General features: G+C 69.1%; 52 protein-coding genes, 5 tRNA genes and 1 pseudogene (1 of these 58 running past the window's edge). 27 read left to right on the top strand and 31 right to left on the bottom strand.

The window, feature by feature from the left end:
- The 3 genes from E7742_RS23090 to E7742_RS00775 form a co-directional block, all read left to right on the top strand.
- Positions 1-73, top strand: partial view of a hypothetical protein gene (locus tag E7742_RS23090; protein ID WP_175420373.1) — the 3' portion only. It extends 89 nt beyond the left edge of the window; only the last 73 of its 162 coding nucleotides appear in the window; the start codon falls outside the window, past its left edge; the stop codon is at positions 71-73.
- A gap of 129 nt (positions 74-202) precedes the next feature.
- Entirely contained in the window at positions 203-1861 is a 1659-nt protein-coding gene (locus E7742_RS00780) for a DNA repair helicase XPB (protein WP_137797179.1), read from the top strand.
- A gap of 12 nt (positions 1862-1873) precedes the next feature.
- Positions 1874-2542 carry a DUF3239 domain-containing protein gene (locus E7742_RS00775; RefSeq protein WP_137797178.1) on the top strand — a complete coding sequence of 223 codons (669 nt, stop codon included), beginning with the start codon at positions 1874-1876 and terminating at the stop codon, positions 2540-2542.
- Between the two features lie 59 nt (positions 2543-2601).
- Here E7742_RS00775 and E7742_RS00770 read toward each other — a convergent pair whose 3' ends face one another.
- On the bottom strand, positions 2602-2790 hold the full coding sequence (locus tag E7742_RS00770) for a hypothetical protein (protein ID WP_175420372.1): 189 nt from the start codon (positions 2788-2790) through the stop codon (positions 2602-2604).
- Positions 2791-3321: 531 nt separating this feature from the next.
- Here E7742_RS00770 and E7742_RS00765 point away from each other — a divergent pair.
- The gene (locus E7742_RS00765; RefSeq protein WP_137797176.1) at positions 3322-4872 is read left to right on the top strand and encodes an alpha,alpha-trehalose-phosphate synthase (UDP-forming); all 1551 of its coding nucleotides are present in this window, start codon (positions 3322-3324) and stop codon (positions 4870-4872) included.
- Here the strand turns inward: E7742_RS00765 and E7742_RS00760 are convergent.
- Positions 4847-6103: an MCE family protein gene (locus E7742_RS00760; RefSeq protein ID WP_137797175.1), complete on the bottom strand. Its 1257-nt coding sequence runs from the start codon at positions 6101-6103 to the stop codon at positions 4847-4849. The two genes, E7742_RS00765 and E7742_RS00760, sit on opposite strands and share 26 nt — an antisense overlap.
- A 250-nt stretch (positions 6104-6353) precedes the next feature.
- Between E7742_RS00760 and E7742_RS00755 the strand changes: the two genes are divergently transcribed.
- From E7742_RS00755 to E7742_RS00745, 3 genes are all read left to right on the top strand, one after another.
- Complete coding sequence (locus tag E7742_RS00755) at positions 6354-6992, top strand: TetR/AcrR family transcriptional regulator (protein WP_137797174.1); 639 nt, start codon at positions 6354-6356, stop codon at positions 6990-6992.
- Between the two features lie 2 nt (positions 6993-6994).
- Positions 6995-7504, top strand: coding sequence for a putative immunity protein (locus E7742_RS00750; RefSeq protein WP_137797173.1), 510 nt, complete (start codon positions 6995-6997; stop codon positions 7502-7504).
- A 130-nt stretch (positions 7505-7634) separates the two neighbouring features.
- Complete coding sequence (locus E7742_RS00745) at positions 7635-8402, top strand: thioesterase family protein (RefSeq protein ID WP_137797172.1); 768 nt, start codon at positions 7635-7637, stop codon at positions 8400-8402.
- A gap of 22 nt (positions 8403-8424) precedes the next feature.
- Here E7742_RS00745 and E7742_RS00740 read toward each other — a convergent pair whose 3' ends face one another.
- Entirely contained in the window at positions 8425-9024 is a 600-nt protein-coding gene (locus E7742_RS00740; RefSeq protein ID WP_137797171.1) for a carboxymuconolactone decarboxylase family protein, read from the bottom strand.
- Positions 9025-9144: 120 nt separating this feature from the next.
- Between E7742_RS00740 and E7742_RS00735 the strand changes: the two genes are divergently transcribed.
- Together E7742_RS00735 and E7742_RS00730 are read left to right on the top strand one after the other, a co-directional pair.
- A complete protein-coding gene (locus tag E7742_RS00735) occupies positions 9145-10329 on the top strand; it encodes a pyridoxal phosphate-dependent aminotransferase (protein ID WP_137797170.1) in 1185 nt (394 codons plus the stop codon).
- Entirely contained in the window at positions 10326-11342 is a 1017-nt protein-coding gene (locus E7742_RS00730) for an AraC family transcriptional regulator (protein ID WP_137797169.1), read from the top strand. The genes E7742_RS00735 and E7742_RS00730 overlap by 4 nt, the downstream gene beginning before the upstream one ends.
- Here the strand turns inward: E7742_RS00730 and E7742_RS00725 are convergent.
- Together E7742_RS00725 and E7742_RS00720 are read right to left on the bottom strand one after the other, a co-directional pair.
- Positions 11339-11617, bottom strand: a complete 279-nt coding sequence (locus E7742_RS00725; protein ID WP_137797168.1) for a WhiB family transcriptional regulator — start codon at positions 11615-11617, stop codon at positions 11339-11341. The genes E7742_RS00730 and E7742_RS00725 overlap by 4 nt on opposite strands.
- Positions 11618-11695: 78 nt before the next feature.
- Positions 11696-12073, bottom strand: a complete 378-nt coding sequence (locus E7742_RS00720) for a hypothetical protein (RefSeq protein WP_137797167.1) — start codon at positions 12071-12073, stop codon at positions 11696-11698.
- 430 nt (positions 12074-12503) lie between these two features.
- On the opposite strand from E7742_RS00720, the gene E7742_RS00715 reads away from it, so the two are divergent.
- From E7742_RS00715 to E7742_RS00700, 4 genes are read left to right on the top strand one after another with little or no spacing between them, the layout of a single operon-like run.
- On the top strand, positions 12504-12866 hold the full coding sequence (locus tag E7742_RS00715; protein ID WP_254699119.1) for an STAS domain-containing protein: 363 nt from the start codon (positions 12504-12506) through the stop codon (positions 12864-12866).
- A gap of 35 nt (positions 12867-12901) precedes the next feature.
- Positions 12902-13375, top strand: a complete 474-nt coding sequence (locus E7742_RS00710) for an ATP-binding protein (RefSeq protein WP_254699118.1) — start codon at positions 12902-12904, stop codon at positions 13373-13375.
- 5 nt (positions 13376-13380) lie between these two features.
- Entirely contained in the window at positions 13381-13809 is a 429-nt protein-coding gene (locus E7742_RS00705; protein ID WP_137797166.1) for an anti-sigma factor, read from the top strand.
- A gap of 57 nt (positions 13810-13866) precedes the next feature.
- Positions 13867-14604 carry an RNA polymerase sigma factor SigF gene (locus tag E7742_RS00700; RefSeq protein WP_254699117.1) on the top strand — a complete coding sequence of 246 codons (738 nt, stop codon included), beginning with the start codon at positions 13867-13869 and terminating at the stop codon, positions 14602-14604.
- A 7-nt stretch (positions 14605-14611) separates the two neighbouring features.
- On the opposite strand, the gene E7742_RS00695 is transcribed toward E7742_RS00700, so the two are convergent.
- The 6 genes and pseudogenes from E7742_RS00695 to E7742_RS00670 form a co-directional block, all read right to left on the bottom strand.
- Positions 14612-15055: a response regulator gene (locus tag E7742_RS00695; RefSeq protein ID WP_137797164.1), complete on the bottom strand. Its 444-nt coding sequence runs from the start codon at positions 15053-15055 to the stop codon at positions 14612-14614.
- A complete protein-coding gene (locus E7742_RS00690; RefSeq protein ID WP_137797163.1) occupies positions 15052-16665 on the bottom strand; it encodes a sensor histidine kinase in 1614 nt (537 codons plus the stop codon). Before E7742_RS00690 ends, E7742_RS00695 begins: the two co-directional genes overlap by 4 nt.
- On the bottom strand, positions 16662-17852 hold the full coding sequence (locus tag E7742_RS00685) for a PP2C family protein-serine/threonine phosphatase (protein WP_254699116.1): 1191 nt from the start codon (positions 17850-17852) through the stop codon (positions 16662-16664). Before E7742_RS00685 ends, E7742_RS00690 begins: the two co-directional genes overlap by 4 nt.
- A 227-nt stretch (positions 17853-18079) precedes the next feature.
- Entirely contained in the window at positions 18080-18691 is a 612-nt protein-coding gene (locus E7742_RS00680; RefSeq protein ID WP_137797162.1) for a TetR/AcrR family transcriptional regulator, read from the bottom strand.
- 191 nt (positions 18692-18882) lie between these two features.
- Positions 18883-19308 carry a VOC family protein gene (locus E7742_RS00675; protein ID WP_137797161.1) on the bottom strand — a complete coding sequence of 142 codons (426 nt, stop codon included), beginning with the start codon at positions 19306-19308 and terminating at the stop codon, positions 18883-18885.
- Between the two features lie 98 nt (positions 19309-19406).
- A pseudogene (locus E7742_RS00670) lies at positions 19407-20482 on the bottom strand (3-deoxy-7-phosphoheptulonate synthase).
- Positions 20483-20797: 315 nt separating this feature from the next.
- Here E7742_RS00670 and E7742_RS00665 point away from each other — a divergent pair.
- From E7742_RS00665 to E7742_RS00655, 3 genes are all read left to right on the top strand, one after another.
- Complete coding sequence (locus tag E7742_RS00665; protein WP_137797160.1) at positions 20798-21454, top strand: HEAT repeat domain-containing protein; 657 nt, start codon at positions 20798-20800, stop codon at positions 21452-21454.
- A gap of 16 nt (positions 21455-21470) precedes the next feature.
- Positions 21471-22514, top strand: a complete 1044-nt coding sequence (locus E7742_RS00660) for a HEAT repeat domain-containing protein (protein WP_137797159.1) — start codon at positions 21471-21473, stop codon at positions 22512-22514.
- Between the two features lie 72 nt (positions 22515-22586).
- Entirely contained in the window at positions 22587-23270 is a 684-nt protein-coding gene (locus E7742_RS00655; RefSeq protein WP_137797158.1) for a nitroreductase, read from the top strand.
- Between the two features lie 33 nt (positions 23271-23303).
- On the opposite strand, the gene E7742_RS00650 is transcribed toward E7742_RS00655, so the two are convergent.
- Positions 23304-24185, bottom strand: coding sequence for an NAD(P)-dependent oxidoreductase (locus tag E7742_RS00650; protein WP_137797157.1), 882 nt, complete (start codon positions 24183-24185; stop codon positions 23304-23306).
- 71 nt (positions 24186-24256) lie between these two features.
- Positions 24257-25681, bottom strand: a complete 1425-nt coding sequence (locus tag E7742_RS00645) for a short-chain fatty acyl-CoA regulator family protein (protein WP_137797156.1) — start codon at positions 25679-25681, stop codon at positions 24257-24259.
- Positions 25682-25861: 180 nt separating this feature from the next.
- Here E7742_RS00645 and prpD point away from each other — a divergent pair, with 180 nt between their 5' ends.
- From prpD to E7742_RS00630, 3 genes are read left to right on the top strand one after another with little or no spacing between them, the layout of a single operon-like run.
- A complete protein-coding gene (prpD, locus tag E7742_RS00640) occupies positions 25862-27364 on the top strand; it encodes a 2-methylcitrate dehydratase PrpD (protein WP_137797155.1) in 1503 nt (500 codons plus the stop codon).
- A 1-nt stretch (position 27365) separates the two neighbouring features.
- A complete protein-coding gene (gene prpB / locus E7742_RS00635) occupies positions 27366-28280 on the top strand; it encodes a methylisocitrate lyase (RefSeq protein ID WP_137797154.1) in 915 nt (304 codons plus the stop codon).
- A complete protein-coding gene (locus tag E7742_RS00630; protein ID WP_137797153.1) occupies positions 28277-29398 on the top strand; it encodes a bifunctional 2-methylcitrate synthase/citrate synthase in 1122 nt (373 codons plus the stop codon). The genes prpB and E7742_RS00630 overlap by 4 nt, the downstream gene beginning before the upstream one ends.
- A 21-nt stretch (positions 29399-29419) precedes the next feature.
- Here E7742_RS00630 and E7742_RS00625 read toward each other — a convergent pair whose 3' ends face one another.
- Positions 29420-33565: a SpoIIE family protein phosphatase gene (locus E7742_RS00625; RefSeq protein ID WP_137797152.1), complete on the bottom strand. Its 4146-nt coding sequence runs from the start codon at positions 33563-33565 to the stop codon at positions 29420-29422.
- Between the two features lie 284 nt (positions 33566-33849).
- On the opposite strand from E7742_RS00625, the gene E7742_RS00620 reads away from it, so the two are divergent.
- Complete coding sequence (locus tag E7742_RS00620; protein WP_137797151.1) at positions 33850-34044, top strand: hypothetical protein; 195 nt, start codon at positions 33850-33852, stop codon at positions 34042-34044.
- A gap of 72 nt (positions 34045-34116) precedes the next feature.
- On the opposite strand, the gene E7742_RS00615 is transcribed toward E7742_RS00620, so the two are convergent.
- Positions 34117-35553 carry an MFS transporter gene (locus E7742_RS00615; protein WP_137797150.1) on the bottom strand — a complete coding sequence of 479 codons (1437 nt, stop codon included), beginning with the start codon at positions 35551-35553 and terminating at the stop codon, positions 34117-34119.
- Positions 35554-35900: 347 nt separating this feature from the next.
- Between E7742_RS00615 and E7742_RS00610 the strand changes: the two genes are divergently transcribed.
- Positions 35901-36671, top strand: a complete 771-nt coding sequence (locus tag E7742_RS00610; RefSeq protein ID WP_137797149.1) for an IclR family transcriptional regulator — start codon at positions 35901-35903, stop codon at positions 36669-36671.
- A gap of 66 nt (positions 36672-36737) precedes the next feature.
- Here the strand turns inward: E7742_RS00610 and E7742_RS00605 are convergent, their stop codons facing one another.
- The 3 genes from E7742_RS00605 to E7742_RS00595 all read right to left on the bottom strand — a co-directional run bounded on the left by E7742_RS00605 (position 36738) and on the right by E7742_RS00595 (position 39115).
- Positions 36738-37898 carry a Rieske 2Fe-2S domain-containing protein gene (locus E7742_RS00605; RefSeq protein ID WP_137797148.1) on the bottom strand — a complete coding sequence of 387 codons (1161 nt, stop codon included), beginning with the start codon at positions 37896-37898 and terminating at the stop codon, positions 36738-36740.
- A gap of 87 nt (positions 37899-37985) precedes the next feature.
- The gene (locus E7742_RS00600) at positions 37986-38258 is read right to left on the bottom strand and encodes a hypothetical protein (RefSeq protein ID WP_137797147.1); all 273 of its coding nucleotides are present in this window, start codon (positions 38256-38258) and stop codon (positions 37986-37988) included.
- A gap of 101 nt (positions 38259-38359) precedes the next feature.
- The gene (locus E7742_RS00595) at positions 38360-39115 is read right to left on the bottom strand and encodes an SDR family NAD(P)-dependent oxidoreductase (protein WP_137797146.1); all 756 of its coding nucleotides are present in this window, start codon (positions 39113-39115) and stop codon (positions 38360-38362) included.
- Positions 39116-39286: 171 nt separating this feature from the next.
- Between E7742_RS00595 and E7742_RS00590 the strand changes: the two genes are divergently transcribed.
- Positions 39287-39868, top strand: coding sequence for a TetR/AcrR family transcriptional regulator (locus E7742_RS00590; protein WP_137797145.1), 582 nt, complete (start codon positions 39287-39289; stop codon positions 39866-39868).
- 69 nt (positions 39869-39937) lie between these two features.
- Here the strand turns inward: E7742_RS00590 and E7742_RS00585 are convergent, their stop codons facing one another.
- On the bottom strand, positions 39938-42373 hold the full coding sequence (locus E7742_RS00585; protein ID WP_137797144.1) for an ATP-dependent Clp protease ATP-binding subunit: 2436 nt from the start codon (positions 42371-42373) through the stop codon (positions 39938-39940).
- Positions 42374-42656: 283 nt separating this feature from the next.
- On the opposite strand from E7742_RS00585, the gene E7742_RS00580 reads away from it, so the two are divergent.
- Positions 42657-44096 carry an MFS transporter gene (locus tag E7742_RS00580; RefSeq protein ID WP_137800989.1) on the top strand — a complete coding sequence of 480 codons (1440 nt, stop codon included), beginning with the start codon at positions 42657-42659 and terminating at the stop codon, positions 44094-44096.
- Here E7742_RS00580 and E7742_RS00575 read toward each other — a convergent pair.
- Positions 44054-44593, bottom strand: a complete 540-nt coding sequence (locus E7742_RS00575) for a VOC family protein (protein WP_137797143.1) — start codon at positions 44591-44593, stop codon at positions 44054-44056. The two genes, E7742_RS00580 and E7742_RS00575, sit on opposite strands and share 43 nt — an antisense overlap.
- A 5-nt stretch (positions 44594-44598) precedes the next feature.
- A complete protein-coding gene (locus E7742_RS00570; protein ID WP_137797142.1) occupies positions 44599-45480 on the bottom strand; it encodes an oxidoreductase in 882 nt (293 codons plus the stop codon).
- 179 nt (positions 45481-45659) lie between these two features.
- Between E7742_RS00570 and E7742_RS00565 the strand changes: the two genes are divergently transcribed.
- Positions 45660-46553, top strand: coding sequence for a pseudouridine synthase (locus E7742_RS00565; RefSeq protein ID WP_137797141.1), 894 nt, complete (start codon positions 45660-45662; stop codon positions 46551-46553).
- Between the two features lie 100 nt (positions 46554-46653).
- On the top strand, positions 46654-47430 hold the full coding sequence (locus E7742_RS00560; RefSeq protein WP_137797140.1) for an SDR family NAD(P)-dependent oxidoreductase: 777 nt from the start codon (positions 46654-46656) through the stop codon (positions 47428-47430).
- A gap of 19 nt (positions 47431-47449) precedes the next feature.
- On the opposite strand, the gene E7742_RS23580 is transcribed toward E7742_RS00560, so the two are convergent.
- From E7742_RS23580 to E7742_RS00545, 3 genes are all read right to left on the bottom strand, one after another.
- The gene (locus E7742_RS23580) at positions 47450-48022 is read right to left on the bottom strand and encodes a TetR/AcrR family transcriptional regulator (RefSeq protein ID WP_137797139.1); all 573 of its coding nucleotides are present in this window, start codon (positions 48020-48022) and stop codon (positions 47450-47452) included.
- A gap of 11 nt (positions 48023-48033) precedes the next feature.
- Positions 48034-49656, bottom strand: coding sequence for an FAD-binding protein (locus E7742_RS00550; protein ID WP_137797138.1), 1623 nt, complete (start codon positions 49654-49656; stop codon positions 48034-48036).
- Between the two features lie 221 nt (positions 49657-49877).
- The gene (locus E7742_RS00545) at positions 49878-50465 is read right to left on the bottom strand and encodes a TetR family transcriptional regulator (protein WP_137800988.1); all 588 of its coding nucleotides are present in this window, start codon (positions 50463-50465) and stop codon (positions 49878-49880) included.
- Positions 50466-50725: 260 nt separating this feature from the next.
- On the opposite strand from E7742_RS00545, the gene E7742_RS00540 reads away from it, so the two are divergent.
- Positions 50726-51481 (top strand): IclR family transcriptional regulator, encoded by a 756-nt coding sequence (locus E7742_RS00540; RefSeq protein WP_137797137.1) that lies wholly within the window; start codon positions 50726-50728, stop codon positions 51479-51481.
- Between the two features lie 60 nt (positions 51482-51541).
- Here the strand turns inward: E7742_RS00540 and E7742_RS00535 are convergent.
- The 7 genes from E7742_RS00535 to E7742_RS00505 form a co-directional block, all read right to left on the bottom strand.
- Positions 51542-51615, bottom strand: a tRNA-Phe gene (locus tag E7742_RS00535).
- A 54-nt stretch (positions 51616-51669) separates the two neighbouring features.
- A tRNA-Asp gene (locus E7742_RS00530) sits at positions 51670-51743 on the bottom strand.
- A 56-nt stretch (positions 51744-51799) separates the two neighbouring features.
- A tRNA-Phe gene (locus E7742_RS00525) sits at positions 51800-51876 on the bottom strand.
- 55 nt (positions 51877-51931) lie between these two features.
- A tRNA-Asp gene (locus E7742_RS00520) sits at positions 51932-52005 on the bottom strand.
- A gap of 48 nt (positions 52006-52053) precedes the next feature.
- Positions 52054-52126 (bottom strand) — tRNA-Glu (locus E7742_RS00515).
- 113 nt (positions 52127-52239) lie between these two features.
- Complete coding sequence (locus E7742_RS00510) at positions 52240-52896, bottom strand: ScbR family autoregulator-binding transcription factor (RefSeq protein ID WP_137797136.1); 657 nt, start codon at positions 52894-52896, stop codon at positions 52240-52242.
- A gap of 263 nt (positions 52897-53159) precedes the next feature.
- Positions 53160-54212, bottom strand: a complete 1053-nt coding sequence (locus E7742_RS00505) for a magnesium transporter CorA family protein (protein WP_254699115.1) — start codon at positions 54210-54212, stop codon at positions 53160-53162.
- A 228-nt stretch (positions 54213-54440) separates the two neighbouring features.
- Between E7742_RS00505 and E7742_RS00500 the strand changes: the two genes are divergently transcribed.
- Entirely contained in the window at positions 54441-55910 is a 1470-nt protein-coding gene (locus E7742_RS00500) for an alkaline phosphatase PhoX (RefSeq protein ID WP_137797135.1), read from the top strand.
- The last annotated feature ends 404 nt before the right edge of the window (positions 55911-56314 follow it).

The following is a 56314-nucleotide window of genomic DNA, read 5'->3' as shown; positions in this document are numbered from 1 at the left end:
CGGCTATCGCGCCGGAATTTCCGAGGCGCTCATGCAGGTGATGGATACCAAGAAATCCCTCACCATGCGCTGACGCGGTCGTGGGGGGCCCGCCCCGGTCCCCGGCGGGGTCCCCCACGTTCGCTGTCGGCGCACTCACCGCGTGGCGGGACGTCGCCGTCGTCTGGACAATGGTCTGGTTACCGATTGCGAGGAGACGCACGTGACCGACGGCCCGCTGATCGTCCAGTCCGACAAGACCCTGCTGCTCGAGGTCGATCACGAGCGCGCCGACGAGGCACGGCAGGCCATCGCTCCCTTCGCCGAGCTCGAGCGCGCCCCCGAGCACGTGCACACCTACCGGATCACCCCGCTCGCACTGTGGAACGCGCGCGCCGCCGGGCACGACGCCGAACAGGTCGTCGACGCCCTCGTGAACTTCTCCCGCTTCGCGGTGCCGCAACCGCTGCTGGTCGACATCGTCGACACCATGGCCCGCTACGGACGGCTGCAGCTGGTCAAGAGCCCCGCCCACGGCCTCACGCTCGTCAGCCTCGACCGGGCCGTGCTCACCGAGGTGATGCGGCACAAGAAGATCGCGCCCATGCTCGGGGCCAAGATCGACGACGACACCGTGATCGTGCACCCCAGCGAGCGCGGGCACCTCAAGCAGATGCTGCTCAAGATCGGCTGGCCCGCCGAGGACCTCGCCGGGTACGTCGACGGCGAGGCGCACCCCATCGACCTCGCGTTCGAGGAGGGGCACTGGCAGCTGCGCGACTACCAGGAGATGGCGGCCGACTCGTTCTGGGCCGGCGGCTCGGGTGTCGTGGTGCTGCCCTGCGGCGCCGGCAAGACCATGGTGGGGGCGGCCGCGATGGCCAAGGCCAAGGCGACCACGCTGATCCTCGTCACCAACACCGTCGCCGGCCGGCAGTGGAAGCGGGAACTGATCGCGCGCACCTCACTCACCGAGGAGGAGATCGGCGAGTACTCGGGCGAGAAGAAGGAGATCCGCCCCGTCACCATCGCCACCTACCAGGTGATCACCCGCAAGTCGAAGGGCGAGTACAAGCATCTCGAACTGTTCGACTCGCGCGACTGGGGCCTGGTGATCTACGACGAGGTGCACCTGCTGCCCGCCCCGGTGTTCCGGATGACCGCGGACCTGCAGTCCCGCCGCCGGCTCGGCCTGACGGCGACGCTGGTCCGGGAGGACGGGCGCGAGGGCGACGTCTTCTCGCTGATCGGCCCCAAGCGGTACGACGCGCCGTGGAAGGACATCGAGGCGCAGGGCTGGATCGCGCCCGCCGACTGCGTCGAGGTCCGGGTGACGCTCACCGACGCCGAACGGATGGCGTACGCGACGGCCGAGCCCGACGAGCGCTACAAGCTGTGTTCGACGGCGCACACCAAGATCGCGGTCGTGAAGTCGATCCTGGACAAGCATCCGGACGCCCCGACACTCGTCATCGGCGCGTATCTCGACCAACTCGAGGAACTCGGCGCGGCCCTGGACGCTCCGGTGATCCAGGGTTCCACGCGAAACAAGGAGCGCGAGGCGCTGTTCGACAGGTTCCGGGCCGGTGAGATCCAGACTCTGGTGGTGAGCAAGGTCGCGAACTTCTCGATCGACCTCCCCGAGGCCTCGGTGGCGGTGCAGGTGTCGGGCACGTTCGGCTCGCGGCAGGAGGAGGCGCAGCGCCTGGGCCGACTCCTGCGTCCCAAGCACGACGGTGGTCAGGCACACTTCTACTCGGTGGTCGCTCGGGACACGCTGGACGCCGAGTATGCCGCCCACCGCCAACGCTTCCTCGCGGAGCAGGGCTACGCGTACCGGATCACGGACGCCGACGACCTGCTCGGCCCCACCATCGGATAGGACACCTCCCCCGTGCGACGCTTCGAGTTCCCGGTCGACAAGCTTCACGCCAAGGCCGTCAACGAGACCCTGGGTGACCTGCGGCGGCTGCAGTGGTCGGCCGCGCTGATGGCGGTGCTGCTGGGCGCCGGGTCGGCGTGGTTGTTCGTGCTGGGCCAGCCGTGGTCGTACATCCTGGGCGTGGTCCTCGCGGTGTGCGCGCTGACCTCACTGTTCATGGTGGTCTGGACGCCGCGCAAGGTGGGCAGCATCGACCACCTCTACGCCGAGGGCGACCTCGTCCCGGCCGTCGTCTCGGAGGTCCACCCACGGGGTTACACGCTGCTGGCGTTGCTCGACATCGCGAAGCCCGGAGCCGGCTCACCGCACTACGCGCTCGCGACCCGCACGGTGCGCGCGCTCCCGGGCAAGGACAACACCGTGGGCAAGCGACTCCCGTCGGTGACCGTGCTGGGCGATCGCACGTCGCGGAGCGAGGGCGAGACGTGGCAGATGGTGAGCTTCATGCCCGTCGCGTGGGGCACCCGTGACGCCAAGGTCATCACGCAGGCCACGTCGCGGATCAGCGACACCGAGTGGAACCTGCTGAAGAAGAACATCCCCGCGTCGGAGAAGGTCCGCACGTCGGACAGGCAGTTCGTGCTGCTCGACCCCGCGGAGCTTCCCGACGAGTTGCACTGATGTGAGTCACCCTGCGCTGATCCGAGTCACTGTTCGTGCGAGCGCGGACGGTGGCTCGTTCAGATCATCAACGCTGCCAGGGCCACGCCGCCGGCCGTCACCAGACCGGTGACCGCCGCGAGGGCCACCGAGCCCATGAGCACCAGCGCCGCACCGGCCGGGACCGCCGCGACCACGAGCATGAGGACGACCCACCACAGTGCGGTTCCACCGGCGCCCGCTCTCCCGAAGTCCATGTCCTGCAACATGCTTGACCGGACACCTCGGGGCATCGACTGCGAATTCGATCCGCTCGTTCGGCTTTCCATACCGGTGACCTCCTGTCAGGGGGTCACCTCAGTCTCGCTCACTTCCGTGATTTTCGCAGCACAGTTCGCGAGCCGATCCGCATTGACCGCTGTGTCGCATTCAGCGCCCTCCCCCACCCGCGCCCCACTGCCGGCGCGTGGTGAACGTTTCCGTGTGGAACGTCAAAATACTTCGGCCCCAGCAATATTGGGCTCGCGGTCCTCACGCCGTTCCGGAACACCGCTGCAGTCAGGATGATTCGGCCGCACCCCACTCTTACGGCGCCCCCGGACGCGCCCGAACCGGGTGGTCCAGTTGCCGAGAAGCGCGTTCGCTGATACAACAAATCTATTCCGAAGAATAGAGATCTTGCCGTCCCACGGACGGTGCGACCTTCTCGCGCACGCCGGCGCCGGGCCGAGCACGCGTCCGACAGCTCCGCGCGCGAGGAGCCCACCGGCCGCGGACCGACTACCCCTGGGAGCCATTCGATGCCAACGGATCTTTCCGACGACCGCTCGACCGATCTGTCCGACTTCGTCGTCGTCGCCAACCGGCTTCCCGTCGACATGGAAGAGCGGCCGGACGGTTCGACGTCGTGGCGACGCAGCCCCGGCGGTCTCGTCACGGCGCTGGAACCGGTGCTGCGTAGCCGGAACGGCTGCTGGGTGGGGTGGCCGGGGGTGGCCGGGCGCGACGTCGACCCGTTCGAGCACGACGGTCTGCGCATCCACCCGGTCCGGTTGGACACGACCGACGTGGAGGGCTTCTACGAGGGCTTCTCCAACAGCACGCTGTGGCCGCTCTACCACGATGTGGTCGTCAAGCCGACCTTCGATCGTCGCTGGTGGGCGACGTATCGCGACGTCAACCGCCGTTTCGCGCAGGCCGCCGCCGAGGCGGCCGCACCGGGCGCGACGGTGTGGGTCCACGACTACCAGCTCCAGCTCGTCCCGCGCATGCTGCGCGAGTTGCGTCCCGATGTCACGATCGGGTTCTTCCTGCACATTCCGTTCCCGCCGGTGGAGCTGTTCGCCCAGCTGCCGTGGCGCCGCAGCATCCTCGAGGGCATGCTCGGAGCCGATCTGGTCGGCTTCCATCTGCCCGGCGGGGCCGAGAACTTCGTCGTCCTCGCCCGCCGCCTGCTCGAACTCGAGACCCGTCCCGCCGTCGACGGCCCCGGTGAGGTCCGACTCGAGGGCCGGACGGTTCGCGTCGGCGCCTTCCCCATCTCGATCGACACCGCCGACATGGTCGCCCGGGCGCGCAGCGAGTCGGTGCGGGCACGCGCCCGTGAGATCCGCGAGGACCTCGGCAACCCGGACCGGATCCTGTTGGGCGTCGACCGACTGGACTACACCAAGGGCATCGACCTCCGCCTGGACGCCCTCGGCGAGCTCTACGACGAGGGCCGCCTCGATCCGACGCGCACCGTGATGGTCCAGCTGGCGACGCCCAGCCGAGAACAGGTCGAGCAGTATGCACGGATGCGGGCCGCGATCGAGACCCAGGTGGGGCGGATCAACGGCGACCACGGCCAGCTCGGCCATCCCCCGGTCCACTACCTGTACCAGCCGGTGGAGCGGGACGAGTTGATCGCGCTCTACGTCGCCGCGGACGCGATGCTGGTGACGCCGCTGCGCGACGGCATGAACCTCGTCGCCAAGGAATACGTGGCGTGCCACCCCGAGTACGACGGCGCCCTGGTCCTGAGCGAGTTCACCGGTGCGGCGTCCGAACTACAGGAGGCGTTCCTCGTCAATCCGCACGATCTCGACTTCGTGAAGGACACGATCGTCGCCGCCCTCGACCAGTCGCCGGAGCAGGGCCGCGCCCGCATGGCTTCGATGCATGCCCAGGTCACGGCGCACGACGTCCACCGTTGGGCACACTCGTTCCTCGACACGCTGGCCGCGTCGGCGTCGGAGCCGGATCCGGCGCTCGACGCGGGTGACTCCCCGTCGTGGCCCGTGCCCGCGGCGGGTCCGTTCTCCCCGAACGAACCTCGCCTCGACCTCACTTCAGCGGCGCCACTCCCATGACCGTGGCGAGCTGAGTCGCGATCGGATTGAGGTCCAGTACGTCCGGGGCCTGCTTGGGCTTGCCGTCCCACGGCTGCGGCACGGTGGGATCGGCGAGCACTGCCCGCTCCGCGCTGCGGACGCCGGTGGGACTGCCCTGCGGGACGAGGCAGCGGACATCGGTGGGGAACGGGAACTCGTCGCGGCTGTCGTCGAACTCCGGGTCGCGCTGCTTCATCTCGTCGAGCGTGCGGTACGTGCTCTCGTAGCCGATGGTGCACGGCGGCGGATTGTTCGTCTCGAGGACGAGGCCGAAGTGGATGGTCCCGTCGCCCGGCGCGACCGCGCGAGCAGCCACGGGCAACGCCGGCAGCAGCTGCAGCGCCGTCCGGAGGTAGGGCACGCGCGCGGGTGCCAACGACGTGATCTGCTCGGTGTTGGTGAGCACCGTCGTGAGGTCAGCGCCGCTGTCGCGGACCAGTGCGCCCGCCTCGTCGCTCGCCGCGGCGCCCGTACCGATCAGCCGCCGGACGTCGGGATCGCTCGAGCGCAACTGCGCGGTGAGCGCGTCCAGGTCGGCGCTGAACGACCGGATCGCCGACGACTGGTCGGCCTGGCCGTCCAGCACGGTGCGACCGTCGGACACCAGGTCCAGGGTCTGTGGGAGCGCCTCGGCCGCCTCACGGGTGAACGCGTTCAGCGAGTCGACCACGGCGCGGAGGTTGTCGCCCTGTCCGTCGAACGCCTTGCCGAGCTCGGTGGCCGCGGTGTGCAGACTGCCGGTAGGCACCGAGCGCGCGAACGCGTCGACCGAGGCCACGAGGTCCTCGACGGGAGTGGGCACCGCGGTGTCCTCGCGGGCGATCACCGATCCCTCGGAGAGGTACGGGCCGCCGTCCGCGGCCGGCTGCAGGTCCACGTACTGCTCGCCGATCGCGGACCGATTGGCCACCACGGCGGCAGCGGACGCGGGCACCCGCGGCGCGGAGTCGTCGAGGAGCAGCTGCACCCGGACGCCGTCGGACGTGAGCGCCAGATCGCCGACCCGTCCGACCGGCACGCCGCGATACGTGACCTCGGCATTGGTGAAGATCCCGCCGGAGGTGGGCAGGTCCGCGTACACCGAGTACTGGCCGATGCCCACGAGGTTGTCGAGCCGGACGTACCGCGCGCCGACGAAGACGATGCCCAGCAGGCCCACCAGGATGAAGGCCAGGAGCTGCCAGCGGGCCATTTTCGGCACCATGTTCATCGTCGACAGCCCTCCACTGATCGCCGTCCAAGCATGTCGGCGAGATCACGTGAACCGCCCTGCTGTTACCCGGACAACACGCTACCGCTATCCGTTACCTCGGGTCACATTCATGTGACGGGGCTTACAAAATGGACAATTGTCCAGCCCGCGCGCGTCTCCACGGCACCCGGCGCGCTGACTATGCTGGCTCCGCGACCGACCGCGGGCGAGGACGACCGCGCCGATTCCCGGTGCGCACGGAGGATGCATGAACGTCACCAGGCAGAGCGCCGGCTCCGAATCGGACGCCGCGCCGCGGGCCGGTCGCGTCGCGCGCCGCCGCGACCGCCGCAAGAGCGAGATCGTCCGCACCGCGATCGGCATCCTGGCCGCCAACGGCTACCAGGGGATGAACCTCGAGGACGTCGCCGAGCGCACCGACATCGCCAAAGCCACTCTGTACCACTACTTCCGCTCCAAGGACGAGCTCGTCGCCGCGGTCCTCGACGTCCTGACCGACGAGGTGATGACCCGGCTGGCCCACCGCGCCGAGCAGGCCGACGCCACGTCGGCCACCGAATTGCTGCGCACGCTCGTCGACGAACAGGTCCGCATCCTGACCGAGACCGCACCCGAGGTGGCGACCGTGTTCTCGTGGCCCCGCGAGTGGCCGTCCACCGTCCAGAAGTCGATGAAGGAGATGCGACGACGACACGACGCAGTGTTCCGGGACGTGGTCGAGCGCGGCGTCGCCGACGGCGAGTTCACGTGCCCCGACATCGACGTCGCGATGCAGTGCCTGCACGGCGTTCTCAACCAGGCTGCGGTCTGGATCCGCCCGGGCGGCGAGGACGCCGCCGCCGCGCGGACGGCCGTCGTCGCGTGTGCGCTGCGCCTGTTCGTCTAGCGATGATCCTGCCCGAGGTCCGCGACCCCCGCCTCGTGACCGTTCGCCGGGGCGGCTCCCTGACCGACGCCGATCACCGGCTGCTCGCGTTGTGGGCCGCAGAGTGCGCCGAACACGTGCTGGGCCACTTCGAGCGCGAGCAGCCCGACGATCCGCGTCCCCGCGAGGCGATCGCGGCCGCGCGGGCGTGGGCTGCGGGCGAGATGGCGATGATGCGGGCACGCGCGGCGGGTGGGCACGCGATGGGAGCCGCCAGACCCCTCGCCGGCGCGGCCCGGTTCGCGGCCTACGCGGCCGGTCAGGCGGCGTGCGTCGGGCACGTCGCCGAACACGATCTCGGCGCCGCGGCGTACGCGATCAAGGCGGTGCGCAGCGCGCACGCGGACAGCGCACGGGCCGGCCGACTGGAACGCGACTGGCAACGCACGCGGCTCCCCGAAGCGATCCGGACACTGGTCCTCGAGGACCAGGAGCGACGCAACGACATCTGCTGGTCGGTGTTTTCCGGCTGAGCCGGCCGTCTTCGACCTCTCGGTCGAATATTGGTTTCATCAGTCGATCTGACGGCTCTGAGGTCAGTTTTGCGTGTTACCGTCCGAGCGGAGCGTCGGACGATGTCTTCGGGACCGAGCAGGAGCGGACATGGCGTACTTCAAGCGGGAAGGCGAACACGTCTTCCATCCGACCCGGCACGTCAGCGGTGCCTGGAACACCGACGAACAGCACATCGCCCCGAGCATCGGCCTCCTGACGCACGTGGTCGAATGCGACCGCGATCGGCGCCGCGACGACGGACTCGTGATCGCCCGCCTGTCCTTCGACATCCTCGGCACCCTGCCCGTGGACCGCGTCGAGACCTCGGTGCAGGTCGTGCGCCCGGGCCGCACCATCGAACTGGTCGAGGCCACGCTCGTCCACGACGACCGGCCCGCCGTGCGGATGCGCGCATGGCTGATGCGGGAGGGCGACACCGCAGCACTGGCGGGATCACCGTTCCCGCCGATCCCGGCGCCGGAGGAGATGCCGGTGTGGGATCCGACGAGCGTCTGGGCCGGCGGATTCATCGCCACCGCCGAGGTCCGCCGGATCGCCTCCGAACCCGGGCGGGCCACCTACTGGGTGCGCACCCCGCACGACCTGGTCGAGGGTGAGCCGATCAGCGAGGTGGCACGGGCGGCCACACTGTTCGACATCGCCAACGGGATGGCGGTACGGGCTCGCCCCGAGGACGTCGCCTTCCCCAATGTGGATCTCACCGCACACCTGTTCGCCCGACCGCGCGGCGACTGGATCGGTTTCGACACGACCGTCTCGTTCGGCCCGACCGGCCTGGGACTCACCAGCAGCGTGATCCACGACCGGCACGGGCCGGTCGGCACCGTCGACCAGATGCTCACCGTGCGCCCCTGACCGACCGAAACACCCTGTCGGGTCAGGCTTTCCGCTCGGTCTCGCTCGCGCTCGGCGTCTCCCACGGAACGCGGCACGCATCGCCGGAGTCGAAGCCCTGGTCGTGGATGCCCAGCGCGGAGTTCATGCGCGAGCGCATGTTCTCGAGCGCGATCTGGTAGGTCAGTTCCACCACCCCGTCCCGGCCGAACCGGCGCTCGAGGTCGGCCACCTGTTCGTCGGTCGCCGTCGTCGGGGTGTCGGTCATCGCGTCCGCGTAGGCGATCGCGGCACGTTCGTCCTCGCTGTACAGCGGGGAGGTGTCGTACTCGCCGATGTGCTGGAGGCGGTCGATGTCGAGGCCCTCGAGCCGCTGCAGCATCGTGCCGAAGTCGACGCACCACGAGCATCCGACGGTCCACGCCACCCGGTACACCGCGATGTCGCGGACATTGGGCGGCAGCACGGTCGACGCCTTCTCGGCGCCCATCTCGTGTCCGGCCGCGACGGCGAACAGCTTGGGGTGGTTGGCCAGGACCGCGAACGGTTCGGGAACCTCGCCGTACTGGCGACCGGCGAACCGGTACGCGGTGCGGACAATGCGGCCGGCCTCCTGCGGGGCCACTGCGTGAATGCGAGCCATGACGTCCTCCGTCCTCGATCGGCGCGGCGGTCGCGCCGTCCACCACGTGGACGACGCACGGCCGCCGAACGTGACACGGCCGAGTTCGTGAGGCGCCGTCGCCCCCGCTACGCTGGACAAATGCCCGCAGCGCCACGCTCCCGCACCGTTTCGCGACTGCAACCCTTCGCGTCCACGATCTTCGCCGAGATGACGGCGCTCGCCACCGAGCACGACGCGATCAACCTGGGTCAGGGCTTCCCCGACACCGACGGTCCCGCGTCGATGCTCGACACCGCGCGCCGAGCCATCGCCGACGGTCTCAACCAGTATCCACCCGGGCCCGGGATGCCGGTGCTGCGTCAAGCCATCGCAGCCGACCGCGCCGCGCGGTACGGCATCGAGCACGATCCCGACCGCGAGGTCCTGGTCACCGTCGGCGCCACCGAGGGCATCAGCGCCGCGATTCTCGGCCTCGTCGAACCCGGCGAGGAGGTACTCCTGGTGGAGCCGTACTACGACTCCTACGCCGCGGCGGTTGCCCTGGCGGGTGCGACCCGGCGTGCGGTGTCACTGGTACGCGACGGCGAGCGGTTCGCGCTCGACCTCGACGCGCTGCGCGCCGCGGTCACTCCCCAGACCCGCATGCTGGTGATGAACTCGCCGCACAATCCGACCGGGACCGTGTTCACCGACGCCGAACTGTCCGCGGTGGCGGAGCTGGCGTGCGAGCGGGATCTGTTGGTGCTCAGCGACGAGGTGTACGAGCACCTCGTGTTCGACGGGCGCACCCACACGCCGCTGGCGTCGCTGCCCGGCATGTACGAGCGCACCGTCACGGTGTCGAGCGCGGCCAAGACCTTCAACGTCACCGGCTGGAAGACCGGGTGGGTCTGCGGCCCCGCCGAACTCGTCGACGCCGTGCGAACGGCCAAACAGTTCATGTCGTTCGTGGCCGGCGGCCCCTTCCAGCCGGCCGTCGCCCATGCTCTCGATCACGAGCAGGACTGGGTGATCGACATGCGGAACGCGTTGCAGCGCAAGCGGGATCTGCTGGCGGGCGCGCTGCGCGACGCCGGCTTCCGGGTGCACTCGGGCGGCGGCACCTATTTCCTGTGCGCCGACATCACCGACCTGGGCACCCGCGACGGCGTCGAGTTCTGTCGCCGCCTACCCGAACGAGTCGGGGTCGCGGCGGTACCGATCAGCGTCTTCACCGACCACCCCGATCGATGGAACCACTTGGTGCGCTTCGCGTTCTGCAAGCAGGACGAGGTACTCACGGAGGCGGCGCGGCGTCTGCGGCGGTTGGAGGTGTCCGGGTGAGCCTGGCGACGGTTCCGTCGGACTTCCTGCGTCGCGCCCTCCATCTGGCGGAAGCTGCCGGCGCGGACCTGACGTCCATTCTCGACGCGTCGGGTATCGACGTCGCCACACTGCACGATCCCCGGGCCCGGCTGACCCCCGAGCAGGTCACCGCCTTCACGCAGGCGGCCTGGCAGCTCACCGACGACGAACTGTTCGGGATCGGGGCGGCCCCCGTGCCACGGGGCACCTTCCGGCTGATCTGTCTGGCGCTCATCCACCGCCCCAATCTCGGCAGCGCTCTCGAACGCATGACGGACGTGACCCGCGCCCTGCCGGTGCCGCCGCTGACGCTGGTTCCCGGCCCGGAATCGACTCGCCTCGAGGTCCGAGTGGAGGTGCGCGGCGACGAGTACGCGCCCGAGTTCGTCGACGAGGCGCTGCGGCTGGTGACCGATTTCGAGTTGATACTGCTGCACCGCTTCGCCGCGTGGCTGGTGGGTCGCCGGGTGCGACTGCGCTCGGTGCTGATCCCCTACCCCCAGCCGGAGCGCCTGTTCGCCAAGCACTACGACGCCATCTTCGGCGTCCCGGTCACGTTCGGCGCCGAGGTGGCCTCGCTCGAGTTCGACAACTCGATCCTGCGAGCGCCGATCATCCAGGACGAGGACAGTCTCGCCGAGTATCTCCGCGAGTCGCCCAATCTTCTTCTTTCCGAACGTGACTACGACAGCACCGCGTCGGCGCAGGTGCGCCGGGTCCTGGAGATGGGTGTGCGGGGCCGCACCAGTACCGCGGACGAGATCGCGGAGATGTTGTCCATCAGCGTGCCCCATCTGCGCCGTCTGCTGCGGCAGGAGGGCACGTCGCTCAACCACCTGCGCGAGGAGGTGCTGCGGAACGCGGCGATCGCCGCGCTGCGCCGGGGCGAGCCCGTCGACGAACTGTCGGCCCGTCTCGGGTTCTCCGAACCGAGCGCCTTCCGGCGGGCGTTCAAACGCTGGACCGGCGACACCCCGGGCGCGTACCGCTAGCCCGCGCCGCAGGCCGCCGTGACGGTGCGGGGACGTCCGCGCCCGCGCTTACGGGCGATGACGGCGCCGCGGTGCAGAATCTCGCCGCCCCACACACCCCACGGCTCGGCCCGGTCCAGCGCGCCACGCAGACACCGATCGCGTATCGCGCACGCTCCGCACAGCAGTTTGGCGCGTTCGAGATCCGCGGGCACGGTCGAGAACCACAGATCAGGATCGCCGACCCGGCACGGCGTCGTCGCCTCCTCGTCGGTGCACCCCACAGCCACGACCATGCCGACTTCCCCTCGCCCGATCTCCGGCGGGGACCCTCCCGCGCCGTGGATACAGACCGGCGCCGGGGGGAAAACTCATCACGCAGTGGCGGCCGGGACCGCCGCCGCGGTCAGCTCGCCCGTCGTGCACGGCTCGGCGACCGTCGGGCGCACTCGGACGACATCCGCCACGAGGTCGAACGCGTCGACCAGCCACTCGTCCGTCGCCCGCGCCAGCGCGAGGTCCGGATGCCCGTCGACGTCGTGGACACTCACCGTCCAGGTGCCGTCCGCGTCCGGGTCCGCTCCCGCAGCCGGACCGCCTTTGCGGGCGAGCACGTAGCGGCCGAACTCGAAGTCGACCCGGACGGCCTCACCGCCGCAATGAGGGACGACGCGGACAGGGCGGTGGGTGACGGTCGCGAGCATCGCAACCGCATCGGCGAAGCCACCATCCGCCGTGTCCAGCCATCCCATCGTGACGTCCTTTCGATAACGCTTCCAGCCTGCGGCCGGGGGCGAACCCCCGGCTCGTGTCCGGCTGTTACCCCGCACGCTCTCGGGCTATACCCGGCCCGTTCCGAAAAATTCTTCGAAATCGACTTCTCCGATCGGCATCGCTGCGACGAGGCCCCCGCGGGCGTCGGTGGAACCCCCCCGGAACGCGGCTGCCGAACTTTTCCGCGGCGGCGGGTATAGACCGCTCGGGGCCGGGGTACAGAGCGAGGGATAGATCCGAGAGCAGAGCCTGGAGAGCCGCAGATGTCCTTCCTGTCGAAGACCACCGTTACGAAGACCACCGTCCGTGTCGCATGCATCAAGAGCATGTACCGGTGGGCCGGGGTCCCGTACTTCGCGGCACAGGCGTAAGGCCCGTCACGTGAGCAGCGACCGTATATTGGCCGCCATGGATATGTCCGGATCAGCAGCTTCCGCCCTGTCGCTCGACGTCGAGGTGAAGGAAGGCGTCGTGCTGTTGCACGTCGGCGGCGAGATCGACGTCGTGACCGCCCCCGAGTTCCAGGAGGCGGTCGACCGTGCCACCTCCGAGCACCCGGATGCCGTGCTCGTGGCCGACCTCTCGGACGTGACCTTCCTCGCGTCCGCCGGTCTGGCCGTTCTGGTGCGGTGCAGCGAAGAACGCGGCGAGGACCGTCGATTCCTCGTCGTCGCCCATGGACCCACCACCGTTCGACCACTCGAGTTGACCGGCCTGACCGAGGCGCTCGAGGTGTTTTCCTCTGTCGAAGCGGCTCTCACAACGGTGTGAACCTCGTGACCGGAAGGCCGACGATGCCGTCGCCCGTGACACAGCAGAAGCCCGTCACACAGCAGCCCGCCGCCGAGCAGGCGACGGGCGGCGACGAACTGTCGCTGAGCGCGATCCCCGCCCTCCCCGCCGCTCTCGCACCGGCGCGCTCCGCACTCGGCGACTTCCTGCGGGCGCACGCGGTGCCCGAGGAACTGGCCGCCGACGCCGTGCTGGCCACCTACGAGGCCATCGCGAACATCGTCGAGCACGCCTACCCGGCGGGCGACGGAACGTTCGACCTCCACGCGACGTACACCCGGGACGTCACGCTCACCGTGACGATCACCGATCACGGCACTTGGAAGACCAGCGGGCCGGACCCGGCCTCCCGACGCGGCCGCGGCCTGCAGCTGATGCGTTCGTGCAGCGACGACGCCGAGATCGCGACCACCGACCACGGCACCCAGGTACACCTGCAGTGGAGTTGCTCGCGCAGCGCCACCCCCGACGACGAACAGGCTGGTTAGAACAGATGCAGGCCGGCTCCCACCCCGAGCTCTCCCCCCGCCCCGCCGACCACGCACCCCCCGTCACGCTGACGGTGGCCGCGCGCCACGACCAGCTCTCGGTGGTGCGCATGCTCACCGAGCTCGTGGCCATGCGCAACAACTGCACGCTCGACCAGTCGGCCGACCTCAAGCTGGCCGTCGACCAGATCAGCACCCTCATGATTTCCGCGGCGGCGGACGACACCGAGCTGTCCTGCCGGTACCTGATGCTCGACGAGACGTTCCAGGTGGTCCTCGAGGCGATCACCGTCGCCGACTGGCACCCCGAGGAAGGCAGCCTCGAGTGGCGCATCCTGAGCGCGCTCGCCGATTCCATCTCGGTCACCCAGCAGCCCGACGACACGGGCCGCACGGCGTCGACGGCCACCATCTGCATGCGAAAGCTGGTCTGACCCTTGGCTGCCCCGGTCGACACTCCGCCACCTCAGGCGTCGGGTAACACCGACCGAGTGACGGAGCTCTTCGCCGAGCTGGCGAGCTGCGATCCCGGCGACCCGCGCGGCGCGGCGCTGCGTGACCAGATCGTCGCCCTCACCCTCCCCCTGGCCCGCAACATCGCCCGGCGGTTCTCCAGCCGGGGCGAAGAGATGGACGACCTCTACCAGGTGGCGTGCGTCGGGCTCATCCACGCGGTCGACCGATTCGACCCCGCACGCGGTAGCGGGTTCACCTCGTTCGCGGTTCCCACGATCATGGGCGAGGTGCGTCGCTACTTTCGCGATCACGCCTGGGCGGCACGGGTGCCCCGGCGGGTCAAGGATCTGTCGCTCGATGTCGGCAAGGCCACCGAGGCACTGTCCCATCGACTCGGCCGCTCACCGACCGCCGCGGAACTCGCGGCGGAACTCGACACCGACCCGGACTCCGTGATCGAGGCGATCGCCGCGGCCGGCGCCTACCAGACGCACTCGCTCGACAGCCCCGTCGTCCGCGACGGCGACACCGACGCCACGCTGGCCGACACGCTCGCGGCCGACGACAACGAGCTGGAGAAGTCCGAACTCCATCTGGCGTTGCGTCCGCTCATCGAGAAGCTCTCGCCTCGCGAGAAGCGCATCGTCAAGATGCGGTTCTTCGAGGAGCGCACGCAGACGGAGATCGCCCGCGAACTCGGCGTCTCGCAGGTTCAGGTCTCCCGGTTGCTGTCGAAGATCCTCGCCCGGATCCGCACGGACCTGGACGGGTGATCGACCGTCAGTGACGTCCGGGCAGTCGGACGACCTGCACCCAGAAGTCGTCGATCTGGCGAACGGCGGCGATGAACTGATCGAGGTCGACCGGCTTCGTGACGTACGCGTTCGCGTGCAGCCTGTAACTGCGGAGAATGTCCTCCTCGGCACCCGACGTCGTCAGTATGACGACCGGGATGTCCGCGAGGTCGGGGTCGGACTTGATCTTCTCGAGCACCTGGCGGCCGTCGTACTTCGGCAGGTTCAGGTCCAGCAGGATCAGGTCGGGCCGCACCGCATCGGCGTACTCGCCGCGCCGGTAGAGGAATTCGAGCGCCTGCTCGCCGTCCCGCACGACGTGCAGGTTGTTCCCGACCTTGTTGAACTCGAACGCTTCCCGCGTCATGAGTTCGTCGCCCGGATCGTCCTCGACGAGCAGGACGTCGATGGCTTTGCCGGAATGGGTCATGAGAGTGCTCCTTGTGTGGTGGCCGTGTGGTTGTCGGCTCCCGCGCGGACGTCACCGATCGGGGGCAGGGTGAAGCAGAAGCGGGCGCCGGTGGTGTAGGCCGTGTCCAGCCAGATCTGCCCGCCGTGATACTCGACGATCTTCTTGCACAGCGCCAGCCCGATGCCGGTTCCGGTGTACTCGTCGCGCGCGTGCAGCCGCTGGAAGATGACGAAGACCTTGTCCGCGAACTCCGCGGAGATTCCGATCCCGTTGTCCTGCACGCACACCTGCCACATTCCGTCCGGTCGACGCTCGACGTCGATCGAAACCTCCGGCACGGTGTCGGTCGGCCCGAACTTGATCGCGTTGCCGATCAGGTTCTGCCACAGCATCGTCAGCAGCGTCGGATCGCCCTCGATCTCGGGCAGACGGGCCGGCCGCTCGATGCGGACCCCCGTCTCGTCGATCGCCGCCTGCAGGTTGGTCAGCGCCTTGTCGAGTGGCTGCGCCAGCGCCACCCGGTCGAACTTGTCGCTCATCCGGCCGACCCGCGAGAACGTCAGCAGGTCGTTGATCAGGACCTGCATCCGCTTGGCGCCGTCGACCGCGAAGTCGATGTACTGCTTACCGCGCTCGTCGAGCACATCGCCGTACCGCTTCTCGAGCAGCTGGCAGAACGACGCGACCTTCCGCAGGGGCTCCTGCAGGTCGTGTGAGGTGACGTAGGCGAACTGCTCGAGTTCGGCGTTGGAGCGGCGCAGCTCGACGGCTTGCGCGTCCAGCTTGGCGGTCTGCTCCTCGAGGCGTTCCTGGCGGTCCCGCACGACCTCCAATTCGGAGACGATGCGCTTGCGCATCGCCTCGACATCCTCGGCGAGGCCGCGGACGTCGGCCGGGCCGTTTCCGGCGTCGACCCGGTGGCCGAAGTTGCCCTGCACCACCCGACGCGACGAATCCGCCACGCGCCGCAGCGGATTGATGATCGCCTTGCGGATCAGCACCGCGAACACGATGCTCGCGACGAGCAACACCCCGAACAGTCCCGCGAAGACGGCCGCACGGACGGCGCGGGCGTCGGCGAGGACGTCGAGCGCACGTTCCCTGGCGTCAGCGAGGTGATCGTTGAGTTCGCCGAGGTCGGCCCGCAGCTTGTCGAACGCCACCTTGCCGCGCTCGTAGACGATCGGATCGGGCGGTCCGCCCGTTCCCGGCGTGAACGCCAGGATCGGCTCGACGAAGGCGCTGCGCCACTCGGCGGCGTCCTGGCCGACCGTCATGAGGTCGTCGGCGAGCTCCGAACGGTCCATGATCAGACCGCCGAGGTCGTCCGTCGCCTGCTGCTCCACCCGCAGCCCCTCGGTGTACGGCGCCAGGAACGACTGGTCACCGGTGAGCGCGTACCCGCGCACCCCCGTCTCCTGATTGAGGAGCGAGGACTCCAGCTGAGCGGCGGCCACGCGGGCCGGGCTGAGTCGGTGGACGAGATCGTCGGTGGAGGTCTGCGTCCGCTGCAGGGAGACGGCGGCACTGACACCGCCGATACAGATCAGCACCACCAGCACGGCCAGGATCAGATTGAACCAGGCCTGCACCGTCAAGCCACGCGTTCGTCGCAGCTGCGAACTCATCGACGGGGACCTTCCTTCGTCGTCTGGACATGCACAACTGCAATGTCGTCGGTCAGTCCACCGAAATCGGCAGCAAGACTCTCGGCGTGGCCGATCAGCGAATCGACGAAGTCGTCGGCGGACACGGTACCGCGCGTACGGGCGTACTCGAGCAGGCGTTCCTCGCCCAACCGCTCCGTCGGACCGATGCGGCTCTCGAACAACCCGTCGGTGAAGAGCACCAGCGAGGTCCGGTCGTCCACCTCGAGCTCGTGCGCCGTCCAACTCCCCCGCCGGCGCCCCAACCCCAGTGCCGGGCCGCCCGGGACCTCGAGCCAGTGGACGTCGGCGCCGGAGCGCACCATCATGCCCGGGTGGCCCGCACGGATGACCCGCATCGTGGCGCGGTCCGGCGACAACACGACACTCGTCATGGTCGCGAAGATGTGCCGTCGGGGCCGTTCGGCAACCAGGATCTCCTCGAGTGTGCGCATCGCCGAATCGGTGGAGACACCCCCGACGACCAGGGTGCGCCACGCGATGCGCAGGTTCACGCCCAGCGCGGCCTCGTCCGGGCCGTGCCCACAGATGTCACCGATGAGGATGTGCACGGCGCCGTCGCGGCTCTCGACGACGTCGTAGAAGTCGCCGCCGATCAGGCCGTGCGCACGCCCCGGCCGATAGCGCGCCACCACCTCGACGGCGTCCCCGTGCAGCAACGGGACCGGTAGCAGTCCCCGCTCGAGGCGGGCGTTCTCCCGGGAACGCTGTTCGCTGGCCCACAGCGCCGTGGCATTGTTCTCGGCGCGCTTGCGCTCGATCGCGTAACGGACCGAGCGGGTGAGCAGGTCCGCATCGACCCGCCCCTTGACGAGGTAGTCCTGGGCGCCCGCCGCGACCGCGGCCAATCCGGTGCTGTCCTCCGCGAGTCCCGTCATCACGACCACCGGGGCTCCGTGCGCGGCGCGTTGCACGGCAGCCAGAGCATCGAGCCCGTTGGCGTCGGGTAGGTTCAGGTCCAGCAGAATGCAATCCGGCCTGTCGGTTTCCAAGGTCGCCCGCGCCTGCGCCAGGGACTTGGTCCACACGATGGCGAAATCCGACATCGAGTCGAGGGCCATCTCCTCGACGAGCATGGCATCGCCGGGGTCGTCTTCGATGAGCAGCACCGACACTGCGGAGTCGACGGCTGGAGTGATCGGGGTCACGATCTCGGAAGCGCCGGGTTCAGCCTCGCCGGTACCACTCGGAACAGATCCGAGAACACTCACGCCCGCTGACCCGATGACCGCATCGCCAGGACCACAGTCCAGCTCCTTCGCTTCGAGGCAAAAATTCGCCGACCAACACCCTAACGGACGCTTGGACTGCACCGCTGCGCCGGTGCCCCGCCCCGGCCGGTGTGTGAGGGTGCGCTCCGGGCACCTCGATTCGGCTAGGCGGCGGCTACCGGCGCGACGACGGCAAGGCTCGCGAGGAGCTTCGCGAACGGCGCCAGGGTCGCTTCCACCTCGTCGGTCCTCCGGTCCGCGAGCCAGCCCAGTACCAGCCCGTCGATCACGGTGGTGACCATCCGGCCGAGCACGGGAACGGGTACGGCCCATTCGATTCCCGCCGTCTCCGCGAGCCGGCTGAGGAACCTGCCGGTGGCGTCGTAGTACTCGCGGTACTGCCATTCGGCGATGTCGCTGCGGTGCGGCGCGCGCAGCGCTCCCACCGTCAGTTCGAAGAACACCAATTGCTTCTCGGGTTGGACTCGGACGGTCTCCCACAGACTGTTCAGTCCTCCGAGCAGCGACTGCTCGACGTCGGCACCCGGGGTGAGACTCTCGACAGCCACATCGACCATCCCCGCCACCACCTCTCGGGTGAGCTCGCGCAGCAACTCCTCCTTGGACGCGAAGCAGTAGTGGAACACGCTCTGCTGCACTCCCGCCTCCGCGCAGATGGCGCGGGTGCTCGCGGCGGCGAGTCCCTCGTCCGCGGTCACGCGAAGGGCAGCGTCGAGGAGATCCCGTCGCCGTCGATCAGCCGAGATGTATGCCATCCGCAACCTTCCCCAACACTTCTCGAACCCCTGGAAAGCGTTGTCGGCAGCGTAGTGTCCCGGTCCTTCCGGCAGAAGGTTTTGCGCACGGTGAATCGTGCGCGCGTCACCTTCACCCCGTTTTCCGAGTCGGTCGGTCGACGGAGTTCGACGCAGGAAGGCGACGCGGGACGGAGGGCGGAGCGGGCGGCTCAGCCGACGCAGAACTCGTTGCCCTCGGGGTCCGCCATGGTGATCCACACGCTGGGCCCGACCTGCCCGCGGTGCAGCACCGACGCACCGGCCGCGACGAGTTCCTCTGCCACTTCCTCGCGCCGATCGCCCACCCGGATGTCGAGATGCATGCGGTTCTTCACCGACTTTCCTTCGGGCACCCGCTGGAACAGCATCCGGGGCCGCTGCGGATGCTCGGGGTCACTGATCGCGGCACCTTCCCGCCACACCAGCGTGCCCTCGAACACCGTGGTGTCCGACTCCTGCGCGTGACCTGCCGCGACCATGCGGCGGATGAACTCCTCGTCACTCGGCTCCACACGCCAACCCAGTGCCTGCGCCCACCACTGGGCCTGCCGGTGAGGATCCTTCGAATCGACGGTGACCTGCACTTCGTATCCCATGCGCCGACGCTAGCGCCGGGCACCGACAGGCGCTCCGCGCCCGTGCGTGCTTGTCGGTAGTCGCAGCTACCGGAAGTGCGCACGGGCGCCGTAGGCAGCTACTTCCGGCGCGTGGCGACGGCGGAGGCGAGCCGGTCGAGCGTCGCCGCGGTGGTGTTCCAGTCGATGCACGCATCGGTGATGGACTGGCCGTAGGTGAGCTCGTCGGCGTGACCCAGCGTCAGGTCCTGACGGCCGGCCTCGATGAAGCTCTCGAGCATGATGCCGACGATGCTCCGGTCACCGGCCGCGATGCGCTCGGCGACGTCGGCCGCGACGTCGACCTGCTTGTTGTGGTCCTTGCGGCTGTTGCCGTGGCTGGCGTCGATCACCACCCGCTCGGGCAGACCGGACTTGCGCAGCCGCGCCACGGTGTCGGCGACGGTCTCGGCGTCGTAGTTCGGTCCGTCGGTGCCGCCGCGGAGGATGACGTGGCAGTCCGGGTTGCCCACCGTGTGGATGAGCGCGGCCTGGCCCTCGAGGTCGGTGCCGGGGAAGACGTGGCTGGCGGCCGCGGCGCGGGTGCCGTCGACGGCCACCTGCACGTCGCCCTCCGTGGAGTTCTTGATGCCCACCGGCATCGACAGCGCGCTGCACAGCTGGCGGTGCACCTGGCTGGCCGCGGTCCGCGCGCCGATCGCGCCGTAGGTGACCAGGTCGGCAATGTACTGCGGGATGATCGGGTCGAGGAACTCGCAGCCCACCGGCAGGCCCAGCTGCGAAATGTCGAGCAGCAGTTTGCGACCCATCCGCAGCCCGGTGTTGATGTCGAACGTTCCGTCCAGGTGCGGATCGTTGAGCAGACCCTTCCAGCCCAGCGTGGTGCGCGGCTTCTCGAAGTAGACACGCATGACGATCTGCAGGTCGTCGCGCAGTTCGTCCGCCTTGGCGGCGAGCCGGCGCGCGTAGTCCATCGCGGCCTCGGGATCGTGCACCGAGCACGGCCCCACCACGACCACCAGACGGTCGTCCTCGCCGTTCAAGATGTTCACGGTGTCCGCGCGCCCGGACCGCACGGTGGCGGCGACCACCTCGTCGGGCGTGTGCTCGGCGCGCACGACGGACGGCGCCACCAGGGGCTGATACTGACGGTGCGCTGATCGTCCAGGCGTTGATCGTTCGCGATAACAGTCATGGGGTTCGGTTTCCTGTTCTCAGGCCGACCCTCGAAGACTGAAGAATCCCAGCGAGCCGGTCTGTCATCCGGCTCTGGGGTGGAAGATTGTCAGCGCGTGGTTACGCCGACCGACCCACCCGGGGCCGGCCTGCTAAACCAGAAATAGGTCGCTGACACGCCGTTCACAGTAGCCGCCGGTGTCCGCTCGCGCACCACCCCCTCCGGGAACGAGACGACGATCACACTTGCGCCCCTCCGTAGCTCCTTCGGGGAACCGGCGCTTGACCCTGACACAGTGACAAGGAGTCGAATGGTCGGCGAAGGAGGTGTGTCATGGAATCCACCCATCCGATCGCGCCCGATGCCCGCCTCGCGGACGCACTGGCCGCACCCGACCCGTCGACCCGTCTGCGCGCTGCACTGGAGGCCGGTACCGCCCGCGCCGTCGACCTCACGGAGACCCTCGTCGCGCGGTGTGCCGACGAGCCGGACTTCTACGTCCGCGACATGCTGACGTGGGCACTGTGCCGACTGCCCGCCGACGTGACCGTGCCCAGGCTCGTGCACGAACTCCGCACCGACGTCGCGCAGGCCCGCAGCCAGGCACTGCACACGCTGTCCAAGATCGGCGACGGGCGGGCGTGGCCGGCGGTGTCGGCGCTGCTGCACGACACGGACGACGACGTCGCCCGCGCCGCGTGGCGGGCCGCCGTCGCGCTGGTGCCGCCGGGCGAGGAAGCGGCTCTGGCAGTGGATCTGGCGGCCGAGTTCGGGCGCGGGGATCGGCACGTGCAACTGAGCCTGAGCCGCGCGCTGGTGGGGCTCGGTGAAGCCCTCCTCCCCGTCGTCGAGGCGGCGCGGACGCATCACGACGCCACCGTGCGCGCGCACGCGGACGCCACCGAGCGGCTCCACCTCGATCCCGACAGCGGGTTCACGCTCTCGGTCGAGATGGCGACCCGCACCGCGGTCGCCGGCCCGGACACCTGAGAGGAGAAGCGCCGCCGTGTTGATCGGAGAGGTGTCGCAGCGTTCCGGCGTCAGCGCCCGGATGCTGCGGCACTACGACAAGTTGGGACTGGTGCGGCCCACCGGTCGCACGTCCGGCGGCTACCGCGAGTACGTCGACGACGACATCCGCAGGCTCTTCCACGTCGAGAGCCTGCGGACGCTCGGGTTGTCGCTCGACGAGACGCGGCGGGCGCTCGACGATCCCGACTTCGCGCCGGCCGAGCTGGTCGGGAACCTGGCCCGGCACACCCGCGCGCGGATCGCCTCGGAACAGGAACTGCTCACACGGCTCGAACACGTCGATGCGACGGCCCCGACGCGGTGGGACGACGTCCTGCGCATCGTGCACCTGTTGCGTGCGCTCGAATCCGGCTCCGGATCCCTTCGCCAACAAGCACTTCTGTCCCAGGACCCGAGCACGTCCCTACCGGTCGACGCCCTCGTCGAAGCCGTGCTGGCGGAGGACGACCCCAACGTCGCCGGCGCATTGCACTGGTCGCTCGCCAGAGCCGGTGGGCGGGGGTTGCCGGCGCTCGCGGCGGCCATGGAGTCGGACGCCGCCGAGGTGCGACGACGCGCGGTGGAAGCGACAACGGCGGTACGGACGGCGGACGCGACGGCGCTGCTGAGGCGCGCTCTCACCGACGACGACCCGACGGTGCGCACGCGCGCCGCACTCGCCCTGGGCGATCGCGGGGACACCGGGGCCGTGCCCACCCTCGTCGAACTCGTCGTCGCGGGACACCGCGACGTCGAGGCGGCCGAACTCCTCGGCGCGCTGAGCGAGACCGCATCCTCGACGTGCGACGTCGTCGGTGCTCTGCAGGACGCGCTCGCCGCCGCGCACGACGCCCCCACCCGGCTGCGGCTCACCCAGGCACTCGCCGAGATTCCCGGCGCCGCGGCCCGAGAAGTGTTGACCCGGTTGACCGCCGACGACGACCGGACCGTCGCGGGCACCGCCTCCGCGATCCTCGGCAGGACGAACCCCGGTCGCCGCTCGCGGTCGCGCGTCCGCGAAGACGCCGACCCCTGGTGAAACTGAAATCAATTCTATAACGTGTGACGCGCGACACCCATCGCCTCGTCCGTTCCCGTCAGGAGTGCCATCGTGACCGAATCGCCCGTGCCGAGCGGAGAACTGCGGTCCCTGCTCGACTCCCGCAGCAGCTGCCGCGCCTTCCGGCCGGACCCGGTTCCGCGGTCGACCATCGAGCAGATCCTCGAGATGGCTCAGCGGACGCCGTCCTGGTGCAACACGCAGCCGTGGCAGGTGGCGATCACCGAGGGCGAGGGCACCGAACGTTTCCGCAAGGGATTGAGCGAGTACGTCCGCAGTTCCCCGCAGGAACCCGACTTCCCGTTCCCCACCGAGTACCGAGGTGCATACGGCGCGCGGCGCAAGGAATGCGCGATGCAGCTGTACGCGAGCGTGGGCATCGCGGCGGGCGACCGCCGCGCCTCGGCCGAACAGACGATGAAGAACTTCGACCTGTTCGACGCCCCGCACGTCGCGATCATCACCACCGACGCGGCCCTGGGCGTGTACGGCGCCGTGGACTGTGGCCTCTACGTCAACACCTTCCTGCTGGCCGCCCGCAGTCTGGGCGTGGCCACCGTCCCGCAGGCCGCGTTGGCCGGCAGTGCCCCCTACCTCCGCAGCTTCTTCGACCTCACCGAGGATCGGAAGGTGGTGTGCTCCATCTCGTTCGGCTATGCGGACGAGTCCCATCCCGCGAACGGCTTCCGCACCACCCGCGCCGACGTCGGCACCGTCGCGTCGTGGGTCTCCTGACCGCGCCGACCCGACAGCCGGCGGTCCGCGGCCTCACTCCCCCACCAGCCCGGCCCGCCGCCGGGTGGCCTCGGTAATCGCGGACCAGTCCTGGTCGGCCTGCCCGTGCGCGAGCGCGTCGAGGAACAGATCCTCGAGGACACTCCCGAACGGCAGGCCGATGTCGACGTCGTGCGCCTGCGACAGGGCGAGCCGGACATCCTTGAGGCCCAGCGGAAGCCGGAACCCTGCCGGCTCGTACCGGCGCCGGGCGATCATCTTGCCGTATCCCGCGTAGACGCCACCCGGAAACAGCGAGTCGTTCATGATCTCCATCAGCAGCTCGGGCGACCCGCCCACCTTCTCGGCCACGGTCGTGGCCTCGGCGATCGCCTGGATGGCGTTGGCGATCAAATAGTTCCCCAAGATCTTGACGACGTTCGCCTGCCTGGGATCCTCACCGACCCGCCACGTCCGCCGCCCGATGACGTCGAGCAACGGCGCCACCTGGTCGATCGCGCCCTCGGTCCCGGCGGCGAGGACCGTGAGCTCGCCCGCCTCGGCGACCTCCGCCCGGCCGAACACCGGGGCGGCAACGTAGAAGATTCCCCGCTCGCCCAGCTTCGCTTCCGCCTCGGTGGACATCGCCGGGCTCACCGTGCCCAGATTCACCTGGACGGAACCGGGTTTCGCGGCCTGCAGCGACGGCGGCGTCAGTACCGAATCCGCGAAGGCCCGGTCGTCGGCCAACGCGCTGAACACGACGGCTCTGTGCAGCACGTCGGAGAGATCGGACGCCTCGGACGCGCCGTAGTCCACGACACTCGCGGCCTTGCCGGGCGTGCGATTCCACACCGTCACGTCGTATCCGGCGCGGGCCAGGTTGCGCGCCATCGGGCGACCCATCGTGCCCATACCCAGGAATCCGATGTCCACAGCGACCTCCGGCAGTCACACGGTCGGTTCCCACTGTAACGCCGACGGCTCCGGTGCGGCCGGGCTCCCGGTCAGGACGCCGGCGGGTACGGCAAACGGCTGCTGAAGTCGACGTCCACCCGGATCGGGCGACCGATCTGAGGAAATGCCCGCTGTACGCAGTCCGTGCGCTCGCAGATCTTGCAGCCGGCACCGATCGGCACCGGTGACACCTGTTCGTCCAGCCGCAGACCACGCGAGTAGACCAGTCGGTCGGCGTGGGTGATGTCGCAACCGAGACCGACCGCGAAACTGCGGTCGGGGGTGCCGTACGGGCGGGCACCGTCGTCCGTCGTCCGGGCGATCCACAGGTACGTGCGTCCGTCCGGCATCTGGGCCACCTGCGTGAGGATGCGACCCGGCGTTCCGAACGCGTCGTGCACCACCCACAGTGGGCAGCTGCCACCGACCCGCGAGAAGTGGAAGGCCGTGGCGGACTGCCGTTTCGAGATGTTTCCGGCCCTGTCGGTCCGGACGAAGAAGAACGGCACCCCGCGGCGCGTCGGCCGCTGCATCGTCGACAGCCGGTGGCAGACGGTCTCGAAGCCGACCTCGAACTGCAGGGCGAGCATCTCGATGTCGTAGTGCAGGTGCTCCGCGGCGTCCAGAAACTGGCTGTACGGCAACAACAACGCACCGGCGAAGTAGTTCGCCAGTCCGATCTTCGCGAGCTCGCGGGCATTTCGACCGAGCGCCGCCGCCGCGTCCACCTGTCGGTCGATCACCGTCGACTGGGTGAGAAATGCCAGCTGCGTTGCGATCTGGAACGCACGCTGCCCCGGCGACAGGTGCCGCGCCAGCGTGAGAATGCGGTTGGCCGTGTCGAACACACGTTTCGGTCCGGGACGGTCCGGCGGATCCGTGCGCAGACGGACGATGACGTCGTATTCGGACTCGAGCAGAGTTGTCAGCTGCGTGTCCAGCGAGCCGATCCGCAGACCGCTCCGGACGAACAATCGCTCGGCCGCGTCGTCGAGTTCCGCGATGTGATTGTGCCGGTCGTAGAAGAAGTCTCGGACTTCCTCGAACGGCATCGGGGTAGCCCCCGGGGCCCCGGCCCCCGAGGTGGTGTCGAGATGCGCACTCAGCTGCTCCACCTGCTCGGTCGCGGCCTGCAACCTGCGGTGCACGCCGACGAGCGCGTGGCCGATCTCGGGCATGCGTGCGACGAACTCCTCGATGGTCGAGGCCGGCGGGGTCGGCGTCCCGAGCGTCGTCAACACGTCCTGCAGATCGGCAGCCAGTCGCGCATCGGAATCGGCGGCGAAGAAGTGGACGTCCAGGTCGAACGTGGCGTTGAGCTTGAGAAGCACCGGAACGGTCAGCGGTCGCTGATCGTTCTCGAGCTGGTTGACGTAGCTCGCCGACAGATCGAGGATGCGGGCGAGGGCGAGCTGGGTGAGTCCCCGTTCCTCGCGGAGCCTCCGCAGCCGCGGGCCGCCGTAGATCTTCTGCATCTCGCGCCTTCCGTGCTTCGCGCCGTCGTTCCCACCCAACCATGCCGACTACCCTTCGCACCATTCGCAAAAGAAGCGCACACACGCCACGAAAGTACGCATATTCAGGCGCTTTCCTCGGGCTGCGAGCGTGCATACGCTGCAATCACCGGTCCCGCAGCTACACCGAAGGACACAGATGTGAAGACTCACCCCGTTCGCCCCCGCCGCTCGGCCGACGAGTTTCCCCGGAGCGAGCACCTCGCCTGGAAGATCGCCGAGGTCGCGACCGATCCGGTCGAGGTTCCCGCCGACACCTCGGAGATGATCGTCAACCGGATCATCGACAACGCGGCCGTCGCGGCGGCGTCGGTGGCCCGCCGTCCGGTGACCAACGCCCGCGCCCAGGCTCTGGCGCACCCGTACCACCCCGGATCGACGGTCTTCGGCGTCGAGGGCAGCTTCTCGCCCGAGTGGGCGGCGTGGGCCAACGGTGTCGCGGTGCGCGAGCTCGATTTCCACGACACGTTCCTGGCCGCGGAGTACTCACATCCGGGCGACAACATCCCGCCGATCCTCGCGGTCGCCCAGCACACCGGGCGCGGCGGCGCCGATCTGATCCGCGGTCTGGCCACCGGCTACGAGATCCAGGTGGACCTCGTTCGCGCAATCTGCCTGCACGAGCACAAGATCGACCACGTCGCGCACCTCGGTCCATCGGCCGCCGCCGGTATCGGTACCCTCCTCGGCCTCGACACCGAGACCGTCTACCAGGCGATCGGGCAGGCGCTGCACACCACCACCGCGACCCGCCAGTCCCGCAAGGGCCGGATCTCGAGCTGGAAGGCGTACGCGCCGGCGTTCGCCGGGAAGATGGCCGTCGAGGCCGTCGACCGGGCGATGCGGGGCGAGGGGGCGCCGTCGCCGATCTGGGAGGGCGAGGACGGGGTCATCGCCCGGCTGCTCGGCGGACCCGACGCCGAGTACGCAGTGCCGCTGCCGAGTCCGGGAGAGGCCAAGCGCGCGATCCTCGACACCTACACCAAGGAGCACTCGGCCGAGTACCAGAGCCAGGCCCCGATCGACCTGGCCCGCCGCATGCGTGACCGGATCGGCAACGTGGATCAGATCGCGTCGATCGTGCTGCACACCAGCCACCACACGCACGTCGTGATCGGCACCGGCTCGAACGATCCGCAGAAGTTCGATCCGTTCGCCAGCCGCGAGACCCTCGACCACTCGGTGATGTACATCTTCGCGGTCGCGCTGCAGGACGGCACCTGGCACCACGAACGCTCCTACGCCCCCGAGCGCGCGCAGCGCCCCGACACGGTGGAGCTGTGGAAGAAGATCTCCACCGCCGAGGATCCGGAGTGGACCCGCCGCTACCACTCGATCGACCCGGACGAGAAGGCCTTCGGCGCCCGCGCCGAGGTCACCCTCGAGAACGGCGACGTGATCGTCGACGAGCTCGCGATCGCCGACGCGCACCCGCTGGGCGCCCGGCCGTTCGCGCGGGACCAGTACATCGCGAAGTTCCGCACCCTCGCCGAGGGCGTCGTCGAACCCGCCGAGCAGGAGCGGTTCCTCGACACCGCGCAGCGCACCCCGAAGTTGAAAGCGGGCGAGCTGAACCAGCTCACGTTCACCGTCTCGGACGCCGTTCTCGCCCGATCGCCCAAGTCACCGAAGGGACTGTTCTGACATGCCCGGCCTCATCGCCGCCACCACCTCCGCAGCCGACAAGCGCGCGGCCTTCCGCGCCGGATTGTCCTCCGGGACGATCCAGCGTCTGCCCGGCGCGATCAATCCGTTGACAGCCAAACTGATTCAAGAGATCGGCTTCGAGGGCGTCTACGTCTCCGGTGGCGCGTTCGCCGCCGCGCTCGGGCTGCCCGACATCGGACTGACCACGCTCACCGAGGTCGTCGCACACAGCGGGCAGATCGCCGGCGTCACCGACCTGCCGGTGCTCATCGACGCCGACACCGGCTTCGGTGAACCGATGTCGGCGGCCCGCACCGTCCTCGCCGCCGAGGACGCCGGCGTCGCCGGCCTGCACCTCGAGGATCAGGTCAACCCCAAGCGGTGCGGCCACCTCGACGGCAAGGCCGTCGTACCCACCGACGAGATGGTTCGTCGTCTCCGGGCCGCCGTTTCCGCGCGGCGAGATCCGAACTTCGTGATCTGCGCCCGCACCGATGCGGCCGGGACAGACGGAATCGACGCCGCGATCGAGCGAGCGACGGCCTACGCGGACGCCGGCGCCGACCTGATCTTCACCGAGGCGCTGCACACCGAGGGCGACTTCGAGAAGTTCCGTGCCGCCGTGGACGTCCCGCTGCTGGCGAACATGACCGAGTTCGGCAAATCGAAGCTCATTCCCGCGCAGACGCTCGAGGACATCGGCTACAACGCGGTGATCTACCCCGTGACCACCCTGCGGTTGGCGATGGGTGCCATCGAACGGGGCCTGCGCGAGATCCACGCCACCGGCACCCAGGAGAGTCAGCTCGATCGGATGCAGACCCGCTCCCGGCTGTACGAACTGCTCGAGTACGAGCGCTACAACGAGTTCGATTCCGGAGTCTTCAACTTCACACTCGGAGGGAACCGATGACGAATGCAGTCCCGACGATCTACAAGGGGCTCGCCGGTGTCGTCGTCGACACCACCGCGATCTCGAAGGTCGTCCCCGAGACCAACTCGCTGACCTACCGCGGCTACGCCGTCCAGGACCTCGCCGAGCACTGCAGCTTCGAGCAGGTCGCCTACCTTCTGTGGAACGGCGAGTTGCCGGGCGACGCTCAGCTCGAGCTGTTCTGCCAACGCGAGCGGGCCGGCAGGCGTGTCGACCGGTCGCTGCTGTCACTGGTGGCGAAGATGCCGGAGAACTGCCACCCGATGGACGTGATGCGCACCGCGATCAGCTACCTCGGCGCCGAAGACCCCGAGGAGTGGAACAACAGTCCTGAGGCCAACCGCGACAAGGCACTCCGCATGATGGCGGTGCTGCCGACGATCGTGGCGGCCGACTACCGCCGCCGCCACGGACTCGACCCGATCGCCCCGCACAGCCACCTGGGCTTCGCCGAGAACTTCCTCCACATGTGCTTCGGCGAGATCCCCGACCCGGTGATCGTGAAGGCGTTCGAGGTGTCGCTGGTCCTGTACGCCGAGCACAGCTTCAACGCCTCCACTTTCGCCGCCCGCGTGGTGACCTCCACGCTGTCGGACATCTACAGCGCCGTCACAGCGGCAATCGGCACCCTCAAGGGTCCGCTGCACGGCGGCGCCAACGAAGCCGTCATGCGGGACATGATCGAGATCGGTGAACCCGAACGCGCCGAGGCTTGGATGTGCGGCAAGCTGGACCGCAAGGAGAAGGTGATGGGCTTCGGGCACCGCGTCTACAAGAACGGCGACTCGCGCGTTCCGACGATGCGCCGCGCGTTCTTCGACGTCGCCGCGAAGACCGGCGGCGACAAGTGGGTCCGGATGTACGAGATCCTCGAGCGCACCGTGAACGAGGCCACCGGACTCGCACCCAACCTCGACTTCCCTACGGGACCTGCGTATTTCCTGATGGGCTTCGACATCGAGGCCTTCACCCCGATCTTCGTGACAAGCCGTATCACCGGCTGGACCGCACACATCATCGAGCAGGGCGAGTCCAACGCGCTGATCCGTCCACTGAGTGAATACACCGGCGTCCCGCAGCGCACGGTGGTGGCCTGACCCCGCGCAGGGCGGACCGTCTCAGTCTCTCGGCGCCGACCGGAAGTTCGTGTACATCTCGACGACCGTCCCGGACGCGCCACTGGTGATGTCGACGCGGTCCATCGCCGCGCGCGCTTGATCCAACCGGTTGCGATGCGCATCGTCCTCCGGGCACGCGGGCTCGCGGGAACCGGAGTCGACGACCGTCAGTCGCACCACGTCGACCGACGCCTCCGCCCGCACCGTGAACGACGCGGTGGGTACGTGACCGTGCTCGAGCGCGTTGGCGCAGGCTTCCGCCGCCGCCACCACGATGTCCTGCGCGGCTTCCGGGGACATGTCGCAGCGGTCGAGCCAACCCCGCAGCGCCGTGCGCACCCGCGCCAACTGGCCCGGCTCCGTCGGGAACGTCAGCGTGAGCGGCGTCGGATGACGGTAGAGGAGAACCGCGACGTCGTCGTCGTAACCCTCCGTGGGGGCCAGCCGTGCCATCACGCCGTCGGCAAGGTCCTCGACGCCGGCCTCACGGGCGTGGTGCACGGCCTCACCGGCGCGTTCGATGCCCTCGTCGATGGTGGACCGACGGCGCTCGACGAGGCCGTCGGTGTAGAGCAGGAGCGTGGTGTGGGCGGGAAGGACGCACTCACCCTCGGGACGGGAATCCTTGCGGCGCACTGCGAGTGGCACCGATCGCCCACCCTCGAGCAGCTGACTGGTGCCGTCGGCGTGCGCCAGGATGCCCGGCGGGTGGCCGGCGCTGGAGTAGACCAGGCGACCGGTCTCCGGATCGAGAACGCCACAGAAGACCGTGGTGCACGCCGCCCCCGGCGTCGCGGCCGCGAACTGGTCGAGCGCAGTGAGCGCCTCGGCGGGACTGGGATTGCGCAACAGGAGGGCCCGGCACGCGCTGCGCAGCTGTCCCATGACCGTCGCGGCCTCCAGGCCGTGCCCGACGCAGTCGCCGACGACGATTCCGATCCGGCCGTCCGGTAGCGAGACGGTGTCGTACCAGTCGCCGCCGACCTCGAGGCGCCGCGTCGCGGGTTCGTACCGCACCGCGAAACCGTCCGGCAGATGCGAGGGACCGAGGATGGCCCGCTGCAACGTGATGGCGGTCTCTCGCTGCTCGTCGTTCTGATGGACCCGCGCCAGTCCCTGGGCGAGATGGCCGGCCAGCACCGACAGCAGCAGCCGATCATCGGACGTGAACGGCCGGGGGCTTCCGGTCTCGATCCACAACGCGAGCGGGCCGTGCGGATGCTCGAGCAGGACGCCCAGTCCCGTGTCCCCCGTGTGGACACCCAGCACCGGGCGGACGCGTAGCTCGGTGAGCAGCTGCCGGCGGGCGGCCGGCAACTCCGCCCAGGTGTGCGATCCGTCGGTGCTCAGGAGCGTCGGGTGCTCGTCGTCGTCGAAGACGGCTGCCAGCACGACGTCGGCACGCCACAGACTCGCGAACTCGGCCATGGCACCGGCGAGCGCCTCGGTGAGACTGCCCGCCTGGGTCAGGCGCGTACTGAGCGAGGCGAGCGCACTGTCTCGCTGAATCGCGTACCGCTCGGCGGTGACGTCGCGGAAGGTGCCCACGGTGACCCGGCGACCGGTCTCGGGATCCTGCGCCGGATTGAACTGCACGCTGATCCAGATCGTGTGGCCGTCACGATGGACGACGGGGACCGAATGCGTGCTGTGGCTGCGGTGGGGCAGCGCGGCGAAGACGTCCGCGACCTGCTGGTACGCGAGCGGGTCGGAGCTCGGGTCCGGCCACCACGGGTGGGCGGGACGGTACGGCAGCCCCTCGGCGCCGTACCCGAGGATCTCGGTGAACGCCGCGTTGATCTCCACCACCGCGCCGTCCTCGTCGCAGACGAAGAAGGCCTCCTGCAGGGAGTCGATCAGGGCCGTCCGCCAGCGCGCGTGATGCATCCGCATGCGGGCGAGTTCGACGTTCGCCCGGACGCGCGCGAGCAGCTCGGCGGCAGCGAACGGCTTGACCAGGTAATCGTCGGCACCCGCCTGCAGACCCTCGATGGACGCCTCCTGCCCGGCTCGCGCCGACAGCACGAGGACCGGCATCGCGGCCGTGCGAGAGTCCGCGCGCAACGCCGCCACCAGCGACAGGCCGTCGAGACGGGGCATCATCACGTCGGTGACGACCATGTCGAACGTGCCCGCGCGGACGGCCGCCAGGGCTTCGACCCCGTCCGGCACGGCGACGACGTGGTAGCCCGCTCCCGAGAGCAGGCGGGCGAGGTAACCGCGCATGTCGGCGTTGTCGTCGGCGATCAGGACCCGCGCGGGCACCGCGGCCACCGGCTGGACCGGTCCGCGCCCGGGCAGTTCGACGTCCGACGTCTCCGGCAGCCACCGCAGCGCCTCCAGCACGAACGAGTCGGCCACCTGCGAGACGACACCGTCGACCGCCGTGAAAGCGACCGATTCGGGAGGCAGGTGATCGGTCCCGAACGGGAGCCGGATCGTGAAGGTCGTGCCCACCCCCTCGGCGCTGTCGGCGGTGATGGTCCCGCCGTGCAGTTCGACCAGTTCCCGAACCAGCGCCAGCCCGATTCCGCTGCCCTCGTGCGACCGGGATCTCGTGTTCTCGATGCGGTGGAAGCGCTCGAACAGTCGCGGAACCTCTGCGGCCGAGACACCCACACCGGTGTCGGCGACGGTCACCACCGCCGAGTCGCCGGCGCGGCGGACCGCCACCGTGATCGACCCCTCGAAGGTGAACTTGAGTGCGTTGCTCAGCAGGTTGAGGACCACCTTCTCCCACAGGCCGCGGTCGAGGTACACCGGCTCGTCGAGGGGCGGGCAGTCGACGTCGAACGTCAGACCGGCCCGGTCGATCGCGGACCGGAACAGGCTGGCCAGTTCCGTGGTCGCGACCGCGAGGTCCGCGGGCTCGTAGCGGGCCTGCATGCGGCCGGCCTCGATCCGCGAGAAGTCCAACAAAGCATTGACCAGTTTGCCGAGCCGCAGACCGTTCCGGTGGATCACCTCGAGCTCGTCGCGCGCCCGCTCGTCCAGCCCCGAACCGTGCCGGCGCAACTCGTCCACCGGACCCATGATCAGAGTCAGCGGTGTACGGAACTCGTGGCTGATGTTGGAGAAGAACGTCGTCTTGGCACGGTCCAGCTCGGCCAACGCCTCGGCTCTCCGCTGTTGCTCCTGGTAGTTCCGCGCGGCGGAGATGCACGCGGTCACGTATCCCGCGACCAGTTCGACGAAACCGCGGTAACCGTCGTCGAGCGGCCGGTACCGGTTGAGTGCCGCCACCAGAAATCCGTAGGGAGTGTCTCCCTGCCGGAGCAACGGCACCAGCAGTGCGTGCGTGGGCGGGTTCGTCCAGGCGCCTGCAGGCAGGTCGGGGAAGCGGGCACCGTCGAGCGCGACGTGCACCGACTCGCCACGCGCCATGTCGGCAACCGGCCACACCGCTCGAGGGTCCCCTGCCGCCAGGACCTCCGGCGTGGCCGAGTGCCCGGGACGGATCCCACTCGTTCCGGCGAGCCGGTAGCTGCCGTCGCCCTGTGCCAGATACGTCGCGGTGAACGGCAGATCCCGCAGGTTCGCGTCGAGTTGCCGTGCGGCGAAGTCGACGGCCTCCTCGACGGTGCGGATCACGCTCGGGTCCGAGCCCAGATCGCGCAGCACCGCCATCCGGCGGTCACCGATGACCCGTTCGGTCTCCTCGCTGACCACGCACAGCATCCCGGCGACATTGCCGTCGTCATCGCGCAGGGGGCTGTAGGAGAAGGTGTGATAGCTCTCCTCGCGATACCCGGCCCGCTCGACGAACAGCAGCAGCGCCTCGTCCCAGGTGGCCTCGCCGGTGGTGAGCACCTGGTCGATCCTCGGGGCGATGTCGTCCCAGATCTCGGCCCACACCTCACGGGTCGGACGACCGAGAGCCCACGGGTACCTCTCGCCCAGCGTGTCCCGCCGGTAGGCGGCGTTACAGAAGAACGTGAGGTCGGGACCCCACGCCATCCACATGGCGAACCGCGACGAGAGCAGGATGTCGACGGCGGTGCGCAGGCTCTGCGGCCAGCCCTTGGGAGAACCCAGCGGCGTCACCGCCCAGTCGACGGCGGCCAGGTCGGCACCCACCGTCGGATCGCCGGCGAAGACGTCGAACGTCGGGCCCCGCGAATGCCCGTCGCCGCCAGATGACCCCACTGGACATCCCTTCCCGTTCACCCTCTGTGTTCACCCGCGAAGGTCGGGCCCGGGTTCACGACGCGGACGGCGCCGTTCGAGAATCGAACTGCAGCCGGTCGATCCGGTCCTGAGCCGGTCCTGCGCGCCGACCACACCTCTACATGTATACCGCCCGGCGGCACAGTCGGCGCGGCATCGTCGGCGCGGGTGAACGAGGGCTCGGGCGGCGAACGGTGTTGCCGAGCAGAACCACGTCCGCCTTCCTACGCTGTGGCTCTACCCCCGAGCAGAGGAGAACCGGCATGTCGTCCGGAGTCATCACTTCCAGCCTGTACGGACGTGCCTCGGCGGGGGCGCGGCGGGCGCCCCTCCCCCTGTTGCCGCTGGCTCCGCTGGTGCTGGGCGCCGGGCTGGCCTGCGTGACGATGTCCGTCGTGGTCACCACCGGCACGATCACCGCGCTGGGCGGCTGCGTCCTGGCCGTGCTCGATCGCTGACCCGCCGAACGCCTCGGGGCCTGCCGCCCGGGTAGGCGGCAGGCCCCGAGGCAGGCCGGGTGCGGGCGGGGGTTACCGCCCGCCGCGCCGTCCGACGGTGATACCGAACGCCAGGGCGGCGCCCACCAGCGCGGCGCCCGCGGCCACCATGAACGCCACGAAGAAGCCGTCCGCGGTGTAGACCGGGCCGGCCGGTCCGACGGCCAGGACGTGCTGGGCGAGCAGCGCGAAGCCCAGGGACGAGAGCATGCCACCGAACATGGACTGCGACAGACCGGTGAAGTTGGCGCCGATCGCGCGCTGATCCTCGGGCAGCGCCATCATCACGAGGTTGGGGATGGCGGCATAGATCATCGACCCGAAGCCGATGAGGCCGTACCCGGCCACCACCTGCCAGGCCTGGTCCGGGGTCGTCGCCAACACCGCGGCACCGAGCGCGATCAGGACCGCACCGCCGATCAGGTGCTGACGGAAGCCGATGCGCTTCGACGTGGCCCCCACGAAAACGCCGCCGAGAACGATCAGGATGCCACCCGGCAGCATCCACAGCGCCATGTCGGTGACCGTGAGGCCGAAGCCGTAGTCGGCCGCCTCTCGAGGCGTCTGCAACAGCATCGGGATGAGGGTCGCGGTCAGCGTCGTCGCGCCGTACGCGATGCCGCCGGCCAGGAGCGTGATGCCGACCTTGCGGCTCGCCAGCACCTCGATGCTGATCAGCGGCTCGGGGCAGCGGCGTTCCCACACCACCCACGCCACGGCGAAGACGACGGTGACGGCCAGCGTGCCCAGCGTCCTGCCGCTCACCCAGCCCCAGTCAGCGCCGAGCGACAGGGCGAGCATCACCGTGAACAGTGCCACCGTGAGCAGGAAGGCGCCCAGCCAGTCGACGGAAACCTGTGCGCGCACCGGTGTCTCGGGGACGAAGAACAACGTCAGCAGGCCGCCGACGGCGCACAGCGCGAACGAGAACCAGAAGACGGACGAGACACCCGCGTGGTCGAGCATGTAGCCGGAGATCAGCGGGGCGGCCACGGTGACGACGCCGACACCGGTGTTCGCGATCGAGATCGACATGGCCTGCATCCGGGCCGGGAAGACGTCGCGGATCAGCGAATACCCGAGCGCGGTGAAGGCGAACCCGACGCCCGACAGGAAGCGGCCGACGAGCAGGATCGGGAAGGTGGGGGCGACCGCCGAGATCACCGCGCCCAGGCCGGCGATCGCGGCGGTGATCACGAGGATCCGCTTCTTGCCGTAGACGTCCGCGAGCTTGCCGAGAATCGGCGACGCGATCGCGGCAGCGAGCACCAACGCCGTCATCACCCAGACGACCTGCGTCGTCTCGTACTTCGCGGCGATCTTGGGCAGTGCGGGGGTGAAGAGCGCGAAGGCGAGCGCCGCCTGCTCGGTGAGCAGGACGAGGATCAGCAGCACGCGGATCCAGTACGCGTTCGAACCGCCGCCCCGAGTGTCGTCGACAGAGTCTTCCCTGGAGACGGTGACTGACATTTCCCTACCTACGTTCCGATGCGAGGGGTGAGTGACCGGAAGCACGTTAGGAGGTGAGACGCGAGTCACCCTCATCGCTTCCCGATGAACGGAAAAACCGCCGCGCCGGCCACGCGTCCCGTCGCACAGCGGCGCCGGGCGCCGCGGGTCCGAGACCGGGACGGAGCAAAGGCACTGTGCGCGGCACGGTTTCGCGGGCGATCGGGGGCGGCCGGCAGACCGCTTCGGCGTCGAAACGAATTCGACGCAGACGCTGGAGGGATGCGGGCCACGCTGATACAGTCTCTTCCACTTGATTGAACGCTTGCTCAATCAGGTTGGAATGCGCGAATACATGGAGGTTCGTCATGACGACGACAGCAACCAGCTCCCCGATCGCAGTCATCGATCGCGTCGCGGTCCTGCTCGACGTCTTCCGGGAAGCGGAACGGCTGACCCTGTCGGAGCTCTCGCGCCGTACCGGGTTTCCCCGGTCCTCCACGCACCGCATGCTGCTGCAACTGGTCCGCATCGGCTGGATCCGCCGCCACGGGCACGCGTACGAACTGGGCATGAAGATGCTCGAGCTCGGTTCGCTGGCCCAGCACCACGATCGGGTCCACCAGGCCGCACTGCCCGTCCTGCACGAGCTGCACAACGCCACTGGTCTGGTCGTCCATCTGGCGGTGCTCGACGGCTCGGACGTGCTTTATCTCGAGAAGCTGGGCGGTCGATTCACGCTCGCGGTGCCCTCCCGGGTCGGGGGCCGTCAGCCGGCCTACCGCACTGCCATCGGCAAGGCGCTGCTGGCCAACACCAGGATCGACGCCGAAACCGTTCTGCCCGACCCGGTTTCGGGCCCCACCCAGAATTCGATCGGCGACGCGGCGCGGCTGCGTGTGGAGCTCGCCCGCGTCCGTGAGCAGAGCATCGCCCACGATCGGGACGAGACGGCCGTCGGTGTCTCGTGTGTCGCTGCGGCGATCGGGGACGGGAAGAACACCGTCGGGGCGATCTCGGTGTGCGGGCCGAGCAAGAGCATGAACAGTTCCGCGCTGGTCGCCCCGGTGCGGATGGCCGCGCTCGCGACATGGCGACACATGACCGCGAGCCGCGCGTTCCGCCACATCCCCGCCTGACGCACTGGCGCCGGTAACGACTGCGCCCCTGCCGTTTCCGGCAGGGGCGCTCTTCGCGTCGGTCGATCAGACGTCCGCGACCAACTCGACGGGCTTGACGCCGTTGGCGACGTTGTCCGCGACGACGTCGCGCCAGTTCTGCTGGGCCCGGGTGGTGTCCACCTCGAACTCGAAGCGCTTGGTCATGTCCTCCGTGACGTCCTCGATGTCCACGTAGAACTGCTGGTACCAGCGGCGCAGCTGGTAGACCGGCCCGTCCTCCTCGGTCAGCAGCGGGTTCTCGATCCGGCTCTTGTGGTTCCAGATCGCGATGTCCTGCTTGAACTGGTGCTCGACACCCTCGGTGAACTGCTCGGCCATCGCCTTGGCGTCCTCGTCCGACAGGCCCTCGGTCCGCTTGACGATGGTGCCCCACTGCAGGATGAACGAGTTGTTCGTGATCGGGTAGTGGCAGTTGGCCAGCTTGGTCTCGACCTTGATGTCGCCGGCCACCGTGTAGACGGTGTCGAGCATGAAGGACGGACCGTAGTACGACGCGTCCGAGATCGTCTCCGCCTCGGCCATTCCCAGCTGGACGCCGGTCTGGATGTCGTCACGGCCGCCCGAACGCATCACCTGGGTGGCGACGTGGCCCTCGAAGACGTTCTTGAAGTACGTCGGAATCTGGAAGTGCACGTAAAAGAAGTGCGCCATGTCCACGACGTTGTCGACGATCTCGCGGCAGTGTGAGCCCTCGACGACGTAGGTGTTCCAGCTCCAGTCGCTCCAGCCGCCCTCGTCGTAACCCTCGATCTGCGGGATCGTGACCTCGGCCGGCGGCTGGTTGCCCTGCGGGTCGTTCCAGACGAAGAACAGCCCGTTCCGTTCGAGCTTGACCCAGGCCTTGGTCTTGGCGACCGGAGGGACGCGGCGGGCGTAGGGGATGTCGGTGCACTTGCCCTTGCCGTTCCACCGCCAGTCGTGGAACGGGCAGGCGATGGTGTCGCCCTTGATCTCACCCATAGCCAGGTTGCCGCCCATGTGGCGACAGAACGCGTCGAGGACCTGCAGCTCGCCCTTGCTGTCCTCGAACACCACCAGGTCGGTGCCGAAGATCTTGACCTGGTGCGGCTTTCCGTCCCGGAAGTCCTGCGCGCGACCGATGCAGTGCCAGCCGCGTGCGAAGCGGTCGGGATTGCTTCCCGCCACGATCTCCCGGACCTCGACGTCGTCGGCGATCTCGGTCATCTTGCCTCCTTGAAGAAGTGTGCGCTGACCGCCCTTGTGCGAGCAGCGTCTGAAAACTCGGAACCGCAGCGAACGGCTGTCCGTCGCTTACGAGTAGGGGCGAACTTCGTCGGTCGAGCCGGCAACCGGCACCGTGCGGTACGACTCGCCGAGGCGACCCTCGGCGACGGCCTCGTCGATGCTCTTGCCGAGCGCACCGCACGTCCGTACGTACATGCTGTGGGTTCCGTCCGCGGCGGCCGCACGGAATTCGGCGCATGCCGTCTCCGCGTCCTCGAGCCACTGGGTGCTGGTGTGCGTCGCGCTGTACTTCTCGACGAGTACGCGGTTTCCGCACGCTCCGCATTCGACCGGCTGCATTGCGGGATCCTTCCGTTGGAACTGTATTCGGCCAGCGTACGAGCAGCACTCGCACGCTCCGTCGTCGATTTCCGTTGAGCGGTAAAGAATTCGGCGCACGGCTATCTGAGGAGAGCCTGTCCTCCGTCGACCGGTAGCGAATGACCGGTGATGTACCGGGCAGCCGGGCTGCACAGGAACACGACGGCCGGCCCGATGTCCGCCTCGGCGTCACCGAGACGCCCCAACGGCACGGTCCGCAGGTACTCGTCGTAGGCCTCCGGCTCGAGTTCGGCCCACCCGTCCATCAGGGGCGACGACGCCAGTGGCAGGACGGCGTTGACGCGGATCCCGTCGCGACCCCACTCGCATGCGGCCGTCCGGGTCAGCACGCGCACGGCCTCCTTGGCTGCGGCGTAGGCGCCGGTGCCGGACGGATCCCACTTGAGGCCGGCCGCGGAACCGAGGTTGACGATCGAGCCCCGTCCCGACAGGTGCGGATGACACGCGCGCATGAGGCGCAGCGTCGCCAACGGGCCGGAGTCCATACTGCCGAGGTAGTCGTCCTCGCGGACGTCGAGGAGCGTTCCGTGGGCCGGCGTCTGCGCGTTGTTCACCAGGATCGACAGACCCCCGTAGCGCTCGACGACGGCCGCGACGACGGTGTCGATCTGCTCCGGATCGGTCACGTCGCACCGCAGCGCGACCGCCTCCCCGCCGCGCCGGACGATCTCGTCGGCCGTGTCCGCCACCTTCGACAGCGTCCGACCGACCACCGCGACACGCGCCCCCTCGGCGGCGAGCGCGTGGGCGATGCCTCGCCCGATCCCCTGGCCGGCACCCGTCACCAACGCGACGTCGCCCTCGAGTACACCCATTCATCGCTCCCGCTCTGTCCGTCACACGTCGTCGATCATTGTGATCCAAGACACGAGATTGAGCAAGCGATCAATCAATATAGGATGAGTGTGCCGGGCCGCCGAGGGGCTCGACGCGCACCGGTACCATGGGGCGCCACCGAATCGACCCAGGCACAGGGAGAAATCCGTATGGATCCGCAGGAACGACGGCGTCAGATCCTCGATCGTTCCGGCGAGATATTCGCGACCAAGGGCATCTCCGCCACCACCGTGCGGGAGATCGCCGAGGCGTGCGGGGTGTACTCGGGGACCCTGTACCACTACTTCCCGTCCAAGGACGCGATCGTCGTCGAGATCATCCGGGTGTACGTGGACGAACTGTACGAGCGCTGTTCGGCGGTCATCGCGGAACAGCTCCCCCCGATCGAACGGCTCGAGGCACTGGTGCTCGTCGCGATCGACGCGGCCGAGCACCACCCGCACGCGACCGCGATCTGGCAGGTCGAGACCGACTACATGCGCGACAAGATGCTCGAAGCGAACCTGGACGACAAGGGCGACTTCGCCGCCGGTTTATGGATGCAGTGCATCACCGACGCACAGGCCGACGGCGACCTGCGTTCGGACGTCGACGCCGCCACCTTCTACCAACTCATGCGCGACTCGGTGTGGCTGACCAGCCGGTGGTTCCGGCCTTCCCCGCAGAAGTCGAACGCGGACTTCGCGCGCGAGATCACTTCGATCTACATCGACGGACTGCGGGTGCGCTGACCGAACCGGAACGACGAGGGGCGGGGCAGGCGAATCGTTCTCGCCTGCCCCGCCCCTGTCGTCGGCGGATCAGTTGACGACGAGGTCCAGCTCGTCGTCGGTGACCGTGACCGTGATCCGACCGCCCGCGTCGAGGACGTCGTCGAGCAGCAGATCGGCGATCCGGTCGTCGACCTCCCGCGCGATGGTCCGGCGCAGCGGCCGCGCCCCGAACTCGGGCTGATGGCCGTGTTCGGCGATCCAGTCCACCGCATCGGGCGTGAACTCGATGTCGATGTCCTTGGCCCGCAGTCGGTCCCTGCTCTCGCTCAGCAGCAGGTCGGTGATCCGGTGCAGCTGATCGGCCTCGAGCTTGCGGAAGATCACGATCTCGTCGATCCGGTTGAGGAACTCCGGCCGGAACGACTCCCGCAGACGGCCCATCACCCTGTCGCGCAACGGCTTCTCGGCCGCGGCAGCGTCACCCGTGGTGAAGCCCAGTGCACCACCCTTGCTGGAGATGATGTCCGAACCCAGGTTGCTGGTCATGATCAGCACGGTGTTCTTGAAGTCCACCGTCCGGCCCTGACCGTCGGTCAGCCGCCCGTCGTCGAGCACCTGCAGCAGGACGTTGAACACGTCCGGATGCGCCTTCTCGATCTCGTCGAGCAGGATCACCGAGTACGGGTGCCGCCGCACCTGTTCGGTGAGCTGGCCGGCCTCGCCGTATCCGACGTATCCCGGAGGGGCACCGACCAGTCGGCTCGCGGTGTGCCGCTCGCCGAACTCACTCATGTCCAGCCGCAGCATCTTGCTCTCGTCACCGAACAGCGACTGCGCCAACGCCTTCGCCAGCTCGGTCTTGCCGACACCGGTCGGACCGAGGAACAGGAAGCTGCCGACGGGGCGACGCGGATCGCCCATACCGGTCCGGCTGCGCCGCACCGCACGTGCGATCGCCTTGACCGCGTCCTCCTGCCCGACGACCCGCTGATGCAGTTCGTCCTCCAGTCGGCGCAGTCGTTCCTTCTCCTTCTGCGTCATCTGGCTGGCCGGGATTCCGGTGGCGCGAGCGACGATCTCGGCAATGTCCTCAGCGGTCACCGACGGCTGCTCCGACGACGTGACCGGGTCACCGACCCGGGCCTCGGCGAGCCGCTTCTCGACCCCGGCGATCTCGTCACGCAGCTGCGACGCGCGCTCGTACTGCTCGGCGGCAACGGCGTCTTCCTTTGCCTTCTCCAGCCGCGCGATGCGCTGCTGCAGGGCCTTCGCGTCCGGGTTGGACGCACCCAGCCGCAGGCGCTTGCGCGCACCGGCCTGGTCGAGCAGGTCGATGGCCTTGTCCGGCAGGTACCGGTCGGCGATGTAGCGCGACGACAGGTCGACGGCCGCCGCGACGGCCTCGTCGGTGTAACGGACGCGGTGGTGCTCCTCGTACCGCTCCCGCAGACCCGACAGGATCGCCTTGGCGTCCTCCGGGCTCGGCTCGTTCACCGTGACCGGCTGGAACCGCCGCTCGAGCGCCGGATCCTTCTCGATGTGCTTGCGGTACTCGTCGAGCGTGGTGGCGCCGACGATCCGCAGATCGCCTCGGGCCAGCTTGGGCTTGAGGATGTTTCCGGCGTCCATCGCGCCCTCGCCACCGGCGCCCGCACCGACGATCGTGTGCAGCTCGTCGATGAAGACGACGACCTGGCCGTCCTGGGCGACGATCTCGTCGACCGCCTTGGTCAGCCGCTCCTCGAAGTCGCCGCGGTAGCGGGTCCCCGACAGCATGCCGGCGAGGTCCAGCTGGACGATCTTCTTGTCGGCCAGCACCTCCGGGACGTCGCCGTCCACGATGCGCTGTGCCAGACCCTCGACGACGGCGGTCTTGCCCACGCCGGCCTCGCCGACCAGAACCGGGTTGTTCTTGGTGCGGCGGGCCAGGATCTCGATGGCCTGCTCGATCTCGTCACCGCGGCCGATGACCGGGTCGACCCCGCCCGACCGGGCCCGGTCGGTCAGGTCCGTCCCGTACTTGTCCAGGGTGGGGGTGGCCGAATCCCGCTGAGGCTCTGCCGGTCCCGCCGCCACGGCGGACTGCATCGACTCGGGCGTCACGCCTGCGGACGCGAGGATGCGGCCCGTGGTCGAGTCGCCTCCCGAGACCATCGACAGGAAAATGTGCTCCGGGTCGATGTACGTGGAGCCGAGTGCCCGCGCGATCTGGTGGGCATCGAGCAGCGCCCGCCGTCCGGCCGCCGTGACCGTCGGTGAGATCGAGACAGCCTCGCGGCCGCGGGGCAGGTGCGCCTCCGCGTCCTTCGAGATGGCCTCCGGGTCCCCGCCCACACGGCGAACCATGTCGCGCACCGGATCCTTGACCGCGGCGACGTGCAGGATGTGCAGTGCGTCGAGGCCCGTGTCACCCCGGCCGGCCGCGAACTGTGCGGCCTCGGCCATGAGCTGCTGCGTCTCAGCGCTCATGAGACGGGTGATATCGATGCGCCCGGGCCCCTCGGGCCCGAAGAATGCCGGCATTCGCAGCCTCCTCCAAAGTTGAGTCTTACTGACTCATGGAACATGCCTGTCGGGCGTTCAATTCCCGCACAGCGGCCGACCCCCGTGCCGACGCGTCGACGGCACCGACGATTTCGCAGCCGCGCACCCGCTCCAGCGGCCCGACCTGCGCCTTTCGGCCGCGTGCCCGATGCGACCCGACCGAATGTGATGCCGCGCACACCGGCTCGGACGCCGTCCCCCTCTTGACCTCGAGTGCACTCGAGCTCCTACGTTCGAGGCCGTGCACGATACGGAGAAGGCGATGAACGGCGCCTGGAGGGAACTCCTCAGCGGGCGACACCTGGGCGTCGTGACGGTCCTCGCGGGTGGCGTCGCACTGTATGCGACCAACGTCTACCTCACCGCGGGCCTGCTGCCGACCGCGATCGACGACATCGGCGGATTGCAGTTCTACGCGTGGACGTCCGTCGCGTTCCTCATCGGCTCGGTGGCGTCGGCGACGGTCGTGAGCCGCACGCTCGGTGCGCGCGGACCGCGCGGCGCCTACCTGACCGGGCTGGCACTGTTCGCGCTGGGCAGCACGGTATGTGCGGCGAGTCCGTCGATGGAGGTACTCCTCGTCGGCCGGGGGCTGCAGGGGCTGGGCGGCGGACTGCTCGCCGGACTCGGCTACGCGACCATCAACCTCGCGCTCCCCCCGCGGCTGTGGACGCGGGCGTCGGGGCTCGTGTCGGCGATGTGGGGAGTGGGCACCTTCGCGGGCCCCACGATCGGCGGCGCCTTCGCTCAGTTCGGTTCGTGGCGAGCGGCCTTTGCCGTGCTGGTCGTGGCCACCGCGACGGTCGCGGTACTGGTGCCCCTGGCACTACCGCGCAAGACCGGTTCCACGGACACTCCGGGTCGGCTGCCCGTGATGCCGTTCGCCCTGTTGATCGCGGCGACGACGGCGGTGGCCGTCGGCGGGATCGTCGGCAACGCGGCGGTGAGCGCGCTGGCCGTGGCGGGCGCTTGTGCGCTCGTGGTGGCGTTCGTCGCCGCGGACCGCCGCAGCCCGGCGGGCGTGCTGCCGTCGTCGACGTTCGGTCCTTCGCGGCTGCGGTGGGTCTACCTCACGGTGGCGGCGCTCGCAGCCGCGTCCACCGTCGAGACGTTCGTGCCGCTGTTCGGCGATCGACTCGCCGGACTGGCGCCCCTGCCCGCGGGGTTCCTCGGCGCGGCACTGGCGCTCGGCTGGACGCTGGGGGAACTGTCGAGCGCCGCGGTGAGCGGACCGTCCGCCGTCCGCCGGATCGTGCGCGGCGGCCCGCTGGTGGTCGCATGCGGACTGCTGTCGGCGACGCTACTGGTGCCCGACGGCGCCGACACCGTCCGCATCGCGGGTTGGGCTGTCGGACTCGCGCTCGCCGGCGCCGGCATCGGCCTCGCGTGGCCACATCTCACGGTCGCGGCCATGGCGTCGGCCACCGGAGTCGAGGGCGCCCAGGCGGCGGCCGGCATCAACACGGTGCAGCTGGTCGCAAATGCCTTCGGGGCCGCCCTGGCCGGGGTCCTCGTGAATCTCGGTGGCCTGGACGTGCGGTCGGCGCAGGTCCTCTTCGGCGCCTTCGCGGGACTGGCGGTGGCCGGTGTCGAGCTCGCCCGGCGTGCGACGCCGCGGCCCGCTCCCCCGCCGGGGCCGGACCGCGCCGCCGCGAGCGGTCAGCCGCGGGCGCGCGCCGCGTGTACGCGTTCCCACAAGTGACGGTCGGTGCGCGGACCGCCACGGGTGTCGGCCCCGTACCGCGCGATCTCCGCGTCGATGTCGAGCGGACGCGTCGGCGGCTGGGCGGGCACGAGTTCGTCGATCGCCAGTGCATCGGGGACCAGCCAGCACACCTCGAACTCGATCCCGTCCGGGTCGGCGCCGTACAACGCCTTGGTGGAGCAGTGGTTGCTGGCACCGGTCAGCGCGCCGGCGGCGACCAGGCGGTCGCGCATGTCCGCGAGCCCCGCGAGCGTGTCGACCTCCCAGGCCAGGTGGTACAGGCCGACGTGGCCGGGTGTCACCCGGCCGGTGGGGTGCGGGCTCTGGAACAGACCCAGGTCGTGGTCGTTCGCCGAGTCCGGGGCCTGCAGGAACGCCGCACCCGGAAAACCGCCCGGCAGCGCCTTGAACCCGAGCACGTCCTGGTAGAACGCCAGACTGCGCCGCAGGTCGGACACGAACAGGACAGCGTGGTTGAGTCGCTCGATCGCCAACGCGGTCAGCCTCCGAAGTTGTAGTCGACGCCGGTGAGTTTCTCCGACAGCGTCCACAATTGTCGCGCAACGCTGCGGTCGTGCGACTTCCGGTTCGAGGACACGACTTTCGGGTGTCCCCTCGTCTCGAAGAGTGACGACGGCCCGATGTAGCTGCCGCCGGTCGCGTCGGGGACGGTCGCCGCGTACAAAATCGGCAGGGCGCCCATCTGTGCGGACTGCGCGATGATCGGGTTGGCCAGCGACATGATCCGGCTCGAGATCGACTCCGTGTGGGACTGGAGGTTGGTCGCGGCGTACCCGGGGTGCGCGGCGAGCGCCTTGACGGTCGAGCCGGCGGCCTCGAGCCGGCGCTGCAGTTCGTAGGTGAAGAGCAGGTTCGCGAGTTTCGACTGCCCGTAGGCGGGCCAGCGCCGGTAGGTTCGACGCTTCCAGTTCAGGTCGTCGAGGTCGATGCTGCCGATCTGGTGCATCGCACTCGACATGGTCACCACCCGGTCGCCGATCCGGTCCAGCAGCAGACCCGTGAGCGCGAAGTGGCCCAGGTGGTTGGTACCGATCTGCATCTCGAAGTCGTCCGCCGTCCGCCGCAACGGCACCGCCATCACGCCCGCGTTGTTGACCAGTACGTCGAGCGAGTCGATCGAGTCCGCGAACTCGCGCACCGACGACAGGTCGGCGAGGTCGAGCCGGCGCACCTCCGCGCGGTCGCCCAGCTGCGCCGCGACGGCGCGCCCCTTGTCGACGTCCCGGCACGCGAGGATCACGCGGGCGTCGGCCTTCGTCAGCGCCTTGGCCGCCTCCGCCCCCAACCCGCTGTTCGCGCCGGTCACGACGAACGTGCGGCCCTCTTGATCGACGATGTCCCCTGCATCCCAAGTGGTCATGGTCACAGCGTACGGAAAGATCGAACCGCGGGACCCGTCGTTCGGCTGCTCGAGCAACGCCCGCCACCCACCCCTCGAAGATGGCGGGCGCTGCAACTTACCGAACAGTAAGGTAGCCCGGCGGGCACGTCAACGCCTGTACCGGAACCGGACCTCGAGTTCGCCGGTACCGTCGAGTCGTGCCCGCTGCTCCGCTCCCCGTCCGCGACGGGCTCAATCCCACACGTCTGCGGCTTCCGAACGCCGGCCCGTGGCCGACCGCGCTCGCGTTCCTGCTCGCCCGCTTCCCGTCCGACGCGCGCCGTCTGCGCGAGAAGGTGGCGGCCGGCGAGGTGGTCGACGAACGCGGGGCTGCGATCACTGCCGTCACACCGTTCCGGCCGCACGGCTTCCTCTTCCTCTATCGGGACCCACCGGTGGAGCGGCGGGTGCCGTTCGAAGTCGAGGTCCTGCACCACGACGAGAACCTGCTGGTCGCGGACAAGCCTCACTTCCTGGCCAGCACGCCGCGCGGCGCGTACGTGGCCGAGTCGGCGTTGGTACGCCTGCGGCGGTCCCTCGATCTGCCGGAACTCACCCCCGCCCACCGCCTCGACCGGGTCACCGCGGGCGTCCTCGTCCTCACAGTGCGTGCGCAGGCCCGCCGGGCCTACCAGTCCCTGTTCGACGAGCGCCGGGTCGACAAGGAGTACGAGGCTCTCGCGCCGTACGACCCGGCCCTGCGGCTCCCCCGCACGGTGCGCAGCCGAATCATCAAGGAGCGCGGCGTACTTCAGGCGCGGGAAGTGCCCGGGGCACCCAATGCCGAGAGCCGGATCGAACTGATCTCCGTTCGCGACGGCGTCGGGCGGTACCGATTGCGGCCGCGCACCGGAAAGACCCATCAGTTGCGACTGCACATGAGTTCGCTCGGCATTCCGATCGTCGGCGACAACGTCTACCCCGAGTTCCACGACGTCGCCCCCGACGACTACTCGACGCCACTGCAACTGCTGGCCCGCAGCATCGAGTTCGACGACCCGTTCAGCGGCCGACGACGGCGCTTCGTGAGTGGCCGCACGCTCGCCGACTGACCGCGCCACCCCGTCCTCCCGCGTGATGGGCGAACACCGCGCCGCGCTACCAAGCAAGTGCTAGGTTGCCGGAAACCCGACGCACATCCAGGAGCACACCGTGAGCACCTCCTCTGCGAGTTCCACCCCCACCACCGCCCTCGTCACGGGCGGCACCGGCGGCATCGGCGCCGCCATCGTCCGACAGTTGGCCGCACAGGGACACAACGTGGTCCTCACCTACCGATCCAACGCGGAGGCCGCTGCCAAGTTGGTGACCGAGATCGAGGAACTCGGGGTCCGGGGCGCGGCACGCTCCGTCGACCTGTGCGACCCGGAGGCGCTCGCCGAGCTGGTCGCGACGACGACACACGAGTTCGGTGACCTGTCGATCCTGGTGCACGCGGCCGGTCCGCACATCCCGATGGTGCATCTGTCCCGCGTCGAACCCGCCACGTACGCACAGCACCTGAACGACGAGGCCACCGCCTTCTTCACCGTCGTCCAGGCGTGCCTGCCCGCGCTGCGCGCAACCTCGGGCTCGGTGGTCGCGGTGACCACTGCGGCCACCGACCGCTACCCGGTGCGGGACGGCCTGTCCGCCGGGACCAAGGGCGCCGTCGAGGCGCTCGTGCGCGGATTCGCCGCGGAGGAAGGACGATTCGGCGTCCGGTTCAACGCCGTCGGTCCCGGCATGCTCACCGACGGCATGGCCGAACGCCTCATCAGCTCGCAGAGCCTGGACCAGCGGGCGCTCGACGTGACGATGAGCCGGATCCCGCTGCGGAAGTTCGGGACCGCGGTCGACATCGCCGAGGCCGTCTGCTTCCTGGCGAGCACCAAGGCCGGCTTCGTCACCGGCCAGAAGATCAACGTGGACGGCGGCTACACCGTCTGAGCCGACGCCGCTCTCGGGGTCACGGCAGGATCATCCGCGCCGAGACCTCGAGGCGGTCGGCGATGTGCAGGTACGAGTCGTAGCCCATGCCGGCGCGCAGAAGCGCACCGGCGTAGAGCATCTCGAGCGCCTCCAGCAGGTCCTGTTCATCCTCCGCGGTCGCGTCGAGCGCGGCGAGCAGACGGGCCCGGATCTCGAGCGCGATCCGCGCCCGCAGGTGCTCGACGTCGGGGTCGCGGCCCAGCAGGGCCGTGGTGACCGCGGCCGCGAGTTCGGGCTCGTCGGAGACCAACAGGGCGACGCTGCGGAGCACCTCGACGACCCGCGTGGTGCGGTCTCCGGACGTCTCGTCGTCACGCGGCATCGCCGACAGCCGGCGCCAGAACACCTCGGCCACGAGGTGTTCCTTGGAGGAGAAATACGTGTACGCCGTCGCCGGGGCCACCCCGGCCTGCGCGGCAACCAAACGAACGGTCAATCCGGCGAACCCCTTCTCGCGTAACACCTCGACGGCACAGCGGGTGAGCCGAGACACCGTCTCGGCCTGCTTGCTCGTCAGACGGCGGCGGGTCGATTCGTAGTTGCCAGACACATGTCCGGAGGCTACGCGAGCCCCGGCGCACCCGCCACGACGGCCCCGGCCCGGCGGCCCGAGTACACGCAGTCCGCAAGAGAGAGACCGCTGACGTACGACTGCGAGCAGACGCCGACCGCGTTCCGGCCCGCGGCGTACAGCCCGGGAATCGCGGTGCCGTCCGCCGCGGTCACCGCGCCGGTCCACTCGTCGACCGTGAGGCCGCCCAGCGTGAGCACCGGACACGGGAAACCGGCCTGGATCCGGATCGAGCAGTCGATCGCGTAGAACGGGCCGTCCACCAGCGGTGTGACGTAAGCGGGGTCCTTTTCCATCAGATCGGGGCGTCCGGCGCGTCGGTCGTCGTTGTACCGGTCGATCGTGCGAGCCAGCCCGGCAGGGTCGATCCCGACGCGCCGCGCGAGTTGTTCGACCGTCGCACCCTTCTCGTGCCCGACGCTGAAGAGGTACGTCGTCTGCAGCCGTTGGAACCACAACGTTTGTTCGGGCACCTGACGCTTCGCGTCGGCCAGCATCCGCGCGTCGACGATCAGGTAGGCCGACACGTCGGTCTGATCCGCGATGTACTCGCCGATCTTGGCGCCGTACAGCAGTTCGTTGCAGATGCGCTCGCCCTCCTTGTTGACGAGCACACCCTCCGTCATCGCGATCGGCGGGTTGAAGAAGCGCCACGCCGAAACCCGCTCCAGGCGATCGGTCGCGCCTCCGACCGACTCCCCCAACCGGATCCCGCTGCCGTCGTCGCCGATGGTGCCCAGACCGGTGCCGTGGAGATACCGCGGCGCGTGCTCCTTCAACATCTCCCGATCGAACACGAATCCGCCCGCCGCGAGGACCACACCCTTGCGGGCCCGGTAGCGCCGCACCACGGAGTGTCCCGTCTCGATCCGGCGGATCGGCGCGTCCATGAGCCGCCCGACGGGCCGGTAGTACAGATTCCACTTCCGATTGAGGGAACCGAGCACTCGGTGCATCCGCCGGAGCATCTTCGCCGCGGGGTCCACCTCGCGGCACTCGATTCCCACGACGACCCCGGCGTCGTCGGTGACGAGCGAGGTCACGACGGTCTGTCGCCGCACGTCGATCCGGCGTGTGCGCGCTGCCTTCTCGAGTGCACCGAAGAACACCCGGCCCGACGTGCCGCGCCCCTTGGTGCGGTGCCCGCGCGGGGCCGGCTTCGCGACATCCTTGTACGGCGCCGCCGCCTCGTTCCCCGAGTAGTAGAGGTAGTAGTCGTTCGTCGGGTACGACGTCTTGCGCGGCGCCATGCTGCCCTCGAACGGGACGCCCAGCGCTTCGAGCCACTGCAGGTTCTCGACGCTGCGGTCGCAGAAGTCCTCGAGGAGTTCGTCCGAGACGACACCCTCCGTCTCGAGCCGGAGATAGTCGAACATCGCCGACGGCGTGTCGTAGTCGAAGCCCGCTTCCTTCTGCTGGGTGGTACCGCCCCCGGCGTAGTAGATGCCGCCGCTGATCGCCGTCGCACCGCCGCCGTCGAACCGCTCGATCGCCAGGACCTCGGCACCGCGATCCGCCGCCTCGATCGCAGCGCACACGCCTGCTGCGCCGAAACCGACGATCACGACGTCGGCCTCCCCGTCCCACTGCCCGGGCCCACTGTGCGCCTGCATGTCTCCGCCTCCCTTTCGGCCCCCGAGGAGACCTGCCCCGCCACCGCGCACGCGGGTGCCCGGATCGCGTCCGGCTGCTCGAACACTGACCGGGCAGAGACTAGAACAGGGTCCAGATTTTGTCGACGACGAGCGGATTGACATCCACTCTTTCTGCGAGTATCCCGAAGTTCCATCGAGGAATCCGCGGTGGAATCCGTTGCACTTTCACGCGCCGGGCCTCACCCGAAATCGGCGAGCACCAGCGCGATGACGTCCTCGACGTTGCGGACGGCGTGGGCGTGGCTGATCCGCCCGGCCGTCCAGAAGGCGAGCGCGGCGAGCATGGTCCCGTCGATCGCCACCAGCGCGACCCGCGCGACGTCGTCCGGGACACCGCCCATGAGCGTGAGCGTCGCGGCATGGTTGGCTTTCTCGCGGCACTGCAACGACTCGCGCACGTACGGATCGGACGAGGCGGTCAGCTCGACGTCCAGGCGGGCGAAGTTCGGGCCACGCTGGAAAGCCCGCAGCTGGCGTCGGTACAGCGCCGACACGCGCTCGGGGACGGTGCGTTCGTCCACGATCCCGGCCTCCGCCGCACGGCACCGTTCCGCCGCGAGCTTGCGTGACAGGCGGTCGTTCCATGCCACCATCGACGCGGCGAGCAGGTGGATCTTGGTGGGAAAGTACCGGTACAGCGTCGCGAGCGAGACCCCGGAGCGCTCGGCCACCTCCCGCATCTGGATCTTGTCCGGCTCCGTCTCGGCCAGCAACGCGATCACGGCGGTGGTCAGCGCCGCGCGCCGCTCCCGCTGTCCGGCCGTCATGTCGGCCGGCGCCTTGGGGATGCCGCAGTCGCCTCTCACCCGAGTCAGGTTAGTCGGGCGCAGCCCGGCGATCAGGCGGCTTCCCATCGCCCGGAACGAAAACGTAGTTCTCGTTTCTTCCGAAATCCGGTTGTCGGAAATAGGTTTCAGACACCTGACGTACCGGCCGGTAACCCCGCCGGGGTTGTTGCGGGAGCCGACCTGTGGGTATAACTCAAGGTGGACCGGCAGCGACACGGTCGGGGAGCGGAGGGCGCACGGTGACCGTCATCGACAACGACACGGACGTCGTGAACGCTGCCGTGCCGCCGACCATGGCCGAACGGATCACCCTCATCCTCGAGCAGTTCGACGGTGCCGGCACCGAACTCACGGCCGAGGACCTCGTCCAGCTCACCCGGATTCCGCGCTCCACGACGCACCGAATCCTCGACCAGCTCACCCAGTTGAACTGGCTTCGTCACAACAGGTTCGGGTACCGCCTGGGCTGGCGCGCGATCTCGCTGGGACGTAGCACCGAGCGCGACGAACTGCGCGCGGTCGCCGCTCCCCACCTGCACCAGCTGCACCTGCACACCCGCCTCATCGCGCACCTGGCAGTCCTCGACGGCCGGGACCTGGTTTGGTTGGACAAGATCGGCGGACGGTGCGCGGACACGATCGCGACTCGGGTCGGCGGGCAGAGCCGCGCAGATCTCACCACCGAAGGTCGGGCGATGCTCGCGCTGATGCCGCCCGAGCAGGTCGATGCGCTGTACCGCGACGTTCTGGGCGCCGCGGCGTTGCGCGACCTCCACGGCCGACTCGGTTCGATCCGCACGCGCAGCGGACGTGCCTGGGACACCGACCCGCGGGGTGTCGCGACCGCGGCCGCCGCGATGCGCGCGGGCGAATCCGATCACGTTCAGTTGAGCTGCATCTCGCTTCGCGGCCGCGTGCCGACCGAGCAGCTGCGTAGAGTCGTTCCTTTGCTGGCGGGCGCCACGCGCATGATCTCGACCAGGATGGGCGAGTAACCGAAATCGCCCGGATCGGCGGCGGAGCTGTGGAGCGGAGAAGGCCGGCTGCCGGGGGGGTGGCCAGAGCCGGGATCGAACCGGCGACCTTCCGCTTTTCAGGCGGACGCTCGTACCGACTGAGCTACCTGGCCGGAAGGCACCTGACTGAATGCCTGTCGCATCGAGCCGTTTCCGACTCGAGTGAGCGACCCTGACGGGACTCGAACCCGCGACCTCCGCCGTGACAGGGCGGCGCGCTAACCAACTGCGCCACAGGGCCATGTGTAACACATGTAGAACTCGTACTGCTCACAAGAAAGTCGTATCGACTTTCCGTGGTGGCCAGAGCCGGGATCGAACCGGCGACCTTCCGCTTTTCAGGCGGACGCTCGTACCAACTGAGCTACCTGGCCGGACGGCACCCGAACCGAATGCCTATCGCTCCACACCGTTTCCGGTGTGGCAAAGCGACCCTGACGGGACTCGAACCCGCGACCTCCGCCGTGACAGGGCGGCGCGCTAACCAACTGCGCCACAGGGCCATGCTGTTACTGCTATTAAACTGTACTGCTACCCCAACGAGTGAAGCGTACCCCCTACGGGATTCGAACCCGCGCTACCGCCTTGAAAGGGCGGCGTCCTAGGCCGCTAGACGAAGGGGGCCCGCCGGACTGCTCCGGCCAGTACCCTCAACGGCGTTCCGTTGGGAGCTTGGATAGCTTAGGTCACCGATTTCACAAACCACAAATCGCCTGATCAGACCCGATAAACACCGCTCATTCGGGCTCCGGGGCCTCGGGTTCGGGCGGCCAGCCCTCCCGACGCCACTTCTCCAGCCACGCATCCGACGCCATTCCCGACAGGATGACCTCGAGCGATTCCTCGAAGCGCGCCTCGAGATCCACCTTCTGAGCCGTGAGGTCGGACATGTAGCGCTGTCCCGCCAGGCTGGCGGCCAGCACCCGCGTGAATTTGTCGGTGTCGACGCCGTCCCGGACGAGGCCCTGACGGGCAGCCCGCTGGACGAGTTCACGAGCCGAGGTTCCCCAGACCCGCACCCCACCGTTCTGCACGTCGCTGTAGAACTCCGGCTCGATGATCAAGCGGAACTCGGCCTGCACGATCGGGTCGGAGAGGAACATCCGCGCAACGTCGAGGACGAGACCGTGCAGGATCTGGAACGGATCGAGGTCGGTCCGCGCCAGCCACCTGTCGGTGACCTGCCTGAATTTCTCGAGAGCGGCGGCCAGGACCGCGCGCCCGAGTTCCTCCTTCGATTCGAAGTGGAAGTACATCGCTCCCTTGGTCGCGTGCGACCCCTCGAGGATCGCATTGACCGACGCTGCCGCGTATCCGCGCTTACCGAACTCGACTGCCGCCGCTTCCACGATCGCAGCCCGAGTGCGGCGCGCACGCTCCTGTTGACGTGCCATTGCGCTGTTCGCCTCCGAAAGCCGTAACGCTCGCCGATGCGCTCGGCCAGCTTCCCGCCCGACAACCAGACTAGTCCGCACGTGACGTCCCGGGAAACGTCGAGGCTCCCACCTGCACATTCAGCACCGATTCGGCAAAAACACACCAGCTGGTATAATTTCGGCAGGCTCGGGTGCGCTGCAGGGGGTGCGCGCCCGAGCCGCCAACTTCCGCGGGGATGTTCGGGACATACCACTCCGAGACCGGTCGCCGGCCGTGGCCGTCAGAGCCATCCGCGACGTCTGAAACCGAACCACAGCCCGGCGGCGAGTCCCACGAGCATCACCGCGCTGAGCCAGAAGCCCCACGACTCGCCGTAGCCGGGGAACGGAATGTTCTGCCCGAAGTAGCCGGTCACCCCGGTGGGGATCGCGATGATCGCGGCCCACGCGGTGAGCTTCTTCATGATTTCGTTGAGCGAATTGCCCTGCATCGCCAGGCTCGTCGACAGGATGGACTCGATCGTGTCGCGCAGGCCGTCGATCCGCTCGGTCGCCCGCAGCGCATGGTCGTAGACGTCCTGGTAGTAGGGCACGATGTCCGCGTACAGCGCGTGCGCGCCGGGCCGCAGCAGGGCGCTGAGCGCCTCGTTCATCGGCAACACCACGCGAGACAACCTCACCACGTCCTTGCGGAGCGAGAAGCTGCGCAGCTGGATGTCCCGGGTGGGCCCGGTGCCCTCGAGTAGCTCGTCCTCGAGGTCCTGGATCCGGTCGTCGAGGTCGTCGAGCACCTCGAAGTAGCCGTCGACCAGCTGGTCGAGCAGCGAATGGACGAGAAAGCCGACGCCCCGCTCGGTCAGGCCACCGATGTCGTCCCACTGCGCCAGAAGCGGCTCGAGCGGGAAGCCGTCGTCGCTGCGGATCGTGATGAGAGCCCGGTCGAGAATGAAGGCCGCCACTCGGGTGGACGCGAGCGTGCCGTCCGCCGGATCGAGGTGGACGGCACGGGCGTGCAGCAGACTGTGGTCGCGGTACCGCACCAGGCGCGGGCGCTGACTCCCCGACACCGCGTTCTCGACCGCCAGCGGGTGCAGCTCGAGCTCACCGCCGACGAGCGGCGCCAGCGCGGTCAGGTCCGACAGCGTCGGCGCCAGCAGATCCACCCACACGAGGGCGTCCGGGTCGGCGCCACGGTCGGCGAGTTCCCGCAGCGGCAGATCGGACGCGACCAGCACACCTCGACGGTAGAGCCGACTCCGGTGCCGACAGTTCACGCGCACGTCCGGGACCGGCGCCGCGGCGCGGTCGTCTTGCTGCTGGGTCGTGTCACTCACGCCTCCGATCATGGCCGACGGCGACCGCGCCGACACGGTGCGCCACGTCGTCCGGGCCAACACGCGCGGAACGTACTCCCGTGCAGCGGCTTTCGAACTCCCTCGTGGTGCAGCGCCCGCCCGGAAGTTCCGACCCGGTTCATCGACCGGCCACCCGGCGGCATCCTGTCGTTGCGGTTGCCGACCTACCGTCCACGCGTCGTCACCCATCAACGGAGGTACCGCACAGTGACCACCTCACCGCTCGATCGCCGCACGTTCCTCGGCCGCACGGCGCTGGCCGGGATCGGCCTGACGCTCGCAGGCAGCGTCGGCACGCTGTTCCGTCCGGCCTCGGCAGGCGCCGCGCCCGGCGCCGCGATCGGGTACGGCCCGCTCGTCCCCGATCCGAACGGAATCCTCGCCCTGCCCGAGGGGTTCTCGTACACCGTCGTCTCACGCTCCGGCGAGACGCTGCTCGACGGCGGCAGCCCCTTCCCGAGCGATCCCGACGCGAACGGTGTGTTCGCAAACGGCAACGGCACCACCATCGTCACCAACCACGAGGTCGGCAGCAACGAGCCCTACGGCGTCCCGACCGTCGAGGGCCTCACCTACGACCCGGGTGCCCGAGGCGGAACCACCACCACCACGCTCGACCCCAGCGGTGCGCGCCGGAGCCAGTACGTCAGCGTGGCCGGCACGGTGAACAACTGCGCGGGCGGCATCACTCCCTGGGGCACGTGGCTCACGTGCGAGGAGACCGAGGCGCGCGCCGGATCGAACGGCTTCACGCTCGCCCACGGCTACGTCTTCGAGGTCGACCCCGCCGGGCCGGAGGCCAACGTCGGTAAGAGTCCGATCCCGCTGAAGTTCCTCGGCCGGTACGCGCACGAGGCGGTCGTCGTCGACCCGTCGACCAGCGCGGTGTACCTCACCGAGGACGCCGGGAGCCCCAACGGCCTGTTCTACCGGTGGACTCCGCCGCAGGGCTTCGTCGGCGGCCCGGGCGCGTTCCACGCGCTCGCGCAGTCGCCGGGCGGGGACACCGCCGGCACGCTGCAGGCGATGAAGTGCTTCCAGGGCGGCACGCACGTGCCCGACCTGGCGCAGGCCACCGCACCGGGCGTCCGGTACACCGTGGAATGGGTCGACGTCCCGGACCGCGACGCGAAGACCACGTCGGTGCGCAAGCAGTTCACCGGCGACCAGGTCACCCGCAGCCGCAAGCTCGAGGGCCAGTGGTGGGGCGACGGCGGTGCCTACTTCGTCGCGAGCTTCGCCCGCACCAGCGACGGCAGCGTCGCCGAGCACGACGGGCAGGTGTGGTTCTACGACCCCGCCACCCAGACGGTGGAACTGAAGACCCTCTTCGGTGTGAACCCGGACCCGTCCGTCGACACCGGCAACTACGACGGTCCCGACAACATCACCGTCTCGCCGCACGGCGGCCTGATCCTCGCCGAGGACGGCGACGGCATCAGCCACCTGATCGGCGTGACCGAGAACGGCGAACCGTTCTCCGTCGCCCGGAACGAATTGAACGACAGCGAGTTCTGCGGCCCGGCCTTCAGCCACGACGGACGCACGCTCTACGCCAACATCCAGACCCCCGGCATCACCGTCGCGATCCGCGGTCCCTGGCGCCGGTCGACGGGCTCGTCCGCCGGCTCCTCCGGATTCTCCTTCGGCTCGGCAGATCTGCCGTTCGGCTCGTAACCGATCCATACGAGAAAACCCCGCCCGGCCCGAATGGGCCCGGCGGGGTTTTTGCACGAGTGCCCCCGGTAGGACTCGAACCCGCTCGACGCCGCAGGCCATGGACATGGACATGGACATGGACCAGCGACGAACTGCGGATCCAACACGAGTCAGTCCGAGTCCTCGGCTCGTTTCGAACTGGAGTGTGGGCAAAATGTGGGCCCGCGCAGCGGCCCACTCGGGAGGTGGGACTGGAATTCACCCGGTTGACAGTCGCCGTAAACGGCCCGATCGTGGCGAACCCCCGCCGAGATGGCCGAGAACTTCACGGTGGAGTCCGACGGGAAGGCACGCTCGGCGGGTGGCACGCCGATGTGAGGGCCTGATCCGGCTGACGGGAGAAGCGTCGCACCGTACAGGGC

It is taken from the genome of Rhodococcus sp. SGAir0479 (assembly GCF_005484805.1).
Classification (GTDB): domain Bacteria; phylum Actinomycetota; class Actinomycetes; order Mycobacteriales; family Mycobacteriaceae; genus Prescottella.
Note: the sequence above shows the minus strand (reverse complement) of the source record. Positions and strands in the feature narration are given on the sequence as shown.

What these genes read in the sequence shown, in the direction of transcription:
- E7742_RS00675 (WP_137797161.1), bottom strand. Translation starts at nt 19,308, where the DNA reads ATGGGATACGAAGTGCAGGTCACCGTCGATTCGAAGGATCCTCACCGG.
- E7742_RS00755 (WP_137797174.1), top strand. Translation starts at nt 6,354, where the DNA reads ATGAACGTCACCAGGCAGAGCGCCGGCTCCGAATCGGACGCCGCGCCG.
- E7742_RS00595 (WP_137797146.1), bottom strand. Translation starts at nt 39,115, where the DNA reads ATGGGTGTACTCGAGGGCGACGTCGCGTTGGTGACGGGTGCCGGCCAG.
- E7742_RS00705 (WP_137797166.1), top strand. Translation starts at nt 13,381, where the DNA reads ATGCAGGCCGGCTCCCACCCCGAGCTCTCCCCCCGCCCCGCCGACCAC.
- E7742_RS00615 (WP_137797150.1), bottom strand. Translation starts at nt 35,553, where the DNA reads ATGTCAGTCACCGTCTCCAGGGAAGACTCTGTCGACGACACTCGGGGC.
- E7742_RS00630 (WP_137797153.1), top strand. Translation starts at nt 28,277, where the DNA reads ATGACGAATGCAGTCCCGACGATCTACAAGGGGCTCGCCGGTGTCGTC.
- E7742_RS00665 (WP_137797160.1), top strand. Translation starts at nt 20,798, where the DNA reads ATGGAATCCACCCATCCGATCGCGCCCGATGCCCGCCTCGCGGACGCA.
- E7742_RS00620 (WP_137797151.1), top strand. Translation starts at nt 33,850, where the DNA reads ATGTCGTCCGGAGTCATCACTTCCAGCCTGTACGGACGTGCCTCGGCG.
- E7742_RS00760 (WP_137797175.1), bottom strand. Translation starts at nt 6,103, where the DNA reads ATGAACATGGTGCCGAAAATGGCCCGCTGGCAGCTCCTGGCCTTCATC.
- E7742_RS00765 (WP_137797176.1), top strand. Translation starts at nt 3,322, where the DNA reads ATGCCAACGGATCTTTCCGACGACCGCTCGACCGATCTGTCCGACTTC.
- E7742_RS00550 (WP_137797138.1), bottom strand. Translation starts at nt 49,656, where the DNA reads ATGCAGGCGCACAGTGGGCCCGGGCAGTGGGACGGGGAGGCCGACGTC.
- E7742_RS00570 (WP_137797142.1), bottom strand. Translation starts at nt 45,480, where the DNA reads ATGACCACTTGGGATGCAGGGGACATCGTCGATCAAGAGGGCCGCACG.
- E7742_RS00645 (WP_137797156.1), bottom strand. Translation starts at nt 25,681, where the DNA reads ATGCAGAAGATCTACGGCGGCCCGCGGCTGCGGAGGCTCCGCGAGGAA.
- E7742_RS00770 (WP_175420372.1), bottom strand. Translation starts at nt 2,790, where the DNA reads ATGTTGCAGGACATGGACTTCGGGAGAGCGGGCGCCGGTGGAACCGCA.
- E7742_RS00605 (WP_137797148.1), bottom strand. Translation starts at nt 37,898, where the DNA reads ATGACCGAGATCGCCGACGACGTCGAGGTCCGGGAGATCGTGGCGGGA.
- E7742_RS00735 (WP_137797170.1), top strand. Translation starts at nt 9,145, where the DNA reads ATGCCCGCAGCGCCACGCTCCCGCACCGTTTCGCGACTGCAACCCTTC.
- E7742_RS00600 (WP_137797147.1), bottom strand. Translation starts at nt 38,258, where the DNA reads ATGCAGCCGGTCGAATGCGGAGCGTGCGGAAACCGCGTACTCGTCGAG.
- E7742_RS00585 (WP_137797144.1), bottom strand. Translation starts at nt 42,373, where the DNA reads ATGCCGGCATTCTTCGGGCCCGAGGGGCCCGGGCGCATCGATATCACC.
- E7742_RS00715 (WP_254699119.1), top strand. Translation starts at nt 12,504, where the DNA reads ATGGATATGTCCGGATCAGCAGCTTCCGCCCTGTCGCTCGACGTCGAG.
- E7742_RS00750 (WP_137797173.1), top strand. Translation starts at nt 6,995, where the DNA reads ATGATCCTGCCCGAGGTCCGCGACCCCCGCCTCGTGACCGTTCGCCGG.
- E7742_RS00725 (WP_137797168.1), bottom strand. Translation starts at nt 11,617, where the DNA reads ATGGTCGTGGCTGTGGGGTGCACCGACGAGGAGGCGACGACGCCGTGC.
- E7742_RS00580 (WP_137800989.1), top strand. Translation starts at nt 42,657, where the DNA reads ATGAACGGCGCCTGGAGGGAACTCCTCAGCGGGCGACACCTGGGCGTC.
- prpB (WP_137797154.1), top strand. Translation starts at nt 27,366, where the DNA reads ATGCCCGGCCTCATCGCCGCCACCACCTCCGCAGCCGACAAGCGCGCG.
- E7742_RS00680 (WP_137797162.1), bottom strand. Translation starts at nt 18,691, where the DNA reads ATGGCATACATCTCGGCTGATCGACGGCGACGGGATCTCCTCGACGCT.
- E7742_RS00740 (WP_137797171.1), bottom strand. Translation starts at nt 9,024, where the DNA reads ATGGCTCGCATTCACGCAGTGGCCCCGCAGGAGGCCGGCCGCATTGTC.
- E7742_RS00510 (WP_137797136.1), bottom strand. Translation starts at nt 52,896, where the DNA reads ATGGCACGTCAACAGGAGCGTGCGCGCCGCACTCGGGCTGCGATCGTG.
- E7742_RS00720 (WP_137797167.1), bottom strand. Translation starts at nt 12,073, where the DNA reads ATGGGATGGCTGGACACGGCGGATGGTGGCTTCGCCGATGCGGTTGCG.
- E7742_RS00590 (WP_137797145.1), top strand. Translation starts at nt 39,287, where the DNA reads ATGGATCCGCAGGAACGACGGCGTCAGATCCTCGATCGTTCCGGCGAG.
- E7742_RS00695 (WP_137797164.1), bottom strand. Translation starts at nt 15,055, where the DNA reads ATGACCCATTCCGGCAAAGCCATCGACGTCCTGCTCGTCGAGGACGAT.
- E7742_RS00745 (WP_137797172.1), top strand. Translation starts at nt 7,635, where the DNA reads ATGGCGTACTTCAAGCGGGAAGGCGAACACGTCTTCCATCCGACCCGG.
- E7742_RS00610 (WP_137797149.1), top strand. Translation starts at nt 35,901, where the DNA reads ATGACGACGACAGCAACCAGCTCCCCGATCGCAGTCATCGATCGCGTC.
- E7742_RS00545 (WP_137800988.1), bottom strand. Translation starts at nt 50,465, where the DNA reads ATGACGGCCGGACAGCGGGAGCGGCGCGCGGCGCTGACCACCGCCGTG.
- E7742_RS00690 (WP_137797163.1), bottom strand. Translation starts at nt 16,665, where the DNA reads ATGAGTTCGCAGCTGCGACGAACGCGTGGCTTGACGGTGCAGGCCTGG.